50 protein-coding genes and 1 pseudogene are annotated in these 56,519 nt (G+C 70.5%); 29 read left to right on the plus strand and 22 right to left on the minus strand.

Annotated elements, in window-relative coordinates; all coding sequences use genetic code 11:
- The first annotated feature begins 196 nt into the window (after nucleotides 1–196).
- The 3 genes from ACIHAA_RS30520 to ACIHAA_RS30530 all read left to right on the plus strand — a co-directional run bounded on the left by ACIHAA_RS30520 (nucleotide 197) and on the right by ACIHAA_RS30530 (nucleotide 2,618).
- Nucleotides 197–514: a hypothetical protein gene (locus tag ACIHAA_RS30520; RefSeq protein ID WP_399822844.1), complete on the plus strand. Its 318-nt coding sequence runs from the start codon at nucleotides 197–199 to the stop codon at nucleotides 512–514.
- A gap of 394 nt (nucleotides 515–908) precedes the next feature.
- Complete coding sequence (locus ACIHAA_RS30525; RefSeq protein WP_399822845.1) at nucleotides 909–1,793, plus strand: NAD(P)-dependent oxidoreductase; 885 nt, start codon at nucleotides 909–911, stop codon at nucleotides 1,791–1,793.
- Nucleotides 1,794–1,877: 84 nt separating this feature from the next.
- On the plus strand, nucleotides 1,878–2,618 hold the full coding sequence (locus ACIHAA_RS30530) for a DUF4142 domain-containing protein (protein ID WP_399822847.1): 741 nt from the start codon (nucleotides 1,878–1,880) through the stop codon (nucleotides 2,616–2,618).
- Nucleotides 2,619–2,707: 89 nt separating this feature from the next.
- On the opposite strand, the gene ACIHAA_RS30535 is transcribed toward ACIHAA_RS30530, so the two are convergent.
- Nucleotides 2,708–3,346 carry a chloramphenicol phosphotransferase CPT family protein gene (locus tag ACIHAA_RS30535; protein WP_399822849.1) on the minus strand — a complete coding sequence of 213 codons (639 nt, stop codon included), beginning with the start codon at nucleotides 3,344–3,346 and terminating at the stop codon, nucleotides 2,708–2,710.
- Nucleotides 3,347–3,450: 104 nt separating this feature from the next.
- Entirely contained in the window at nucleotides 3,451–4,410 is a 960-nt protein-coding gene (locus ACIHAA_RS30540) for a helix-turn-helix domain-containing protein (RefSeq protein ID WP_399822851.1), read from the minus strand.
- 463 nt (nucleotides 4,411–4,873) lie between these two features.
- On the opposite strand from ACIHAA_RS30540, the pseudogene ACIHAA_RS30545 reads away from it, so the two are divergent.
- Nucleotides 4,874–5,078: pseudogene (locus ACIHAA_RS30545) on the plus strand (response regulator transcription factor); the annotation flags it as partial.
- A 9-nt stretch (nucleotides 5,079–5,087) separates the two neighbouring features.
- Nucleotides 5,088–6,002, plus strand: coding sequence for a GNAT family N-acetyltransferase (locus tag ACIHAA_RS30550; protein WP_399822853.1), 915 nt, complete (start codon nucleotides 5,088–5,090; stop codon nucleotides 6,000–6,002).
- A gap of 72 nt (nucleotides 6,003–6,074) precedes the next feature.
- Here the strand turns inward: ACIHAA_RS30550 and ACIHAA_RS30555 are convergent, their stop codons facing one another.
- The 5 genes from ACIHAA_RS30555 to ACIHAA_RS30575 all read right to left on the minus strand — a co-directional run bounded on the left by ACIHAA_RS30555 (nucleotide 6,075) and on the right by ACIHAA_RS30575 (nucleotide 11,014).
- A complete protein-coding gene (locus ACIHAA_RS30555) occupies nucleotides 6,075–6,242 on the minus strand; it encodes a hypothetical protein (protein ID WP_399822855.1) in 168 nt (55 codons plus the stop codon).
- Nucleotides 6,243–6,496: 254 nt separating this feature from the next.
- On the minus strand, nucleotides 6,497–7,531 hold the full coding sequence (locus ACIHAA_RS30560) for an ABC transporter permease (protein WP_399822973.1): 1,035 nt from the start codon (nucleotides 7,529–7,531) through the stop codon (nucleotides 6,497–6,499).
- 119 nt (nucleotides 7,532–7,650) lie between these two features.
- Entirely contained in the window at nucleotides 7,651–9,510 is a 1,860-nt protein-coding gene (locus ACIHAA_RS30565) for a M1 family aminopeptidase (protein WP_399822857.1), read from the minus strand.
- A 282-nt stretch (nucleotides 9,511–9,792) separates the two neighbouring features.
- The gene (locus tag ACIHAA_RS30570) at nucleotides 9,793–9,936 is read right to left on the minus strand and encodes a hypothetical protein (protein ID WP_399822859.1); all 144 of its coding nucleotides are present in this window, start codon (nucleotides 9,934–9,936) and stop codon (nucleotides 9,793–9,795) included.
- Between the two features lie 58 nt (nucleotides 9,937–9,994).
- On the minus strand, nucleotides 9,995–11,014 hold the full coding sequence (locus tag ACIHAA_RS30575; protein ID WP_399822861.1) for an alcohol dehydrogenase: 1,020 nt from the start codon (nucleotides 11,012–11,014) through the stop codon (nucleotides 9,995–9,997).
- Nucleotides 11,015–11,212: 198 nt separating this feature from the next.
- On the opposite strand from ACIHAA_RS30575, the gene ACIHAA_RS30580 reads away from it, so the two are divergent.
- Nucleotides 11,213–11,635: a DUF6003 family protein gene (locus tag ACIHAA_RS30580; RefSeq protein WP_399822863.1), complete on the plus strand. Its 423-nt coding sequence runs from the start codon at nucleotides 11,213–11,215 to the stop codon at nucleotides 11,633–11,635.
- A gap of 96 nt (nucleotides 11,636–11,731) precedes the next feature.
- Here ACIHAA_RS30580 and ACIHAA_RS30585 read toward each other — a convergent pair whose 3' ends face one another.
- Both ACIHAA_RS30585 and ACIHAA_RS30590 read right to left on the minus strand, forming a co-directional pair.
- Nucleotides 11,732–12,130: an RNHCP domain-containing protein gene (locus ACIHAA_RS30585; RefSeq protein WP_399822864.1), complete on the minus strand. Its 399-nt coding sequence runs from the start codon at nucleotides 12,128–12,130 to the stop codon at nucleotides 11,732–11,734.
- A gap of 478 nt (nucleotides 12,131–12,608) precedes the next feature.
- A complete protein-coding gene (locus ACIHAA_RS30590; RefSeq protein WP_399822866.1) occupies nucleotides 12,609–14,306 on the minus strand; it encodes a LuxR C-terminal-related transcriptional regulator in 1,698 nt (565 codons plus the stop codon).
- 550 nt (nucleotides 14,307–14,856) lie between these two features.
- Here ACIHAA_RS30590 and ACIHAA_RS30595 point away from each other — a divergent pair.
- From ACIHAA_RS30595 to ACIHAA_RS30640, 10 genes are all read left to right on the plus strand, one after another.
- Complete coding sequence (locus ACIHAA_RS30595; protein WP_399822868.1) at nucleotides 14,857–15,711, plus strand: SAM-dependent methyltransferase; 855 nt, start codon at nucleotides 14,857–14,859, stop codon at nucleotides 15,709–15,711.
- A 10-nt stretch (nucleotides 15,712–15,721) separates the two neighbouring features.
- Nucleotides 15,722–18,526: an AMP-binding protein gene (locus ACIHAA_RS30600; RefSeq protein ID WP_399822870.1), complete on the plus strand. Its 2,805-nt coding sequence runs from the start codon at nucleotides 15,722–15,724 to the stop codon at nucleotides 18,524–18,526.
- 67 nt (nucleotides 18,527–18,593) lie between these two features.
- On the plus strand, nucleotides 18,594–19,643 hold the full coding sequence (locus ACIHAA_RS30605; RefSeq protein WP_399822872.1) for a 3-oxoacyl-ACP synthase III family protein: 1,050 nt from the start codon (nucleotides 18,594–18,596) through the stop codon (nucleotides 19,641–19,643).
- Between the two features lie 2 nt (nucleotides 19,644–19,645).
- Entirely contained in the window at nucleotides 19,646–20,614 is a 969-nt protein-coding gene (locus ACIHAA_RS30610; protein WP_399822874.1) for a hypothetical protein, read from the plus strand.
- Nucleotides 20,614–22,581 carry a fatty acid CoA ligase family protein gene (locus ACIHAA_RS30615; protein WP_399822876.1) on the plus strand — a complete coding sequence of 656 codons (1,968 nt, stop codon included), beginning with the start codon at nucleotides 20,614–20,616 and terminating at the stop codon, nucleotides 22,579–22,581. Before ACIHAA_RS30610 ends, ACIHAA_RS30615 begins: the two co-directional genes overlap by 1 nt.
- Nucleotides 22,578–23,627 carry an NAD-dependent epimerase/dehydratase family protein gene (locus ACIHAA_RS30620; protein WP_399822878.1) on the plus strand — a complete coding sequence of 350 codons (1,050 nt, stop codon included), beginning with the start codon at nucleotides 22,578–22,580 and terminating at the stop codon, nucleotides 23,625–23,627. The genes ACIHAA_RS30615 and ACIHAA_RS30620 overlap by 4 nt, the downstream gene beginning before the upstream one ends.
- 11 nt (nucleotides 23,628–23,638) lie before the next feature.
- A complete protein-coding gene (locus ACIHAA_RS30625) occupies nucleotides 23,639–24,148 on the plus strand; it encodes a GNAT family N-acetyltransferase (RefSeq protein ID WP_399822975.1) in 510 nt (169 codons plus the stop codon).
- A 441-nt stretch (nucleotides 24,149–24,589) separates the two neighbouring features.
- Entirely contained in the window at nucleotides 24,590–27,271 is a 2,682-nt protein-coding gene (locus tag ACIHAA_RS30630; RefSeq protein WP_399822880.1) for a non-ribosomal peptide synthetase, read from the plus strand.
- 82 nt (nucleotides 27,272–27,353) lie between these two features.
- Nucleotides 27,354–28,133 carry an SDR family NAD(P)-dependent oxidoreductase gene (locus ACIHAA_RS30635; protein ID WP_399822882.1) on the plus strand — a complete coding sequence of 260 codons (780 nt, stop codon included), beginning with the start codon at nucleotides 27,354–27,356 and terminating at the stop codon, nucleotides 28,131–28,133.
- A 94-nt stretch (nucleotides 28,134–28,227) separates the two neighbouring features.
- Complete coding sequence (locus ACIHAA_RS30640; RefSeq protein ID WP_399822884.1) at nucleotides 28,228–28,665, plus strand: GNAT family N-acetyltransferase; 438 nt, start codon at nucleotides 28,228–28,230, stop codon at nucleotides 28,663–28,665.
- On the opposite strand, the gene ACIHAA_RS30645 is transcribed toward ACIHAA_RS30640, so the two are convergent.
- A complete protein-coding gene (locus ACIHAA_RS30645) occupies nucleotides 28,655–29,515 on the minus strand; it encodes a hypothetical protein (RefSeq protein WP_399822886.1) in 861 nt (286 codons plus the stop codon). The two genes, ACIHAA_RS30640 and ACIHAA_RS30645, sit on opposite strands and share 11 nt — an antisense overlap.
- 210 nt (nucleotides 29,516–29,725) lie before the next feature.
- Between ACIHAA_RS30645 and ACIHAA_RS30650 the strand changes: the two genes are divergently transcribed.
- The 4 genes from ACIHAA_RS30650 to ACIHAA_RS30665 all read left to right on the plus strand — a co-directional run bounded on the left by ACIHAA_RS30650 (nucleotide 29,726) and on the right by ACIHAA_RS30665 (nucleotide 33,642).
- A complete protein-coding gene (locus ACIHAA_RS30650; protein WP_399822888.1) occupies nucleotides 29,726–30,397 on the plus strand; it encodes a TetR/AcrR family transcriptional regulator in 672 nt (223 codons plus the stop codon).
- Nucleotides 30,398–30,598: 201 nt separating this feature from the next.
- Nucleotides 30,599–31,168, plus strand: coding sequence for a TetR/AcrR family transcriptional regulator (locus ACIHAA_RS30655; protein ID WP_399822890.1), 570 nt, complete (start codon nucleotides 30,599–30,601; stop codon nucleotides 31,166–31,168).
- A gap of 57 nt (nucleotides 31,169–31,225) precedes the next feature.
- Nucleotides 31,226–32,401 (plus strand): GDSL-type esterase/lipase family protein, encoded by a 1,176-nt coding sequence (locus ACIHAA_RS30660; protein WP_399822892.1) that lies wholly within the window; start codon nucleotides 31,226–31,228, stop codon nucleotides 32,399–32,401.
- 248 nt (nucleotides 32,402–32,649) lie between these two features.
- Entirely contained in the window at nucleotides 32,650–33,642 is a 993-nt protein-coding gene (locus ACIHAA_RS30665; RefSeq protein WP_399822894.1) for a phospholipase D-like domain-containing protein, read from the plus strand.
- Nucleotides 33,643–33,685: 43 nt separating this feature from the next.
- Here the strand turns inward: ACIHAA_RS30665 and ACIHAA_RS30670 are convergent, their stop codons facing one another.
- The 4 genes from ACIHAA_RS30670 to ACIHAA_RS30685 all read right to left on the minus strand — a co-directional run bounded on the left by ACIHAA_RS30670 (nucleotide 33,686) and on the right by ACIHAA_RS30685 (nucleotide 37,344).
- Entirely contained in the window at nucleotides 33,686–34,045 is a 360-nt protein-coding gene (locus tag ACIHAA_RS30670; protein WP_399822896.1) for a DUF1330 domain-containing protein, read from the minus strand.
- Between the two features lie 111 nt (nucleotides 34,046–34,156).
- On the minus strand, nucleotides 34,157–35,668 hold the full coding sequence (locus tag ACIHAA_RS30675; protein ID WP_399822898.1) for a hypothetical protein: 1,512 nt from the start codon (nucleotides 35,666–35,668) through the stop codon (nucleotides 34,157–34,159).
- Nucleotides 35,665–36,354, minus strand: coding sequence for a hypothetical protein (locus ACIHAA_RS30680; RefSeq protein ID WP_399822900.1), 690 nt, complete (start codon nucleotides 36,352–36,354; stop codon nucleotides 35,665–35,667). The genes ACIHAA_RS30675 and ACIHAA_RS30680 overlap by 4 nt, the downstream gene beginning before the upstream one ends.
- Before the next feature lie 123 nt (nucleotides 36,355–36,477).
- The gene (locus tag ACIHAA_RS30685; protein ID WP_399822902.1) at nucleotides 36,478–37,344 is read right to left on the minus strand and encodes a polysaccharide deacetylase family protein; all 867 of its coding nucleotides are present in this window, start codon (nucleotides 37,342–37,344) and stop codon (nucleotides 36,478–36,480) included.
- 245 nt (nucleotides 37,345–37,589) lie between these two features.
- On the opposite strand from ACIHAA_RS30685, the gene ACIHAA_RS30690 reads away from it, so the two are divergent.
- From ACIHAA_RS30690 to ACIHAA_RS30705, 4 genes are all read left to right on the plus strand, one after another.
- Nucleotides 37,590–37,934 (plus strand): cupin domain-containing protein, encoded by a 345-nt coding sequence (locus tag ACIHAA_RS30690; RefSeq protein ID WP_399822904.1) that lies wholly within the window; start codon nucleotides 37,590–37,592, stop codon nucleotides 37,932–37,934.
- Between the two features lie 217 nt (nucleotides 37,935–38,151).
- A complete protein-coding gene (locus ACIHAA_RS30695; RefSeq protein WP_399822906.1) occupies nucleotides 38,152–38,943 on the plus strand; it encodes a polysaccharide deacetylase family protein in 792 nt (263 codons plus the stop codon).
- Nucleotides 38,944–39,235: 292 nt separating this feature from the next.
- Nucleotides 39,236–40,294 (plus strand): medium chain dehydrogenase/reductase family protein, encoded by a 1,059-nt coding sequence (locus ACIHAA_RS30700; protein ID WP_399822908.1) that lies wholly within the window; start codon nucleotides 39,236–39,238, stop codon nucleotides 40,292–40,294.
- Nucleotides 40,295–40,546: 252 nt separating this feature from the next.
- Entirely contained in the window at nucleotides 40,547–41,287 is a 741-nt protein-coding gene (locus ACIHAA_RS30705; protein ID WP_399822910.1) for a hypothetical protein, read from the plus strand.
- Between the two features lie 141 nt (nucleotides 41,288–41,428).
- On the opposite strand, the gene ACIHAA_RS30710 is transcribed toward ACIHAA_RS30705, so the two are convergent.
- The 3 genes from ACIHAA_RS30710 to ACIHAA_RS30720 form a co-directional block, all read right to left on the minus strand.
- The gene (locus tag ACIHAA_RS30710) at nucleotides 41,429–42,613 is read right to left on the minus strand and encodes an acyltransferase family protein (protein WP_399822912.1); all 1,185 of its coding nucleotides are present in this window, start codon (nucleotides 42,611–42,613) and stop codon (nucleotides 41,429–41,431) included.
- Between the two features lie 226 nt (nucleotides 42,614–42,839).
- Nucleotides 42,840–44,924 carry a tetratricopeptide repeat protein gene (locus tag ACIHAA_RS30715; RefSeq protein ID WP_399822914.1) on the minus strand — a complete coding sequence of 695 codons (2,085 nt, stop codon included), beginning with the start codon at nucleotides 44,922–44,924 and terminating at the stop codon, nucleotides 42,840–42,842.
- Nucleotides 44,921–46,147, minus strand: a complete 1,227-nt coding sequence (locus ACIHAA_RS30720) for a hypothetical protein (RefSeq protein WP_399822916.1) — start codon at nucleotides 46,145–46,147, stop codon at nucleotides 44,921–44,923. The genes ACIHAA_RS30715 and ACIHAA_RS30720 overlap by 4 nt, the downstream gene beginning before the upstream one ends.
- Before the next feature lie 1,133 nt (nucleotides 46,148–47,280).
- Between ACIHAA_RS30720 and ACIHAA_RS30725 the strand changes: the two genes are divergently transcribed.
- Nucleotides 47,281–47,535, plus strand: a complete 255-nt coding sequence (locus ACIHAA_RS30725) for a hypothetical protein (protein ID WP_399822918.1) — start codon at nucleotides 47,281–47,283, stop codon at nucleotides 47,533–47,535.
- Between the two features lie 31 nt (nucleotides 47,536–47,566).
- Here the strand turns inward: ACIHAA_RS30725 and ACIHAA_RS30730 are convergent, their stop codons facing one another.
- From ACIHAA_RS30730 to ACIHAA_RS30740, 3 genes are all read right to left on the minus strand, one after another.
- Nucleotides 47,567–49,300, minus strand: coding sequence for a SpoIIE family protein phosphatase (locus ACIHAA_RS30730; protein WP_399822920.1), 1,734 nt, complete (start codon nucleotides 49,298–49,300; stop codon nucleotides 47,567–47,569).
- Between the two features lie 376 nt (nucleotides 49,301–49,676).
- Nucleotides 49,677–50,348, minus strand: coding sequence for a transcriptional repressor LexA (gene lexA, locus ACIHAA_RS30735; protein WP_399822922.1), 672 nt, complete (start codon nucleotides 50,346–50,348; stop codon nucleotides 49,677–49,679).
- A 106-nt stretch (nucleotides 50,349–50,454) separates the two neighbouring features.
- Entirely contained in the window at nucleotides 50,455–50,667 is a 213-nt protein-coding gene (locus tag ACIHAA_RS30740) for a hypothetical protein (protein ID WP_399822923.1), read from the minus strand.
- A gap of 102 nt (nucleotides 50,668–50,769) precedes the next feature.
- Here ACIHAA_RS30740 and ACIHAA_RS30745 point away from each other — a divergent pair, with 102 nt between their 5' ends.
- The 4 genes from ACIHAA_RS30745 to ACIHAA_RS30760 all read left to right on the plus strand — a co-directional run bounded on the left by ACIHAA_RS30745 (nucleotide 50,770) and on the right by ACIHAA_RS30760 (nucleotide 54,272).
- Nucleotides 50,770–51,255, plus strand: a complete 486-nt coding sequence (locus tag ACIHAA_RS30745; protein WP_399822925.1) for a hypothetical protein — start codon at nucleotides 50,770–50,772, stop codon at nucleotides 51,253–51,255.
- A 98-nt stretch (nucleotides 51,256–51,353) separates the two neighbouring features.
- Entirely contained in the window at nucleotides 51,354–51,806 is a 453-nt protein-coding gene (locus tag ACIHAA_RS30750) for an SRPBCC family protein (protein WP_399822927.1), read from the plus strand.
- Between the two features lie 416 nt (nucleotides 51,807–52,222).
- Nucleotides 52,223–52,579 (plus strand): DUF805 domain-containing protein, encoded by a 357-nt coding sequence (locus tag ACIHAA_RS30755; protein WP_399822929.1) that lies wholly within the window; start codon nucleotides 52,223–52,225, stop codon nucleotides 52,577–52,579.
- A gap of 160 nt (nucleotides 52,580–52,739) precedes the next feature.
- Entirely contained in the window at nucleotides 52,740–54,272 is a 1,533-nt protein-coding gene (locus ACIHAA_RS30760; protein WP_399822931.1) for an NAD(P)/FAD-dependent oxidoreductase, read from the plus strand.
- 94 nt (nucleotides 54,273–54,366) lie between these two features.
- Here the strand turns inward: ACIHAA_RS30760 and ACIHAA_RS30765 are convergent, their stop codons facing one another.
- On the minus strand, nucleotides 54,367–55,560 hold the full coding sequence (locus ACIHAA_RS30765; RefSeq protein WP_399822933.1) for a DUF6545 domain-containing protein: 1,194 nt from the start codon (nucleotides 55,558–55,560) through the stop codon (nucleotides 54,367–54,369).
- Nucleotides 55,561–55,716: 156 nt separating this feature from the next.
- Nucleotides 55,717–56,370, minus strand: a complete 654-nt coding sequence (locus ACIHAA_RS30770; RefSeq protein WP_399822935.1) for a hypothetical protein — start codon at nucleotides 56,368–56,370, stop codon at nucleotides 55,717–55,719.
- Nucleotides 56,371–56,519 lie beyond the last annotated feature (149 nt).

Below are 56,519 nucleotides of genomic sequence, written 5' to 3' on the forward strand. Positions count from 1 at the left end.
TCCACACCGAACCGGAAGGCCCTCACCCGTTCAAGATCCCTCAGCCGAGACCTGGCTCACCCGTCCACAACCTCCCGGGACAGAACAGCTAGGCCGGGCGCGCCCAGGGCCAAGTCGGTTCCCCCGGGCGAAGTAGTGCGGGTGGTCTGGGCCGGGATGCGGGGTACCCGGCGTGGTATCCGAAGGAAGGACTGACATGACGACGTATGTGATCACCGTGCCCGGCACCTTCACCGACGCGATCGGAGCCGGTCAGACGGCCGAGCTGGTGCGCGCACTGCGTCCCGCCGATCCGCACCGCACCCAGATGGGGGACGAGGAGGACCTGGACGTCCTCACCGTCAATGACGACGACACCTTCACCATCCGCCTCACGATCGAGGCGGACAGCGGGCCCCACGCGGAACACGACGCACGCCGCCTCGCGGGCTCCGCTCTGCGTGCCGTGGGGCTGGACGAGGGCAGTGCGCCGCTGGGACCGGCGGTGATCACGGGCATCGATTCGGAGATCTGAGGATCTGAGGTGCTGATGATCTGAGATTCAGAGGATCTGAGGTCGGGACGGTCCTCGGTGTGCAGCGTGAGGCAACCCGAGGTGGCTGCGTCCGCCGTACCGGCAGGAAGGCGTCAGGCCGATTCCTGCCGGTACGGTACGGCTCGGGGCGGCGGTGTCCAGCGGGGCACCGGCCACCGGGGCGGGAATGAAGTCGTAGAGCACCCGGCGGCTGCCGCTTTCCGACCGGCGCGGCGGCCCCCGTCCGCACCCGTTCGGCCGGTATGCCGCGGGAGCGGCGGCGGAGCGCCCGGCGGAAACTGCGGCCGGGGCCGCGTCGGGGGGACGCGCGGGGCGGCCGGAGACCGTACTCTTCGGGGCGTCGGAGCAGTTCGGGGACAACGGGGAGTGTGCGATGACCCGTATGACGGTCGGATTCGTGGGACTCGGTGCGATGGGGCAGGGCATGGCCGCCAGCCTGGTGCGCGCGGGGCACCGGGTGCGGGTCTGGAACCGCTCCCCGCAACCGGTGGCGGCGCTGGCGGAACAGGGGGCCGAGGTGGCCGACGGGCTTCCCGAGGTCTTCGCCGCCGATGTGGTGGTGTCCATGCTGGCCAGCGACGACATCGTCGACCAGCTGCTGCTCGACCCGGCCCTGCTGGCGGGCGCGACGGCCTCCGTGCACATGAACATGGCGACGGTCTCACCGGAACTCACCGACCGCGCGGAGGACCTCCACCGCGAGCACGGCATCGGTTATGTGGCGACCCCGGTCATCGGGCGTCCGCCCGTGGCCGCCGCCGGTGAGCTGAACATCCTGGCCGCGGGCGACCCGGCACTCCTTGAGCGGGTCGAACCGCTGCTCGCGGCGATGGGCCGGCACACCTGGAACTTCGGCGAGCGCCCCCGGGCGGCCCTCATCGCCAAGATCAGCGTCAACTTCCTGCTGGCCTGCGCGATCGAGGCGACCGCGGAGGCATGCACCCTCGCCGATGCCAACGGGGTGCGCCCGGCCGATCTCGTGGAGCTGCTCACCGGCACGCTCTTCCCCGGACCCGTCTACGGCGGCTACGGCCCGATGGTCGCCGAACGCCGTTATGAACCGGCCGGTTTCCGGCTCCCGCTCGGCCTCAAGGACGTCACGCTCGCCCTCTCCACGGGCGCCGCGGCGAACGTCGCGCTGCCCTTCGGGAGCGTGCTGCGCGACACCTTCCTCGATGCCCTCGCCCATGGGGACGCCGACAAGGACTGGGCCGTGATCACGGATGTGTCCCGGCGCCGGGCGGGTCTGCCGACGTAGGCAAGTTTTGCCCCGGGCGGTGATCGATCCGCCGCGTTCCTACGTACCTTCGGGCGTAGCAAGCCGCTCACGCCTGGAGGCACTATGCCCATGTCCCGGAATGTCGCTGGAACCGTCTTCGTGGCCGGTGCACTGGGCCTGACCCTCACCGCCCTGGTGTACCCCGCCATGCTCGGTGTCCAGACCACGTCGAGTTCGCCGGACCGCGTCATCGCCAACACCCGTTTCGGCCCGCTGACCGAGGCGGACCGCGACTTCGTGGTCAAGGTGCGGTCGGCCGGGCTGTGGGAGTACCCGCTGGGCGAGATCGCGCTGGAGAAGGGGTCCACGCCCGAGATGCGGGAGGCGGGCAAGCATCTGATCGTGGGGCACGCCGGGCTCGACGCGCTGTGCCGCAGGATCGCCCCGGAGCTGGGCATCACCCTGCCGAACCAGGCGACTCCGCAGCAGCAGCAGTTCGTGGCGACCTCGTCCGCCGTGTCCGGCAAGGAGTTCGACAGCACCGCCGCGAACATCATGCGGGTCACCCACGGCCAGATCTTCCCGGTCATCGCCAAGGTCCGTGCGACCACCAAGAACACCATGGTGCGCCAGCTCGCCGATCTGGCCAACGACACGGTCCTGGACCACATCACGGTGCTGGAGAAGACCGGCACGGTCAACTTCGACCAGGTCCTCTTCCAGCAGAGCACCCCGCCGAAGCTGCCCAAGGACCAGCTCACCCCGCCGCCGCCCCCGCCGGGTGCGCCGATGGTCGTGCTCACCCCCCGGCCGGACCTGAATGTGCGGACGGCCTCCCCCACACCCAGCCCGGCGATCGGCTGACCAACGGTGCGACGGCCGTCCCCTGCGGCCTCAGCCCGCCCGCGGCGGCTTGCTGTCCGCCGGGCGGTGCCGTACCGGGCGCTCGCGCCCTACCGACCGCCGTGCGGTGCCGCCCGTCCCGGCCGCAGGGACCGGCGGAGCGTCTCGAAGGCGGTGGGGCGGGGGCGGCCGGGCAGGAAGTCGCGGATGCGCAGGGCGCATTGGCGAGGGCCGTACAGACCTGAGTCGACCTCCAGGTCGTGCGGCCCGTGCGCGTGGACGTGGTCGTACTGCATCGCGGCCAGTCCGGGAGTGCGGTCGCCGCGCTCGGTCTCCCTGCGCACCAGTTCGGGCAGCGGGCAGCGGACCGCGACCAGGAGCGTGTCCTCGGGGACGAGCAGATCGAGCAGGTCGAGCAGCCGCCACCGGCGGCTGAGCGGGTAGTCGACAACGATGTTGTTGCCCCCGGCTGCCATGCCCGCGACGGCCCGGTGGAAGCCCTTGCACGTGCGGTCGATCTCCGCCTGGACGTCGTCGTCGGGGAAGTCGCCCGTGCTGCGCATCGCGTGGAAGGCGTCCACCGGCATATGGAACCAGGTGCCGTCGAGCATCGTGAGGAGTTCGCGGGCGATGCTCGACTTGCCGGAACTGGAAGTGCCGTTGAGCAGGACGACCGTACCGCCTGTCGCGGTGTCCGGGATCCGGGCCGCGGTCTCGTCGGCCGGGTGGGAGTTCGTCGTGCCGAGCATGCCGGTGTCCTTCCGTCCGCCGCGGACTCATGATGACCGCACACCTTTTCGATCATCATAGAAGTTCGGCCGCGTCCCCCGGTTGCCGTCGGGGTGCTGCGGGTCTACGGGAGGTGTCTGAGGTCGCGCCAGGCCTGGGGCGGGAGGCCGTAGGCGGCCTTGAAGGCCCGGCTGAAGTGGGACGGGGACTTGAAGCCCCAGCGGTGGGCCAGGTCGGCGATGGTCTCCGTGGTCGGCGGGACGCGGGAGAGTTCGCGGCGGCAGGCGTCGAGGCGCTGGGTGCGCACCCAGTCGCCGAATCCGACGCCGCTCCGGGCCAGCACGGCGTACAGGTGGCGCACCGAGATGTGGTGGGCGGCGGCGACACGGGCGGGAGTGAGGTCCTGGTCGGCCAGATGGGTCCGCAGGTAGGCGAGGATGCGCACCCCCAGCGTCTCGTGCAGAGGCTCCGCGGCGAGCGAGGGCCTGTCCGACTCGGCGGCGATCAGGGCGCGGACCAGTTCCATGCTCGGTGCGGCGAGCAGCCGGGCGGCGGTCCCGTCGAGGAGCCCGCGGGTGGCGGCCAGCCGGGTCAGATACCCCGTCACCAGGTCCGGCACGGCGCCCTCCGCGCCAGGGGTCCGGGCGACCGCCTGGCCCAGCACGTCGTCGGGCAGGGCGAGTTCACGCACCGGGATACGGAAGAAGTGCATGTCCACACCGCGGTCGAAGAGCAGGGTGTAGGGCCGCCGGGTGTCGTAGAAGGCGATGTTCCCCGGGTGCAGTACGGCGCTGCGTCCGTCCTGGATGACGGTGCTCTCCCCCGAGACCTGGAGGCTGATGAAGAGCACCGGCTCGTCGTCCGCCCTGGCCAGCCGGGCGGTGCGGTGCACGGCGGCGGGGTTGGCCCGGACCGAACTCACCTGGAGGGGGCCGATGTCGGTGATCGTGACATCCGCGTGCACCTGCTCCGGCTGCCGGGGCAGGACGAGTTCGACCGGTACGACCTGCTGTCGAATGGTCTGGCGCAGTGCCTCGGCGCGGTCCCCGAGGGGCACGGCCGCCGTCGTCCACGTCGTCGTCATGCTCGTCCTTCCCGCCCTGGTACGGACGGAGACTAATCCGCGGGCGAACGGACGCAAGGCGGGCGAAGGGCTCACGGCCGGATCCGGCACGCAGGGGAAAGGACTCTGCACTGCGGGGCCAGGACGGCCGGTGTTCGCTCCGGCCGCGCCGAGGTGGCTGCATCCGGTGGCTCACGGTGCCGTCGGCCCTGGCCTCCGCGCATACGATCGGGGCGTACGGGGGTTCGGGTGAGGGGGTGCGCATGGCCGCGACGGACGGCTCGGACCTCGTAGGCCGCAGTCGTGAGAGGTCTTTGCTGGGCTCGGCGCTGGACGGAGTGGTGTCCGGGGAAGGCGGCGGGACGGCGATCCTGCTGCGGGCGAAGCCGGTATCGGCAAGACGTCTGGAGCGTCGGCACCTGGCTCGACGGGGACGCCGCCCTGACCGGTCGGACCCGGCGCGGACGGCGCAGGGTGCAGCGCTGCGCGGCTCGCGGCGGCCGGTCTGACCAACAAGGGGATCGGGCTTGCTGAAGCTGTCTCCGCGTACGGTCGCCGACCATCTGTACCGGATATACCCGAAGCTCGGGGTCACCTCCCGGGCGAGGCCGGCCCGGGCTCTGGGCCCGCGGGACCCGCGGAGCGCCCGGACCGAAACGTCGTGGCCGGACCCGCAACACCGCTATTAGGGTGGGCGGGTGAGGGAATTCGGCATACGCGATGACAGAGCCGGCTGGCAGCAGGACCTGGAGCGGCGGCTGGGGACCGCGTATACCGCGGCCGGACTCGGCGCGGAAGCGGCGCGGCGCCTGCTCGACGAGGTGCGGGACAAGGCCGCCGACTGGACCGTGGCGACGATCGTCGACGACGGGACCCCGGTGGGGCATGTCGCCGTCGGGGTGAGCGACGACCACGGCACGCCCGCCGGCCGTATCGGGGACCTCCAGGTGGATCCGTCCCACCGGGGCCGGGGGCACGAGGAGGCCGCCCGCGACTGGGCCGAGTCGTGGTGTGCCGAGCGCGGCGCGCACCGGCTGGATGTCCGACTCACCGAGCCCGCGGGCGAGTTGTTCGCCCACTATCCGGTGCGGGGCCAGCGCAGGGTGCGTCCCGTCGGTTCGCCGGGTGAGCCGCTCGACGGCGTCACCTCACGGCCGATGACCGGGGCCGAGTACCCCGAGTGGCTCGCCTTCGAGAAGGCGTCCTACGCCGAGGGCATCGTCCGGGCCGGGGCCCTGGACGCCGTGGAGGCCGCGCGCAAGGCGGACCGCGACTTCGCGGAGCTGATCCCGGAGGGTCTGGAGACGCCCGAGAACACCTTCCTGGTGCTGGAGGCCGCGGGCGAGCCGATCGGCACCGGCTGGCTGAAGCACGCCCATCTCCCCGGCGTCACCTACGGCTACTCGCTGCACGTCCAGGAGCGGTACCGCGGCAAGGGGTACGGGCGGGCCGCGATGGCGGTCGGTGAGCGGGCCACACTCGCGGGCGGCGACTCGGTGCTGATGTTCACCGTGTGGGGCGGCAACGAGGTGGCGATGAACCTGTACACGAGCGCGGGGTACCGGGTCCTGGACGAGAGCCGCTCCCTCGACCTGCCGGTCCCCGCGCCCTGACGCCGCGCGGCGCCGGGCGACCGGTCGGCGGATCGACCGCCTCGCTCGCCTCGTCCGCGCCGCGCCCCGTGCTCAGCGGGTGAAGCGCGCGACGAAGGCGAGCGCCGTCCCGGCCACCTCCCGCCGGCCGTTGTCGATGGTGAGGGCATGGCCCCGGCCGGGCATCTCATGGATCTCGGTCACCGCGTGCTCGTTGCGCTCCTGCTTCTTGTACGAGGCGTTCGCGATGGCCCAAGGCACGGTGTGGCCTTCTCGCCGGAGATGATCAGCAGGGGGCCGCGCCCGGGCGAGAGGGTGTCCACCGTCACCTCGCTCCAGAGATTGATGTTGGCGACCGCCGCCTGGAAGAGCGGCTCCCTGAGGCGGGCACGGCGAACCGCTCGTAGAGCTCCCGGGCCTCCTCCTCGCTCACCGCGTTGGCGAAGGCGTAGCGGAACTGGTCGTAGCTGAGCGGTACGGCCCGGTGGTAGTTGGCGGGGCTGCCCAGGACCGGGTCAGGTGGCCGGGCGGCCGCCCGGGTGTCGGTCACGCCAGACCCAGAAGACCGTGCACGAGAGGACGCCCCAGCCGGTCAGGACCAGGAAGGGGAAGGCATGCTGGTGTCCGGTGAAGTAGACGGCGGTGTGCTGGGCGTTCACCGAGGCTCCGGGCGGCAGCCAGCGGCCGATGACACCGAGCGGTGACGGCAGCAGCGGCCAGGAGACGGCGCCTCCCGAGGAGGGGTTGCCGAGCACGACCATCAGCCCCCAGGTCGGCAGTACGGCCCAGCGCCCGAAGAGGGTGTGGAACATGGTGAAGACCGTGCCGGACACGAACATCGTCAGTGCCAGGATCAGCCAGGACGCGACGAAGGGCAGTCTCAGGGCGTCCAGGAGCCAGTCCACCACCGCGGCGATGGCGAAGCCGCCGAGCAGGGCGTAGGCGAGGATGAAGGCGGTGCGCTCCAGCGGGTTCAGTGCCCGGGCGTGGACGCTGAGCTGGATGGCTCCCACAAAGCCGATGATCACCGCCGCGATCGAGATGTAGAAGATCGCCAGTCCTCGCGGATCGCCCCTCTGGAGCGGCTTGATGTCGCGCACCACGACCGGCACTCCGGTGGCCCTGCCGACGTGTGCCGCCGACTGTTCGAGGACCTGGGCGACGGTTGCCCCGGACGCGCCGGACACCTCCACGGTGACCCCGTTCCCGGCGGCGGGGACGTCGAGCACGGCGAACACCGTCTGGTCGTCGACGGCGTTGCGCGCCGCCCGGAGGCTGTCGTAGGCGTGCAGTTCCAGGGAGGCCGTGAGTGTCTTCTCCATGGCCGCGACGAAGCGTCGGCCCTGGGTGCCGTCCCAGGCGCCGACGGCCGCGACGGGCACGGTGTGCGGGGTGGGGTTGGCCATGGCGTAGGTGTAGGAACCGGCGAACAGTCCGGCCATCGCCGCGACGATCAGCACCAGGACGGTCGCCGGAAGGAACGGGGACTCCCGAAAGGCGGCCCAGCGAGCCGCTCGGGCGGACGGCCGAGCGGGCATGCCATGGGGCATTTCGGACATGGCGCATAGATTAGATCACTCTGCCGCGCTCTCTCGCGATCCCCGTCCCTGCGGTGCTGCACGGCACCGGTTCGCCGCGGACGGTGTGCCGCGGCGAACCGGTGCCGGTGTCAGCCGTCGATGCGGTGCTGGGTCCAGAACGAGGTCAGGTCCGTGGTGGTGGCCGCCTGCGCGGCCGCCTTGAACTCGGCCGTGGTCGAGACTCCGTACCAGTGCGCCGCCGCATAGGACTTCAGCAGCTGTGTCATGGCGCTGTCGCCGATGACCCGCCGCAGGTCGTGCAGGGCGCATTTGCCGTAGCCGTAGACGACGGTGGAGTACCGGGAGGAGTGGGCGTCCCAGTAGGCCATCGAGTTGGTGATCTTCTCCGCCGAGGAGGCCCAGGAGACGCTGTTCCAGCAGTTGGTGCCGGTCTTGTTCTGGGCCAGGTCGGTGGAGTAGTCGGCGAAGGCCTCGTCCAGCCACGGGCTGTTGTACTCGTCGTCGCCGACGATGCCGTACCACCACTGGTGCCCGATCTCATGGGTGAGCGCGGTGGTGCTGACCAGGTCGAGGACGAAGCCGGGGTATTCCATGCCGCCGAACCAGTAGTTGTTGTCGATCACCGCGTCCAGTTCGCCGTAGGGGTAGGCGCCGAACCGTGACGCATGGGTGTCCACGGCGGACTTGGCGGTGCTGAGCATCGACTGGGCGTCGGCCGAGCTGATGCCGGAGACGGAGTAGATGTTGACGGCCGTGCCGGCGGGCGAGGTGCCGGAGATCTTGGTGAAGGGACCGGCCGCCCAGGCGAAGTCGCGGACCTTGGAGGCGGTGGCGGTGGTGACGGTGCGTCCGCTGGAGCCGGGGGTGTCGGTCGAGGTGCCCGTGGCCGGGACCAGCAGGCTGGTCGGGTGGTCCAGGGTCACCTTGAAGTCGGCGGCCAGGGAGTAGAACGACTCGCCGTTGTTGGTGTACGGGTCCAGGTGCCAGCCCGCCCCGTCCTTGACTGCGAGTACGGGCAGGGCGTTGCCGATGAAGTTGAAGGCGCCGTCGTGGCCGAACCGGTCGGCGCCGCTGGGCACGGTGATTCCGAGGTCGAAGCCGATCGTGGCGCTCTGCCCCTGGGCGAGCGGGGTGGGCAGGGCGATCTCCAGGGCGGTGCAGTTGACGGACAGGGCGCCTGCGGTGCCGCCGGTGACATTGGTGACCGTGATCGGCGGGGCGGAGCAGGTGCCGTGGTAGTTGTCCCACAGCCTCAGATACACCTCGTCGAGCGGGGTGGACGAGGCGTTGGTGAAGGTCGCGCTCTCGTGCCCGGTCCAGCCGGTTCCCGTGGTGTTGCTGCTGAGGCTGACGGTGTACGCGGGCGCGGCCGGGGTGCGGGTGGAGTCGGCGGGCGGGGTGGTGCCGCCGGAGGTGTTGAGGGCGACGTCGTCGAGGACGAAGCTCGTCTGGAGGCTGGAGTCCTCGGTGCCGGTGAAGGCGACGGTCACGGTCTGGCCCGCGAACGCCGAGACGTCGTAGGACTTCTGCACATACCCGGCGTTCTTGTCGAGATTCGAGTACGTCGCCAGGGTGGTGCTGCCGATCTTCGCCGTCAGTTTGTCGTAGGCGGTGGACGAGGTCGTCTCGGCGGTGTCGATGTGCAGCCAGAAGCTGAGCGTCGCCGTACTGCATGCCGCGGGGATGGTCACACTCTGGGTGAGGCTGTCGGTGTGGGTGCTGCCCACGCCGTTCAGCCAGGCGAAGGAGGTGCCGCCGTGGGCGGTCTGCCCAGCCCGGTTGGTGATCACTCCGGAGGTGGACTGACTCCAGGGTGAAGTGCCGCTCTCGAAGCCGCCGTTGGTGACCACCTGGGACGGAGTGCAGGCGGCGGGCGCGGCGGCCGGGGACGGTGCGGCCGCCGCGGGGGTCGCGGGCAGGACGGCCGCGGCCACCGCGACGACGGCGAGTGCGCCCGCCGCGAGGGCCTTGTGGGGGGTGGATCTCACGCGAAGCTCCTTTGCGCCGGGAGGGATTCCGGCGTGCTCGGTGGCCGCCGCGCGGCTTGGGTGCGCCGGTGGGCGGCCGGGGCTGTGCGTATCGCTTGCGCGATCGCTGGGGAGAGTCCCGCCGTCTTCCCGTGGGGTCGGGGCGACGGCTACCCAAGACTGGCAGATTTGACCGGAACATGCCATGAGGCGAACGGAGGGCAAATGGCGCTCAAGCGCCGCGGGCGGCACGGGAGTTGGGAACCTCGTGGCCATACTGACGCGGGTGCACGGCAGCGCGCGTCAGTCGGACCGGGACGGCACACCGGACCGTACGCCGGACCGCACACCGGCCTGCGCGCCGACCACTCCCCCGGTGGGCGCCACGGCGGCGCCGCGACGGCGCCGTGGAAGGGCCTCGCGATGGACGCCGTGGAAGGGCGTCACGCCGTTCCTTCGCCCCCGGGACCCCCGCCCCTCCCCCCGTGCCCGCAGGCAGGCCGCATCAGCAGGTGAGGACCATGCGGAAGCGCGCGGCACCGGACAGCATCGTGCGATAGGCCTCGTCGGCCTGTTCCAGCGGCACGGTCTCGACCATCGGCCGGATCCCGTGCAGGGCGCTGAAGGCCATGGTGTCCTGGACGTCCTGCGAGGTGCCGGAGGGGTGACCGCGGACGACCTTGGCGCCCCCGATCAGCTGGGCGGGGCTGATGCCCAGCGGCTGTGGCGCCGCCCCGATCACCACCAGCTCACCGCGGGGCGACAGCCCGTCCACGGTCGCCGTGATGGCGTCGGAATTGCCCGCCGTGGCCAGCACCGCCTTCGCACCGCCCAGCGCCTGCAAGGCCTCCGCGACGGAGGTGGCCGTGCTGTCGACGTAGTGGTGGGCACCGAGCTGCTTGGCGAGTTCGGCCTTGTCCCCTCCGCGGGCGATCGCCACCGTCTCGAAGCCCATCGCGGCCGCGTACTGCACGCCCAGATGACCGAGCCCGCCGATGCCCAGGACGGCGACCAGGTCGCCCGGCCGGGCGGATGCGTGCCGCAGGCCGTTGTACGTGGTCACTCCGGCGCAGGCCATCGGCCCCGCCGCGCTGGCCGGGAGCGCGTCGGGGATCCGGGCCAGGGCGTCGACCGGTGCGATCACCTTCTCGGCGAAACCGCCGTCGTAGGCCCACCCGGGGACCTTCAGGTTCGGGCACACGATGAAGTCGCCCTGCCGACACGCCAGGCAGTGGCCGCAGCTGCCCCCGAACCAGCCCACCGTCACCCGGTCACCGGCCGCCCAGCCCCGGCCGTCCGCTCCCTCGCCGAGTTCCTCGATCGTTCCGGCGATCTCGTGCCCGGGAACCACCGGGAAGGTGATACCCGGTACGGCGGCGTCCACGAAGAAGGTGTCGCTGTGGCAGACCCCGCACGCCTCCACGGCGATCCGCACCTGGCCGGGACCCGGCCGCGGCACGTCGCGTTCGGCGATCTCCAGGGGGCCACCCGAGGTGGCCGCCTGCGCGACTCGATAGGTACTCATCCGTCTGCCTCGCAAAGGCTCCAGGGTCCGGCTCATCGGATCTGTTTCAATGGCCCCCGACCAGCACATCAGCTCCGGGCCGATCGCGCGCGCCGAGGGGCGTGCGGCACCCGGCGCCATCCGGCGGTGATCGGGCCCCGACGGGGTATCCGGTCGGCGACCGGCCCGCCCCCCCCGCCCTTTCCGGAGGAACCGACGATGACCGATGACGCCTATCTGGTGCTGCTGGACGAGGCCGGGACACCGTTCGGTGTGCCGCCGGCCGCGGTCGGTTCGCTCGCCTGTATGGAGACCCCTGCCGTACAGGCCTGGCTCTCCGCGCACGGCGTTCCGGCGACGTCCCCGGCCTTGCGGGTGCTGCCCCCGGAGGAGACGGCGGCCATCCCGGAGGGGGCGGAGCGGCTGCCGGTCCCCTTGACCGAGGAGGAGCTGAGCCGGGTGCGCCGCCACCACGTCCCGGAGCCGGTGGCCCGGCTGGAGGAGGAACTGCTGGCCTACCGTGACTGCACCGACGGCCGGGACGCGCTGCTCGCCCGGGCGGTGGCGGCGGGTGTGCCCCTGAACCGCATCGTGGAACTGAGCGGTGAGGATCCCGCCGCCGTGGCGGCCGTCGCCGAATGACGGTGTGACGGCCAACTGGGCCGAGCGGTTCGGGAAGCGGCGGTAGGCCAGGGGCGCACAGGGAAGCGGCCCCCGCCGGGGGCGGGAGCCGCCGGGTCATCGGAGGGGGCTCCGATGACGCCTTCTGTCTCCGGCTTCGCCCTGACCGCGCCGCATGAGAGCGAGGACGACATCGAGGTCGTCGCCCTGGTGCGGGTCGTCGGCCATGCGGTTGCGGCGACGGGCACCGCAGCCGGTGCACCGGTGGACGATCATGTAGCCCTTGGCCGAATGGTGCTCAACGGCGGCCGGGCGCATCGGGGCGCGGCAGTCGTTGGCGCGGTCTCCGGGCGAGATGTCCACGTGCAGCGAGTACAGACAGTGCGGGCAGTGGTTGCGGTAGCTTCCGTTGACCAGCGCTACGACCGCTCTGCCGCAGTTCTCGCAGGTGAAGCCGGTGTTTTCGGTTTTTCTGCCGATGGTGCTGCTCCTCAGCGAGTCGAAGGGGGTCTTCAACTCGGAGGCGCAGGGTTCCGTTCGTTCTTTCCCTGCCGGAGCAGGGCCGCAGGCTCGGCCGGGGAGGGACGCGATTCACCGCCACTGAAGGAAGGGCGATTACTTCCGGCTCCAGCTTCACCGAAGCGCCCGAGGGGCTCCGGATCCGGACCACGACCGGGTTTGTGTCTCTGTCCCGGCCACTGTCACGCGGGGTGCACCACGTGCCGCCGGTAGGTGTCGGTCCGGCCTCACTGCCGTCGGCGTCGTCCCCCGTCAGGCAGCATCGGCAGCGTTGTGCTTCATCGTGATCACGCCACCTCCTCGGTCTTCCGGGCCTCCACCGCGTCGGCGGCCGTGGAGGCGGTTCTCCACCAGGTTAGTCCGGCGGCCGCCGTCCGGTCGTTCGGTTTTCCGGCTCGCCGCCCGGCTCCGGCGCGCGCGGAAGGACACCACCGCGGTGCCCAGATCGATGCGGCGGCCGGGGCGGCCGCCGACGTCACCGCTTCCCGTGATCTTTGTGCAGGGCGAGGCGGGTCAGCGCGACCCGGTTGGCGACGCCGAGTTTTCTGAAGATTTTTCGCAGGTGGCTGTCAACGGTGTGCGGCGAGACCGACAGGGCGGCGGCGACGGAATGGTTGGTCATGCCTTGGGTCACCAGATCTGCTACCCGGCGCTCCGCACGTGTCAGCGCACTCCAGTCGGCGGCATCACGGCAGGCGATGTCACGGGGGCGGGTGACGTGCCCCACGCCCACACTGCGCACAAGGGCTTCGGTGCGGCGGGCGGCGCGCACCGCGCCCAAGGCGCTGTAGACGCCCAGGGCTTCCTGCCCGAGCACAGCGGCCGTGTCCCTGCGGCCTGCTGCGTTCTCGGCCTTGGCGGCGTCCTCCAGCGCAGACGCGGCGGCGAGCTTTCGAGGACTGTCCCGGTAGGCCTGAACCGCGGCCCTCAACACATCCGCATCGGACCGCAGCAAGCCCTGCGCATGAAATGCAGCGCCGGCCAGAGAAGGCACCGAGGGGTTCACCCGAGCGAGCCCGGCGACCGCAGCGCACACACGCTCCGCCTCCCGAACAGCTCCTGCCCTCATGAGCATGCGCACCAACTGCGGCCCCACCGAAGGATCATCCGTGAGCAGCAGGAGCCGCCCGGGCAGCGCCTCCGCCGCCTGGGCGGCATTTCGGGCCGCCAGGTCGTAGTCGCCGCATGCGTCGTACACGAGCGCCAGCTCCCACCGGACCTGGTCCTCCATGGCGTTGAGGCCCTGTGACATCAGCTGGCGGACCCGGCGCATGTGCTCTCGCGCCCCGGCCGTGTTGCCGCGGTGTATCTCTATCTGTGCCAGGACTCCGAGCATGCAGATGTTGCGCAGATGAGCGGTGAGGCGCGATGCCCCTTCCAGGCCCATTCGGGCTTGGGCTTCCGCCTGGTCGAGTTTTCCTTCAGCCAGCCGCAGTTTGGCGCGGAAGCAGTGCCACAGGGGAAGGGACCACAGGGCCCCGGCGGCCTCGGCCTCCTGCTGGCCTCGATCAAGACCGGACTCGGCTTCCGCGAACCGGTCCAGGGCCGCAGCGGCTCCGGCCGCCCACAGCCGGGGGTGCCGATGCCGTTCGAGCCCACGAGCCTCACCTCCCAGACCCACGGCCTCCCCCGCTGCTGACAGCGAGTCCCGCAGCCTTCCCTCTGCTCGCGCGACCACGCTCTGCGCGAGGATCGCGAACACCAGGGCAGCGCGGCTGTCACAGGAACGCGCCAGATCGACAGCGGCCTCCGCGGCGCATCGGGCGGAGCCGACATCAGACGCATACAGCAGGCCATGAGCTTCGGCGGCGAGCAGGGAAGCTCTCACCTCGTCCGGCACGCCGCGCGCGGCGAGCGCCCGCCGCACACGGACGACGACGACATCCGCGCGGCCCGTATACATGAGCGCTTCAGCAAGTCCGGCTTCGACCGACGCCTTTGTCGCATCGTCCGTCTCGCAGCGTAAGGCGGACCTTCCCAGCAGCCGGGCTTCGGACAGTCTTCCGGCAAAGGACAACAAGCGCACCGTTTCCGCGAGCAGTTGGGGCCGGTCACTGTTCCCCTCTCCCACCAGGCTCAGCGCGCGGATCAACACATTCGCCGCCGTGTCAGGGGACCGCACAGCGATGTCGTCTGCCGCCTTGCGCAGCACCGCCAACACTTGTCTGTTCACTGACATACTTTCCAATGCCTTCGCGCTGTCCTTCAAAAGTCACCAGTGAGTCCGTCCGGGAATACAAAGAGGACCCCCGTTCTAACACTCGGTCAAACGAACGGTAAAGCCGCTGCCCTCGGACCGGCCACGGCGGAACTCATCTCCGTGGGCGGCAAAGCCGTGGGCGGGCGGGTTCATGGGGTGGCCTGCAAGCGAAGACCGTCCGGGCAGGTGCGGGACGATTGCCCGAGGACCTCGCTTCGCCAGGGTCATGCGCCCGCTTCCGGAACTCCGCAGGGACCGGGACGGCTCGGCGGAAAAGATCACGTGGTCTCGTGATGCACCTCCGGGTGCCGGAGCCCCACTATTGATCCGCGGGTCGCCGCCCTCCCGGTGCGGCAGCGCAGACGGGGCCCAGGAAGGCCGCAGACCGGGCCGGGAACTGTCCGGTGAGAGCAATCGGGTCCGCGGGCCGCCGCATGAGTTCTCGGTCCCTTCCCGCGGTCGGCGGTCCTGCGCGATCCATTCGGCTGTGCGCCAACCCGCAAGAAAGGTTGATGAATTCAGTATGGAAAACCCTTCTCCAGCCCTGTCGGGTACGGGATCCACAGCACTGGTTGTCGCTGCCCTGCGGGCTGTCGAGAGCGCCAGGAACGACGCGCTGTTCACCGACCGCCTTGCGGCCCCGCTCGTTCGTGCCGCGCAGCTGGCCAACCCCCTGCCGACCAGTCTGACCCAGGTCGGCGAGGAGGAGAGGACTCTTCTGGGGCTGGCTGCCGACGGGGTGGCGCTGCGCACCCGATACCTCGACGACTACCTGACGAGCAGCCAGGCCTGCCAGGTCGTCATCGTGGCTGCCGGGCTGGACACAAGGGCGTTCCGGCTCGACGGGTTGTCCGGCTGCACGGTCTTCGAGCTCGACCAGGCTCCCGTACTGGACTTCAAGCAGAAGGCCCTGGGCCGGGCGGGCGCCCGGCCATGCTGTGAGCGGCGGGCGGTGGCCGCCGACCTGCGCGAGGAGTGGGCACCCGAACTCGTCAAGGCCGGGTTCGATCCCTCGCTGCCCTCGGCATGGCTGATGGAGGGCCTGCTGCCATACCTGCCGGCCGCCGCCGAGCACCAGCTCTTCAGCACCGTGCACGCCCTGTCAGCCCCCGGGAGCTCGATCGGCGTGTGGGCAACGGCCGAGGACACGCAGAGTGCATCACCTGCCAATGAGCGCGTGGGTGCCATGTACGCCGCCTACGGCATAGACATCACGGATATCGCAGACAACGAACCGCGGCAGCGCATCACCGAACTTCTTCCGTCGCTCGGCTGGAACGTCACCGAGGGCACCTTGGATGAGTTGTCGGAGCGCTACCGGCGACCACTCTCCAGTTCCCGGCGCATCACCTTTTTCACTGCACGGAACACGTTTTAGGAATCTCGTCATGCAAAGCAGAGAGCACCCCCCGCCCGTCAGGGAACGTCATGTCGGGCAGCTGTTGCCTGCTGCGGCGCAGCGACACCCCGAGGCGGAGCTGTACTACTTTTCGAGGGACAGCAGCGCCGAGTTCCGTCTCAGCAGCTATCCGGAGCTCCTCGACCAGGCGCTCCGCGTGCTCGCCGGGCTGCGGCACCGCGGACTGCGGCCGCAGGACCGCGTCCTTGTCCGGATGGATGACGCGGCATCGTTTCTCCCGGTCTTCTGGGCCTGCCAGCTCGGGGGCTTCGTGCCGTGTCCGCTGCCGCCCCCTGCCGGGAGCGCCGAGCAGGCAGTGGCGCACCACCGGCATGTGCACCAGCTGCTGGGCGAGCCGCTGCTGGTGACCAGCGAGCGCCTTGCCCCCGAGCTCCCCGGCCTGTCCGTCGCCACCGCGGAGTACCTCTCGGACCACTCTCCTTCCGGTGAGCTGTATGACGCAGCGCCCGACGACCTCGCCCTGCTCATGCTGACCTCCGGGTCCACGGGCCGGCCCAAGGCAGTGATGCTCACCCACGCCAACCTCCTGGCAACGATGACGGCCCAGACGCAGGCCCGCACGCTCACGGCAGCGGACGTCATGATGAACTGGATCGGATTCGACCACGTCTCGGCACTTCTGGAGTTCCATCTCCTCCCGGTCCGCCTCGGGGCCTCACAGCTGCATGTGCCCTCACAGGTCGTACTGGACGATCCGCTCGACTTCCTGCGTCTGGCCTCCCGGCACGAGGTGACGACGACCTTCACCCCGAACTTCCTGCTGGGCCTCATCAACACCGCCCACCGGCAAGGACCTCCGGACACCGCTCTCGACCTGACCCGTCTGAGGCATGTCATCAGCGGCGGCGAAGCCGTCCCGTGTGCGACGGGCACGGAATTCCTCAGGAACTTCGCTCCGTCCGGGCTCCGATCCGACGCTCTGTGGCCGGCGTTCGGGATGACGGAATCCTGCGCCGGAATCATCTACTCCAGCGATTTTCCCGACGCGGACGCGGAGCACGAGTTCGCGGGTGTCGGAAACCCGGTGCAACAGCTGGACATCCGGATATGCGACACCCAAGGCAATTCAGTGGCCGATGGAGGCTGCGGGGAGGTCCAACTCCGCGGGCCCATGATCACCTCCGGATATTACCGGAACGAGGAGGCCACCCGCTCGGCGTACACCTCTGACGGATGGTTCCGCACGGGCGACCTCGGTCGGCTCACCGACGGCCGGGTGACTCTGGCCGGCCGCAGCAAAGACACCATCCTGGTCAACGGGATCAACTATTTCAGCCATGAAATCGAGACCGTACTCGGACAACTCGGGGGCATCACACCGTCTTATGTGGCGGCATTCCCCACCCGCCCGGACGGGAGCGACACCGAACAGCTCGTCATCGCCTTCCACCCGCAGGCCGCTCCTGACAGCGAACCCTCCCTCCATCGCGCGCTGACAGCAGTCCGCGACACCGTCGTCCGGCACTGGGGGTTCCGCCCGGCGCTCACCATCCCCCTCCCCCGCGAAGCATTCGCCAAGAACAGCCTGGGCAAAATCTCACGGACCAGGCTGCGCGCCCGTCTCGAAGCAGGGGAATTCGAAGACGCCATCGAGGCGACTGCCGCAGTGATGCGCCGGAGCACAGGAGAATATTCCTCTCCGCGCACAGGACGAGAGCGCTCACTCGTCGAGATCTACGGCGAGATATTCGGGATCCCTCCCGCGTCCATCAGCGCAACGGCCAACTTCTTCGACCTCGGCGGAACGTCGCTGGATCTGCTGCGTCTACGGGGCCACGCCGTCCGCCGCCTCGGCGCTCCCCGTCTCCAGACCATCGATCTCCTCACCGCTCCCACCCCACGCGCTCTCGCAGCTCGCCTCGAAGAGGACTCCGCGGGCGGAGCCAAGACCGACGACGACTACGACCCCCTCGTCCCCATGCAGCAGACCGGGACGAAGACACCTCTCTTCTGCGTCCATCCCGGCGCGGGCGAGGTCCTGGTCCTCCTGGACCTGGCGCGGCACTTCACCGGAGACAGGCCCTTCTACGCCATCCGTGCACGCGGCTTCACCGACGGCGAGACTCCGTTCACCAGCCACCATGAAATGATCTCCGCCTACACTCGGGCGATCCGGGAGAAGCAACCGCACGGCCCCTACGCCCTGGCCGGATACTCCTCCGGCGGGATCATCGCCTTCGCGATCGCCCGGAGACTCCAGTCACAGGGCGAGGAAGTCGCCTTCCTCGGTGGCATCGACTTCCCCCCGGTCCTCCGCCCCCTGCTGAGCGGCCTGGACTTCTCCGTCACGGTCTCCGTCCTTTCGCACTTCCTCGGCTTCCTCGACAAGAAACAGTCGGAGGAACTCCCCGCGGAGATCAGGGGACTTCCCCTGCGGCAGCAGATACGGACCGTCATGGACCTGGCACCGGCCGGCCGGCTCGCCGAGCTGGACATGGACCTCGAGAAATTCACGACGTGGATGACCCTGGCCGACAGCCTGAAGAAAGTCCGCGCACAGTACGAACCAGAGGGAACCGTACCGTCCATCACCATCTTCCATGGCGCCTCGCCGCCGCCGCTCCCCGTCTTCAACGACGTCGCCGACCACCGAGCCGAACAGGCCTGGATCGACCACCTGCGCCACTGGGACACGTACTCGGCCACACCCGCCCGTTACATCCAGGTGCCGGGAGAGCACCACACACTCACCGCACCACCCCATGTCACCGCCTTCCAAGCGCTGTTCCGCCGGGAAATCGACCGGAACATGCAGGACGGTCCCACTGGCTGACCGCGTCCAGCACGAATGCGATGACACCCCACGTTCTTTTCAGACGTGTTCACCTGAGAGGGAGATTGTGAGCAGTAGCCGGTTGGAGTCCATCGGGGCCTATCTGCCGTCGAATGTGATGAGTACGGAGGATCTTCTCGGGCACCTGGAGAAGGCGCCGGAATTTGATCTGGTGAAGGTGACGGGCATGTTGGAGCGGCGCGTTGCCGATGATGTCGCGGACATCCCTGAGGACAGCCTGACGATGGCCGTTGCGGCGGCCCGGGACTGTCTGGAGCGATCGCGCTTCGCCGCGGCGGAGATCGATGTCGTGATCTCCTGCTCCATCAGTCGGCTTGCGGATGGGCGTCGCCTCCAGTTCGAGCCCTCGTTTGCCTTTCGTATCGCAAGGGAGCTAGGCGCCGCAGACGCCATCCACTTCGATGTGTCCAATGCCTGCGCGGGCATGACCACGGGTGTCCTCCTGCTGGACCGGTTGATTCGTTCCGGTGCCGTGCGCAACGGCCTGGTGCTCAGCGGTGAGCAGATCACACCCATCGCCTTCACCGCGGCGCGTGAGATGGAGGACAGCCGCGATCCGCAGTTCGCGTCGATGTCCGTGGGCGACTCCGCCGTAGCCGTCGTGTTGGACCGGGCCACCGACGAGCGGGATGTGATCCATGACGTGGAGCTGATGACCAGTTCGCAGTACTCACACCTGTGCCTGGGGATGCCGAGTGATGAGACAGGTGGTTTGGCCATGTACACGGACAACAAGGAGATGCACGCGCAGGACCGGCTCTCCCTGTGGCCGGCCTTCCACCGTCACAAGCTCGCCGAGCGTGGCAGCACCTTCGCCGACGAGAGGTACGACTTCGTCATCCAGCACCAGGTCGGCAGCCGGTTCGTCGATTTCATCAATGGGGTGGGCAGGCGTCGCTTCGGGGTGCCGATGCCGCCGTCGTTGAGCGTTCTCGACAGGCTCGCCAACACCGCGAGCACCTCGCACTACCTGGTGCTGCACCAAGCACTCGCGGAAGGCCGGATACCCAGGGGTTCGAAGGTGCTCATGGTGCCCGCCGCCTCCGGTGTCGTGACCGGCTTCCTGTCCGCGACCGTCTCCTCCCTGGAGGTGTGACCATGGCCACCGTCATCACCTCGGCCGCACTGAGCCCGGCCGACGGTACCGGCAGTTCGATCGCCCACGCGGCGGCAGCGGGGCTCGCGTGCCTGGAGCGCGCCGCACTCACCCCCGCGGACGTCGACGTCCTCATCAACGTCGGTGTCTACCGGGACTCCAACATCGTCGAACCGTCCATCGCCGCGCTGGTCCAGAAGCGGATCGGCATCAACCTCGACTACCTCCATTCGCCCGGCCAGCAAGCCGCTTTCTCGTTCGACCTGATGAACGGGGCCTGCGGCACGCTCAACGCCGTCCAGGCAGCCGACGCCCTGCTGTCCACCGGGACCGCCCGCCGTGTACTGGTGGTGTCCGCCGACACCCACCCCTCGATGGACCCGTCCCGGGCCAACACGGACGCCTTCCCGTACGCGAGCACCGGAGCGGCGCTGCTCCTGGAGCACACCGGGGACGCCGACGGCTTCGGCCGCCTCCACCACCGTTCCTCCCGCTCCGGTGGGTTCGGGGTCAACGGCTATCTGCCGGTGGCCGAGGTGGGGTCCGAGGGCCGGAGCACGGTATGCGTCGATCGTGACAGCGATGCCGTCGAACGCATGCTGGATCTCGCGGTGGACACCGTCGATGCGGTCGTTGCCCGGGAGCGGGCCGCGGCTGCACCGGGAGCGGACGTCGGCCACGACTGCGGAATGGAGCTGGATCGTGTTCTGCTGGTCACCTCACAGCCCTCGCCCGGCTTCCCGGCACAGCTCGCCAAGCGCCTGTGCCTCGCATCCGACGCCGCCGTCACCGCCGAGGGCATCCACGGCGACCCGCACACCTCGGCGCTCGTGCACGGCTACTGTCAGGCACAGGACGCGGGCCGCCTCCGGCACTACGACGCGATCCTGTTCGTCGCGGTCGGCGCGGGACCGGCCTCGGCAGCCTCCCTCTACCGGCTGACCGGTTCCACCGACGGAACCGCCCGCTGATGCCCGCCGGACCACCGCGAGCCCCCCGGCAGACATCACTGGCCGGACTGCTGGCCCGGAACGCGGCCCGTACGCCGGACGCGCCCGCCGTCATCCACCCCGACGGTGACCGCAAGGACGCGTCGGGCCGGGCGGAGTACACCTCGGTCGACTACGCCGCATTCGCGTCCCGGGTCACGGCCTGCGCGGCCGGGCTGGAAGCGCACGGTCTTCGCCGCGGCACCCGTACCGCCCTGCTGGTTCCTCCCGGCGGCAACCTCCTGACGCTCGTCTTCGCCATGATGCACCTCGGCGCCGTGCCGGTGGTGGTCGATCCCGGCATGGGGTTGCACCGCATGCTCGGCTGCTTCCAGCAGGTGGAGGTCGAGGCTTTCATCGGTGTCCCGTCGGCCCAGGTCCTGCGAAGGCTGCGTCCTCGTGCCTTCACCGGCCTCCGGGCGACGGTCTCGGTGGGCCGCAGGGACGGCTCGGGCCTCACGGAGCTGATCGGGCTCGGCACCGGCCGGGAGCAGCCGCCCGCCACCGAGAACGGGTCGGACGATCTCGCGCTCATCGGGTACACCACGGGGAGCACCGGCCCGGCCAAGCCGGTCGAGTTCACCGTCGGCATGCTGCGCGGCATGGCCCACAGCGTCGAAGAAGGGCATTACACGGACGAGTTGACGACCTCTCTCGTCACCATGCCGTTGATGGGTGTTCTCGACCTGGTCGGCGGACGCACCGTGGTCGTCCCGCAGATGGACATGGCCCGGGTGGGCGCCGCCGACCCGGCCGCCCTGACGGAGGTGATACGGCGCTTCTCGGTCCATGCCATGTTCGCGTCCCCGGCCCTGCTGGCACCGCTCGCCTCCCATCTCGCCGAGTCCGGAACCGCACTGCCCTCGCTGCGCCTGGTCATCTCGGGCGGCGCCCCGGTGAGCCCCGCCCTGATGCGCGGGTTGCGGGCCGTACTGACCGACGAGGCACGCGTGTACAGCACCTACGGGGCCACCGAGGCTCTGCCGATGGCTCAGTTGGAGAGCCGCGCGGCGCTCACCCGGATCGCCGAGGGACCGGCTGCGGGACTCGGTGTGTGCCTGGGCCGCCCGGCTCCCGGCATCACGCTGCGCACCATCACGATCAGTGACCGGCCGGTGCACCGCTGGACCCCGGACCTGCCGACGGCACCGGGAGAGCCGGGGGAGATCGTCGTGCGCGGCCCGGCCGTCAGCCCCCGGTACTTCAGGTCTCCCCGGGCGGACGCCGACCACAAGATCCAGGACGGTGAGCACCGCTGGCACCGCACCGGTGATGTCGGACGGATCGACGAGGAGGGACGGATCTGGTTCTGCGGACGCAAGAGCCAGCGGGTCCGCACCGCCGAAGGCGATCTGCACACGGTGCGCTGTGAGCACGTCTTCAACGCCCATCCTGCCGTGCAGCGCTCCGCCCTGGTGGGCGTCGGTCCCTACGGTGAGCAGCAACCGGTGCTGTGCGTGGAGCTGGCGCCGGACACCGACACATCCCAATGGCCGTGCATCGAGCGTGAGTTGCACGACCTGGGCGCGAGCAACCCCATGACCAAGCCCGTCACCCGGTTCCTGGTGCACCCGGGCTTCCCGGTGGACGTACGGCACAACGCCAAGATCCGCAGGGAGTTGCTCGCGGGCTGGGCCGAGGACCGTCTCACCGAACGGCTCCGCCCGACGGCCGGCGACCTGGGTCTGCGGGCCGTGCCGTTGCTCGGCTGGGCCTACATCGCGGCCTGGCCGTTCCTGCCCTGGGACCATCCGGCTCTCACCGCACTGTGGTGGGTCGACGTCTTTCTGAGCGTCGTCGTCCACGCGGCGCAGATACCGGCCGCCCTGCGCATGGAGCAAGAGCTCGCCAGCGGGCGCACACCACGGGCCACCGCCGCTCTCACCCTGCTCTTCGGGGCCACATGGTGGCGGACGGCCCTGCGCAGAAGGAAGGCCGCCGCGGCATGAAGGTACTGGTGACGGGCGCGTCCGGATTCCTGGGCAGCCATATCGTCGACGCCTGTCTGCGCGCCGGGGACGAAGTGCGGGTGCTGGTGCGCGAACACAGCGACCTGGAGTACCTGCGGACCGTCCCGGGCATCGATTTCGCCTACGGAGACCTGCGGGACACCGCGTCGCTGCGTGCGGCGGCGGACGGCATCGAGGCCGTGCACCACAGTGCCGCACGGGTGACCGACAGGGGCACGCGGGCCCAGTTCCTGGACGAGAATGTCGAGGGGACCCGGCGTCTGATGACGGCGGCCCGCGAGGCGGGGGCCCGTCGGTTCGTCTTCATCAGCAGCCCCAGTGCGCTGATGGGAGTCCGTGACGGCGACCGGCTCGGCATCGACGAGAGCGAGCCCTACCCCCGCCGCTTCCTCAACCTCTACTCGGAGACCAAGGCCGCCGCCGAGCGGATGGTGCTGGCCGCCGACCGGCCGGAGTTCACCACGGTCGCCCTGCGGCCCCGTGCCGTGTGGGGTCCGCGCGACCACTCCGGTTTCATGCCCAGGCTGCTTGCCCAGATGATGACGGGCAGTCTGCCCGACCTGTCCGGCGGCAGACAGGTCCACGCCTCGTTGTGCCACTGCGACAACGCCGCCGCAGCCGGCGTCCGCGCCGCCCGTGCCGAAGGAGTCGGCGGCAGGGCGTACTTCATCGCGGACCCCGAGCCGGTGGAGGTCTGGAGCACGCTCGCCGACCTGGCCGCACGCTTCGGCGGCACGCCGCCCACCAAGCGGGTCTCCCCCGGCCTGCTGCGCGCTGCCGCGTTCACCGCGGACATGCTCTGGAAACTACCGCCGCTGGCCCGGCGTTCGGCACCACCGCTCTCGCGCTACTCACTGGCCTTGCTGACCCGTTCGGCGACGTACGACACCTCGGCGGCGCGGCGTGACCTGGTCGCACCGGAAGTGGACCACGAGACCGGCATGGCGCGGCTGACGGAGTGGATCGACAGCATCGGTGGCGTCGACCAGTACCTCCGGAACTTCCCACAAGGAGCCCCCCATTGAACACACTGCACATGCGTGAGGGCGGCCCTGACGACGCTCTCGCCACCCTCAGCCTGCTGGACAAAGCCACCGAATGGCTGGCAACGCGTGGACGAACCGCGCAGTGGGGGGCGGATCCTTGGTCCTCGCAACCTGCCTCGGTGCGACGCATTCGACGTTATGCCAAGGAAATGACCGTCCGCGTTGCCGAACTCGAGGGCACCGTTGCCGGTGTGTCCATCCTGTCGGAGACGCCCCAGCCGTATGTGGACTCCGCGGCCGAGCAGGAGATGTACATCTTGCTGCTCGTCACGGACCGCGAGCTGACCGGCCGGGGTGTCGGGCGGGCACTGGTCGACGATGCCTGCGCACAGGCGGTGCGCCGCGGGATCGGCCTCCTCAGGACGGACTGCTACGACGGTGACGGCGCACTGGTCAGGCACTACCAGAGACTGGGATTCCGGCCCGCGGAGTCGATACGGGTCTACAGATCGGGCACCGCGGACACCTGGCCATGCAGAGTACTTGAGATGCGGGTCTGACCATTACTGCAATCTGACCATGACTGCAATCGGCGGGAAGTAGAGATGGCGGGACACCAGCAGCAGGAATTTTCAGGTGAAGCAGTGTCAGGTTCGGGCCTCTTTCGGCGGTTCGTGTCCCCGAGCGAGTGGATCTACCTTGCCGGAGAACGGTCGGCACCACCCTTTGCCATCCAATACGTCGTGGAGGGAACCGGCTCTCTCGATGAGGGCAGAGTGGCCGAAGCGGTCGCTCGGTCGGCAGCTGCCTGCCCCGGGGCGCGGCTGGTACGGCGTGGCACGGTGTGGGTGGACAGCCAACGAGCACCCGGAGTCCGCACCGTGGGCGACTGGGGTGCGCAGACGTCCGGGGCGCTCGACACAAGCGCCGGGCGCAGTTGCGAAGTAGTCCTACGGGATGGGGACGCGCCCGCGCTGCTCTTCCGAGCCCACCATGCGGTCATGGACGGCCGGGGCGTACTCGACTGGGTCCTGGACACTTTTCGTGCCCTGCGTGACCAGGAGCCGTTGGGTGCCCGGTCCGGGCTGTCCGACATGGCTCTGCTCGACGAACTCGGTGCGCGGGGTCGGCGGCCCGGCCTGGTTCCACGGTTCCGCTCGCCACTGGGCCGCCGGGCGGCTGGTTCCGGCCGTGGGTGGCTGCATCGCACGGTGGACGGCTCGCATGCGGCGGTGGTCGCCAAAGCTGCTGCTGCGCTCACGCGCACCACCGGTGATGCCACACGCGTGATGGTGCCGGTCGACCTGCGCCGGCACCGTCCGGGTCTGCGGTCCACCGCCAATCTCAGCCTTCCCGTCTTCCTCGACGGACAGGCCGGGGAAGGCTGGGAGCAGTGGCACGAGCGACTGCTGCACGCTCTGGAGCACAACCACGAGCTCACGAGGGGCAGTGAGGCCGTCGCGCTCAAGATCCCCCTGGGGCCGCTGAGTACGATCCTGAGCCTGGGTGACATGGGTACGCGTGCCGTGAACCGGTATCCGTGTTCAGCCCTGATCACTCATCTCGGCCGGGTCGACGAAGAAGACTTGCAGGCACCGGGCTTCCAGCCCACGGATGTGTACACGCTGCCCCAGCGGGTCCCCCTCATTCCACTCGCCTTGGCCGCGACGGAGTTCGGCGGCACCACTCGGCTCACCATGGCCCGCCCCACCGAACCCGCTGCTGCCCGGAAGGCCGAGCAGATCCTTGATGCCATCGCGGAGGAACTGCTGCCCACCGCTCACCGCGGCCCCTCGGTCACCGGCCGGCGGGCAGCACACCGCCCTGCCACCCTCGTCCAGATGCTGCGGCAGCAGGTGGAGCGCACCCCGAACGCGACCGCACTGCTCGGGCCCGATGGCCGACTCAGCTACGCGGAACTGGACCGCCGCTCCGACGCCGTTGCCACCGCGCTCCGCAAGCACGGTGCGGGAGCCGGCTCCCTCATCGGTCTGCTCAGCCACCGGACTGCATCGGCGATCACGGGGCTCTGGGCCGCTCTCAAGATCGGTGCCGCCTACCTGCCGTTGGATCCGAACCACCCCCACAGCCGCACCACAGCACTCCTGGCCGACGCAGGCGCCGCCCTCTGCCTGGTCGGCGGCGACGCCCACAGCGGGCACGACGGATTTCCGTGCCCCGCTCTCGAGCTGGAAGACCTCATGGGCCCTTCGCCCGCACAGGAACCGTCGGCAGACAGTTCCTGCCCTTGCCGCCCCAGGCCGAACGACCTCGCGTACGTCATCTACACCTCCGGGTCGACGGGCAAGCCCAAAGGCGTCATGGTCGAGCACTCGGCCATCACCCACTACACGCGCTGGGCGATCCGCCAGTACGGCATCCGCGAAGACACCAGGTTCGCGGTATTCACCTCGCTCGCCTTCGACCTCACCGGCACCGCCCACCTACTGCCGCTCCTGGCCGGCGGCAGCGTGACCCTCATCCCCGAGGAACCCGACCACATCACCCTCACCGACGCCCTCACCAACTCCGGAGCGAACTCGCTCAAGGTCACGCCCGCACACCTCGAACTCATCACCCGCCTCGATGTCCGGCCCCGGGGCTTTCGCCTCGTCGTCGTCGGTGGCGAACAACTGCGGGGCGAACTCGCCGCCCGCAGCCAGGACATGTTCGGCCCCGACTGCCGCATCATCAACGAGTACGGCCCCACCGAAGCAACCATCGGCTGCATCACTCACACTTTCGACCCCGAACGTGACGCAGCACGCCACGCCGTCCCCATCGGCCTCCCCGCCGACAACACCGCCGTTCACCTCCTCGACCCACGAGGCGTCCCCGTCCCCCACGGCGAGCGAGGCGAAATTCATCTCGCCACCGCGCAACTCGCCCGCGGCTACCTCCATCGTCCCGATCTGACACGCGAACGCTTCCGCACACTCGCCGACGGCACCCGTGCCTACCGCACCGGAGACCTCGCCCGGCTCACTCCCGAAGGACTCCTCGAGTACCTCGGACGCAGCGACGGCCAACTCTCCATCCGGGGACACCGCATCGAACCCGAAGAAGTAGAAGCCGCACTCGAAAGCCACCCGGATGTCACCCAGGCCGTGGTCCTCGCCAGACCGGTCCGCCGCGACGGCCCGGCCGCCCTGTGTGCCTACATCACAGGAAACACCGAACCCGAGCCCATCCAGGAACACGCGGCACGACTTCTTCCCTCCTACCTCGTTCCCGCAGCCATCCAGGTTCTCGACCGTTTCCCGCTCACCGTGAACGGAAAAATTGACACTGCTGCGCTCCCCTCACCCACAAGCCTCCGCATACGGCAGGGAGAGCGAGAGGAAGAGCAGGGCAGCAACGACGCCGCCCACCGAGCCATAGCGGGGATTTGGGCAAAAATTCTGGAAGTGGATCCGGACACCCTCACTCCCGAATCCGACTTCACCCGCCTCGGCGGCGACTCACTCGAACTGCTTACCATGCTCCAACACGTCGCGCAGGAGATCACCGCCCCCGAGGACAGGCGAGAGTTCCAAACGAAGATCCGCGATCTCGTCGGCCGGCCCACGCTGCACAACGTCACTCGGGCAGCGCACCGGGGACAGGATCCAGCAGCGACGAGCCGGCTCCTGGAGTCCGCTCGCAAGGGCGGGACGACCGATCACAGATCCGAAAGGCCATAGGCTCGTTCCCGGCGGGGCATCGACCGCCGCCGACCAGCCGGCGGACTCCCCGCGTCCGTACGTCCGAGCCAGGGATATGACGATGACCCCGCAGTCCTACCTCACCGATCTCTTCTCGCTGGAGGGCCGCACCGCCCTTGTCACCGGCGGCAGTTCGGGGATCGGGCGGGCCATCGCCGGGGCACTCGCGCACGCGGGGGCGAGCGTGGTGATCGTGGCACGGCGTGAGGCCCAACTCGCGGCCGCCGTAGGGGAACTGACCGCCGAGGGCTGCCGGGCGGCCTGGGTGAGCGCCGATCTGGGTTCGCGCGACGGGGTACGGGCGGCGGCCGAGGAGGCGGCGGCGGCCTTCGGGGAGCCGGACATTCTGGTCAACTCCGCCGGGATCAACCTGCGTCCGCCGATGGACGAGCTGACGGAGGAGGTGTGGGACGCCACCATGGCGGTGAACCTGGAGGCGCCCTATCTGCTCGGCCGACGCTTCGGCCCGGCGATGGCGGAGCGCGGCTTCGGACGGATCATCCATGTGTCCTCGCAGCAGGCGCACCGGGCCTTCGTCCAGAGCGGCGCCTACGGGGTCTCCAAGGGCGGCCTGGAGTCGCTCGCCCGTTCCCAGGCGGAGGCCTGGTCCCCGTACGGCGTCACGGCCAACACCCTCGTCCCCGGCTTTGTGATGACCCCGCTGAACCGGCGGCTGTCGTCCGATCCCGCCAAGGTGGCCGAGCTGGCCGCCCGTACGATGCTCGGCCGCAATGGTCTCGCGGAGGACTTCGCCGGCGCGGCGGTCTTCCTGGCGAGCCGTTCCTCCGCGTACATCACCGGACAGTCCCTGTTTGTCGACGGCGGACTGTCGGTCCACTGAGGCCGGGGGTCGCCCGCGCGGAACCGGCCGGGATCCGGCCATGCGGGATGCGGCGCGCCCGTTCCGGGAGCGGGGCGGCGGTTAGGGTCGCGGTATGGACGTCCGCGTGGACATCGTCAGGGAGGCGAGCGGCGAACTGGTCGACGCCTTCGCCCGGCTGCTGCCGCAGCTGTCCGCCACGGCAGCGCCGCTCGACCACGAGGCGGTCGACCGGATGGTGACCTGTGACGCCACCACCATCCTTGTCGCCCGGACACCGGAGGCGGTCGTCGGGACGCTGACTCTGGTGCTGCTGCCTCTGGCGTCGGGGCTGCGGGGCCGTATCGAGGATGTGGTCGTCGACAGCGGGGCGCGCGGCCTGGGGGTCGCCGGTCTCCTCACCCAGGAGGCCGTGCGGATCGCCCGGGAGGCGGGCGCTCGTACGGTGGATCTCACGTCCCGGCCGGATCGTGCGGCAGCGAACCGGCTGTACGAGCGGGTCGGCTTCCGGGCCCGGCAGTCGACCGTCTACCGCTTTCCGCTCAACGGGTAGCAGGCCTCTCGGTGAGCGGCAACCGAGGTGCCCGGGTGCCCAGTTCGCCGATGAGCCGTCGGTAGGTGTCGAAGGCGGCCTTGGGGGTGTAGTCGTCGCGGAGGAGGCCGAAGCGGTGGAAGAGTTTGTTGCCCGCGCTGTCGGCGTCGCGCAGGGCGAAGAACGAGTACGCGTCGATGTTCAGGTCCGCCGACAGGGCTTCAACGGTCCGGACGACGGTTTCGAGGGTCTCGGCCTGTCGCTGTTCGGTGCGGCCGGGGCCGGTGGGCCAGCCGTTCTCGCAGATGCGCAGCGGGACGGTGTCCGGAATCCGGGCCTTCGGCAGGTCGGTGCGACGGAGGGCCGTGAGGACCCCGGCGACCGCCGCTGCCAGCCGGTCGGCGGGGAGGGGCCGGAACACATCCGGGAAGAAGTCCAGGCCGACATAGTCGAGGCTCCGCAGAAAGCGGGCGTCGGCCAGGTCGCCCAGCCGCGGCCAGAAGGTGTCGGCCGGGTCGAAGGTCGGTACCGCGTTGAAGCCGACCGCCAGATCGAACCCCAGGGCTTCGGCCTCCCGCTTGGCCGCGACGACCCCTTGGACGAGCGCGTTCAGGACGTTCGGGGTGCTGCCGTCCAGCGCGGGGAGCGTGGCGTTGGGCTCTTCACAGATCTGGAGTGACGCCAGCCGCGGCCCGGCTGTCCGGACCGTGGTGCGGATGAAGTCCAGCCATCCTTCCAACTCGCCCGACGGCTCACGGAACTGCACCACGAGGTCGAGCGGGCGCCCCGGCCGCAGGCAGGCCTCCGGGTCGGCGGGAGTGGGGGGCTCCTCCGGTGTCACGGTGCCGGCGAAGGGGCGGTAGGCGCGCACCGACAACAGGGCGGCGCTGTCGCCCTGGAGCCGGTCGAGTGCTTCGACGACGCGGCGCGGGTCGTCCGGAGTTGACCGGGCTGACGACTCCCTGTTCGTCGCCCAGCAGGCCGCCGGGGTAGATGCCGAAGGTCAAGGGCATGGTCATGTCCCCCTGGAATCCAGAATTTTGGTGTCACTGCAATTTTGGCGTGACACTATCATTTGGGTATGGGCCTTCGAGAGATAAAGAAGCGGCAGACCCGCACGGCGATCGCCGATGCGGCACTGGCGCTGTTTCTGGAGCACGGCTTCGACCAGGTCACCGTGGCCGAGGTGGCACGGCAGGCGGGGGTGTCCACCAACACCGTGTTCAACTACTTCCCCGCCAAGGAGGACCTCTTCTTCGACCGCCAGGCGGAGGTCGAGGGGCATCTCGCCGCACTGGTGCGCGATCGCGCTCCCGGCGCCTGCCCGGCGGAGGCCGTCCGCGACGATCTGCTGGCCGCCCTGCGGCGCGACGAGCCGACGCTCGGACTCCGGCCCGGCGCCCCGAGGTTCTGGCAGGTCATCGGCGACAGTCCGGCACTGCGGGCACGGGAACGGGAGATCGGCGAACGCGCGGAGGCCGCCCTGGCGACCGCCCTGGCCGAGCACCCGCCGCGGAGTACAGGGGCATCGGACGGCGTCGGGCTCCCGATGGCCGCGCTTGTGGCAGGTGCCGTCGCCGGTACCTACCGGGCCGCCGTGCGGGAGGTGCGACGGCGCATCATGTCCGGCGAGTCACCCCAAGTCGCCCGGGACGCGGTCGCCTCGGCGGCACTTCCGGCCTTCGGCCTGCTCTGCTCGGGGCTGCACGCGACCGCCTCCCCGGAACAGCCGCCGGGAGACCCGGAGCAGTGAACGCGAGCCCCGGACCGGCCCGCGGAAGTGCCGGACCGCCCCGCCGCAGCCCCGAACCCGTCCGCTGAAGCGCCGCCGGGCCACCCCGCGGCAACCCCCAACCCGCCCGCTGAAGCCTCGGAGCACATCCACAGCCGCCGCCCCCGTTCCTAAAAGTATTAGGTGAATGCATAATGGATATCGGCGAAGGGAAGGAGAGCCATGGCTCGAGCAGGACTCACCACCGAGCGACTGACCCGCGCAGGGGCCGAGTTGGCCGATGAGGTCGGCTTCGAGCAGGTGACGGTTTCGGCACTCGCCCGGCGGTTCGACGTCAAGGTCGCGAGTCTCTACTCGCATCTGAAGGGTTCCCAGGACCTCAGGACCAGGATCGCCCTGTTCGCCCTGGAGGAACTCGCCGACCGGGTCGCCGACGCCCTGGCCGGGCGGGCCGGGAAGGACGCCCTGATGGCGTTCGCGCAGGCCTACCGCGACTACGCCCGGGAGCACCCCGGCCGCTACGACGCGGCCCGGCTCAGGCTCGACCCCGGGACGGCGGCCGCCAGTGCGGGCGTACGGCACGCGCAGATGTCACGGGCGATCCTGCGCGGCTACGACCTGGCGGAGCCGGACCAGACCCACGCGGTCCGCCTGCTGGGCAGTGTGTTCCACGGCTACATCAGCCTGGAGATGAGCGGAGGCTTCAGCCATACCGCCGTCCCCGCGGAGGAGTCCTGGTCCTGGGTCGTGGACTCGCTCGACACCCTGCTCCGCAACCGGACCGCACCCTGACCGTCCCGCCCGCCACCCACCCACCCACCCGGACACCTCGACCGACGGACTGAGGCCATGAACAGCGAGCACGACTGGATCACCACCCCGCTCACCCCGGACATGCTGCGCGGCGCCCTCGATGTGGAACACACCTCGCACGGTCTGCTGCCGCACCGGCTCACCGCCCCGGCGCGGCGGCAGATCCCCGACGACCAGCTGGCCATGGCCGAGGCCCAGCCGTCGGGCGTGCGCGTGGTCTTCCGCACCCGGGCCACCGCCGTCGAGCTGGACACGCTGCCCACCAAGAGGGCCTACGAGGGCTACCCGCAACCGGCGGACGGCGTCTACGACCTGCTGGTGGACGGCCGCCTCGCCGCCCAGGCCACCGTGCCCGGCGGCAGGACACAGGTGGTGGACATGGCCGCGCAGACGGTCGAGCTGCGCGAAGGCCCGCCCGGCACCGCCCGGTTCACCGGTCTGCCCTCCGGCGACAAGCACATCGAGATCTGGCTTCCTCACAACGAGATCACCGAGCTGATCGCCCTGCGGACCGACGCCCCCGTCACACCGGTAGGGGACGGCGGGCGCACGGTGTGGCTGCACCACGGCAGTTCCATCAGCCATGGCTCGGTCGCGCCCCATCCGACCGCGATCTGGCCCGCCCTGGCCGCCGCACAGGCCGGGGTGGAACTGGTCAATCTGGGGTTCGGCGGCAGCGCGCTGCTCGACCCCTTCACGGCCCGCGCGATGCGCGACACCCCGGCGGACCTGATCAGTGTCAAGATCGGCATCAATATCGTGAACGCCGATGTGATGCGGCTGCGCGCCTTCGTACCCGCCGTCCACGGCTTCCTCGACACGCTCAGGGAAGGGCATCCGACCACACCACTCCTGGTCGTCTCCGCCATCCTGTGCCCGATCCAGGAGGACACTCCCGGCCCCCTCCTGCCCGACTCCGAGGGCGGAACCATGCGCCTCAAGGCCACCGGTGACCCGGCCGAACGCATCGCCGGGCGGCTGACGCTCCGGGTCATCCGCGACGAACTCGCCCGGATCGTGGACGAGCGGAGGGCCGACGATCCGCATCTTCACTACCTCGACGGCCGGGAACTCTACGGCGAGGAGGACTACGCCGAACTGCCGCTGCCGGACGAGGTCCACCCCGATCTGGCCGGCCACCGCCGCATCGGCGAGAACTTCGCACGACTCGCGTTCCGCACCGACGGCCCCTTCGCCCCCGCCACCGGCTGACCCGGCAGGGGCCCGACCAGAGGGGGCGGGACGGGGGGCGGGGACGGCCGGATACCAAGCCTTTGCCGATTCGGGGGCATCGCTCGAACCGCCCCCCATCTGCACGGATTCCGCTTTGTCCGGTTCATGGGGCCGCATGTCGCGCCGAGTTCACCGCACTGCCCTTCCTTCGGGTTCTACGCGCGTGGTGTCATGCACGCGCTCACCACGTCCTCCCCCGGTGAGCGTCCCCCGACCAGGAGTCACGCATGCTGTGGAAGCTCCTCGGGCGTGCAGGTGTCGCCACGGCGGCCGGTGCCGCCGTACTCGCCACCGCGATCCCCGCACACGCCGCCGACTACTCCGCCTTCGCCTTCTCCCGGAGTGGCAGCCAGCCCGCCGTCTACGACTTCATCAACTCGGCCACCCGCTCCCTCGACATGACCATGTACGAGTTGGAGGACACCACGGCCGTCGACGACCTCATAGCCCTGAAGAACAAGGGTGTCACCGTACGGGTCGTGCTGGACCGTCAGCACCAGAGCGAGGACGGCCCGGCGTACAACTCCCTGAAGAGCGCGGGCATCGGAGTCGCATGGTCGTCCTCCGCGTTCGTCTACACCCACCAGAAGACCATCACCGTGGACGGCACCACGTCGCTGGTCCTGACCGGGAACCTCACCTCGCAGTACTACGAGACCAGCCGTGACTACGGCGTCTTCGACGACGACAGCCGCGATGTCGCCTCGATCGAGAAGGTCTTCGACGCAGACTACGCGGGTACTCCGGTCACCCCCACCGACGGCGACCACCTTCTGTGGTCCCCCACCGACTCCCGCAGCAGACTGCTCTCCCTGGTCAACGGTGCCACGGCAACGCTGGACGTGGAGGAGCTGGAACTCGGCGACAGCGGTGTGGTCAACGCCGTCGTGGCACGGGCGAAGGCGGGCGTCGCCGTACGCGTGGTGCTGGAGAGCCCGTCCGGCTACTCCCGCCAGGTGTCCGCGATCAAGGCGGCGGGCGGCACCGTCGTGGGGTACTCCGACCCGAACGGCTTCTACATTCACGCCAAGGCGATGGTCGCCGACTACGGCCTCGCCACCCAGAAGGTGGAGGCGGGGTCCATGAACATCAGCAGCAACTCGCTCGACAGAAACCGGGAGTTGGGCATCGTCCTCACGGGGACCGGGGTGGCGGAGTCCGTCGCCACCACCGTGGAGACCACCTTCGACAGCGACTTCGCGGGAGGAACGTCCGCCTGACCGCAACCGCAGCCCGCGGTCCGGTCCGGTACGGTCCGGCGGATCAACGACCGGCGGACACGCTCCGCATGGCCTCACGCATGGTCTTCGCGGTGGCTGTCGCGTCATAGCCCTCCGGGACCCCCTCGACCAGGATGATGTCGCCCGCGATGTGCTGCGCGCGCAGGGGCGCGATCTCCTGGTACGCGGGGGAGTCCCACCAGGCCCGCGCCTCGGCGATCCCGGGGAAGACGATCACCACGACATGACCGGGCCAGCTGCCCTCCTTCACCTCGTGCTGCGCGCCGTGCACGAGGAAGCGGCCGCCGTACGGCTCGAAGGTGGAGGTGATGTGCTCGATGTACTCGGCGATCTCCGGGTGCGGGGCGGACTCCTGAAGGTGGGCTATGGCGTAGGCAGACATGATGTCCTCCGGGTCGGTCGGGCTCCGTATGCAGACGAGCGTGGCACGGCGTCCGGGCCGGGTCGATGACCTGTCAGGTAAGGGCGACCGCGAGGTCCGGCCCGGCCTTCCTCACCTCTCGTGCAACCGGTCCCGCATCCGCTCGACCGTCCTACAGATCCGCAGTGCGGCACCCGTGGCGGCGGTGTGTCGCCGCCGGTCGAGCAGACGGGCCAGCAGCGCCCAGCCCCCCGGCTGCTCCGGCGCCAGGACGAGTGCCGGGACCAGCGCGGACAGCGCAGGTCCTGCATCACCTTCGTCGGCGAGCGCCTCCGCACGCAGCCCGTGCGCGAAATGCAGCCACGGATACCGGTCGAGCATCTCGGACAGGGCGGGCAGGTCCGGGCTGCGGGGGCCCTGCCCCAGGTGGGCCCACAGCTCCTTTTCGGTGATGGGAGTCGTCTGGTAGGCGGACGGGTCGTCGACCCGGCGGAGCGCGGGCCAGGGGTCGACCAGTGCGGTCGCCGTGCGCCAGCTCGGCCGCAACCAGACCGCGGAAGGCTCCGAGGTGTTCCTCAAGGACTCGGGCAGCAGGGCCCGTTCGCGGGCGAACCGCCTGCCGGTGGTGTCCCCGAGTGCACGGAACTTCTTCTCCACATCGCGGCTGTAGTCCAGTGCCGCGCCCATGCCGCGGATCTCCAGTGCGACCCACAGCGAGGGGAAGTCCGCGTGCAGTTCCTCGAACTGCGCGCACACCGTCTTCAGTCCGAGCGGCAGCCGCACCACGGCCTGCCGCAGCCCGCCCCGACAGGTGACGGCGGCGCAGGTGACCTCGGCCAGCGCCGAGACCCAGGTGTCGAAGTCGTGGGCGGCACGGACCCGGTCGAGACGGGCGTGGACGAAGGCCAGCATCCAGTTGGCCGCACGCTGTGCGGACCGGCCGAGCGCGGGTGCGGGCTCCGTCGGCCAGTAGAGGGGTCCTGTCACCCACTGCTCCGGCGAGGCGGGCACGTCTCGCGTGAAGACACGGGTCAGGTCGCGGGCCGAGGGGGTCTCCTCCCCCGCTGCCCGCAGCAGCAGCGCCACAGCGTCTCCGGCCGCGGACGCGTTCATGGCCTGTCCGGTGGCTGCCAGCTCGACGATCAGCCGCACCGCCTCCGGTACGGCGTCCTGGGCGTCGGTGGCGACGCAGTGCCACAGCGCGGCACGCAGCAGCCGGTCGGTCAGCGCGGCCCGGCGGCCCTCCGCGTCCTCCTGCGACTCGTCCTCAGCCGTGTCCTCGCCGGGTCCATAGCTCTTCCAGCGCACGAACAGCTCGCTGATCCACTGGCTCGGCGTGAGCTGGGGCCATTGTGCGGTGTATCCGGCGAACGGCGCGCCCTCCTGCACGGCGGGAGCCGAGACGACGAACGGGAGGTCGGCCGCGAAGCGCAGGCCGATCTCCTCCTCGGCCGCCAGGGTCAGCGCGAGCAGGATGCGGTTGCGGCGCCGCCGGTATTCCGCCGAAGGCGCCTCCGGCCCGCGATAGGCCATGGCCGCGGTCTGCCGACCGGCGAGCAGCGCCTCCTGGAGGAGGATGTCGATGACCTCCAGCAGCGGCCCGGCCCCCGGAGCGGGGCAGGTGACCAGGGTGGGCGCGGTCACGAGGTCAGTCCCGTCAGGCCGATGGTCGTGACGATGTCACCGAGGTTGGCCCGCGTGGTGTCGAACGCCCGCAGCAGCCACTCACGGGCCGAGACACGGTCGGTGCGCATGTGCTCGATCCCCTGCCGGTACAGCTCCAGCCCCAGGTCGTCCAGGTACTTGCCGGGCTTGGCCGTGGCGGCGGCATGGTTGATCAGCGCGAACACCCGGCGCAGGCGCTGGCGTACCGCGCGTTCGTTGTCCAGGTCACCGAGGGGCAGGTACAGCGCCTCGCACTCCTCGGCCAGATCGTCCAGGACGACCAGTCCCGGCAGCGGTGGCACCGGCCGTCCCTCGAACAAGGCCCGGACCATACGGTACGAGGGGTGGACGCCGATGTCCAGATCCGCCCAGGAACGCAGCGAATCGGCGCCCACGGGCACCACGATGGGGGCGGGTTCGTCGAGGGTGAACAGGACCAGGAGATCGGGACCGCTGTCGTCGGCCAGGGTGCCCGCGCGCACATAGTCCGCGACCTCGGCGTCGCGGCTGTGGAACGCCAGGAAGCAGTACGCCCGGGCGAACTCCCGCAGCCGCCGCAGGTTCTGCGGTTGCAGCAGCTCGTTCAGAGCCCGGATGTTGCCGCTCTGGTTCCGCGTATCCGCCGCGGCCTCTTCGAGCAGAGCCGCCAGGGACAGTACGTACATGCGCTCCCCCGTAACGTCGAGCAACAGCAACCCAACGGGCGCTCACCGCACGCCCGTTGAGCACGATAGCCCTGTCCGGGCAGCGACCGCCGGGAGTTGCGGCGGCCGGGGGGCGGGCGTCGTTCAGGTCAGGGCGTCCGAGAGGCGGACGAAGGTGTGGCCCCTGGCCAGCAGGGCGGGAACGGCCGCGGCGATTCCGCGGGCCGTGCCTCCTGCGGGGTGGTTCATGTGGCACAGGACGATGGATCCCTCACCGGCCGACACGACGGTGGCATGGACCTGTCCCGGGGTGAAGGTGGCGCCCCCGTCGCCGTTGACGGAGAAGCTGACGAAGCGCTCCCCCAGGTCGGTCACGATCCGGGCCGCCACGTCGTCGCAGTAGGCGGTGCCGGAGCGGAAGAAGCGCGGTGGGGCGCCCAGCAGCCGGGTCAGCTTGGCCTGGTTCCCGGCCACCTCGTCGTACACCTCGGCCGCGTCGCGGGTGCCGGGGATGCCGTAGGCGGAACGTCCGGTCACCGACAGCGGGCGGTGCCGGGTGCCGTGGTTGGCGATCTCGAACAGGGGGTCCTGGGCGAGCCGGTGGAACTCCGACGGATTCTCGTCGATCCAGCGGGAGTTGAGGAAGAGTGTCGCCGGGACCTTCCGCGCGCGCAGGAAATCGATCAGCGCCCGGTCGTAGCCGCTGCCGCCGGGTCCGCCGCAGGCATCGAAGGTCAGGGCGATCGCCCGGGTGCCTCGCGGGAGCCGCTGCACCACACCGGGGGCCTCGAAGCCCCAGCTGCGGGGGGCGGAGTGGCCGTAGCGGGCGACGATCTCCGCGCGGGTGACCGCGGGCGCCGTCGCCGACGGCCGCGTGGTGGGGACGGCGGGCGCGGTGGGCGAGCCGGACGCGGAGGGCGCCCCGCCCGACATGCTCTTCTCCGGGCCCGAGCAGCCGGCGAGCACGCCTCCCGCCATGGCCGCCAGCAGCGTCCGGCGCCTGGTCGTCATTCAGTCCCCCACCTGGTCGAAGAGCCGATCAGTCGAAGAGCTGATCAACGGACCGACGCCCGTCCGGACAACCGTACGATGCGACAAGCCCGGAACCGGGGAGGCGACGGACAAAAGATCACCAACGATCCTTGGCTGATCATTTGCCCTGGTGGCGGACGGCGGGCGTGGTGTCCGCCGATCCCCGCCGACAGGCGACACACTGTCGGCGGCCGGGGCGGGGCGGGCCCCGCTAGGGTCGCGCCATGACGCACAGCTTCGCAGTCCACATCCCCGACGCAGAGCTCGAACCGGAGCCGCTCGACCCGGCACAGATCGTCTCCGGCACCCCGGAGGTGACCGGCCAAGTGGTCTGGGAGTCGGAGGACGGCCGGCAGATACGGGGCATCTGGCAGATCACGCCCGGTGTGGTGACCGACACCGAGGCGGACGAACTCTTCGTCGTCATCAGCGGTTCCGCGACGATCGAGGTCGAACAGGGCCCCACGCTGCACGTCGGACCGGGCGACATGGCGGTGCTGCGCGAGGGCGACCGCACGACGTGGACGGTGCACGAGACGCTCCGCAAGGCGTACGCGATCAGCCTCTGACCGTGCGGGAGTTCGCCCTTCCCCGGCGGCCGGGGGGCATTGCGACGGGGCGCGCCGCACACCGGCGGCGCCGCCTTCCGCCGCCGGGCGCGGGCCGCAAGTGTCCCTGGATCTCCGCGGAATTGTCCGTGATCCGTAACGGAGGCATCCTCCGGCCGCCATTCTCCGTCCTGACGGGTGCAGGGAACCCACACAGACGGCAAGGGGCGGGACTGACATGGTGCGGCATGGCGGACGGGGTTGGCGCGGGCGGGTGCTGGCGGCGGCGGTCGGTGTGGCGGCGGTGGCGACCGCGGCCTCGGTGTGGACCGCGCAGGCCGGTCCCGTGGAGAGTCCGCGAGACCGCGCGGACGCCTCGACGTCCCCCTCCGCCACGCCCGAGGCGCGTCCCCCGGCGGGCATACCGCTCTCGGCGGAGATCGCCCACGCCTCCGACGGCGGCGCCCGGGCCGTCAACATCACCATCGACGACGGCCCGGACCCCGTCTGGACGCCGCGGGTGCTGCGCGTACTGCGGGACTACGGCGTGAAGGCCACCTTCTGCATGGTGGGGCCGCAGGCCCAGGCCCACCCGGAGCTGGTCAAGGCGGTAGTCGCGGCGGGGCACCGGCTGTGCGACCACACGGTGTCGCACGACACCGCGATGGACAAGAAGTCCGAGGCCTACCAGTCGCAGCAGATCCTGGACGCCGCACGCATGATCACCGAGGCCTCCGGGGGTGTGAAGCCGCTCTACTACCGGGCCCCGGGCGGCGCCTTCACCCCGTACAGCCGTCATCTGGCCGCCTCGCACGGTATGCGCCCGCTCGGCTGGAACGTCGACACCAAGGACTTCGAGCTGCCCGGCACCGGCGCCATCGTCGCCACCGTGAAGAACGAGCTGTCCAACGGTCCGACCATCCTCTTCCACGACGCGGGCGGCGACCGCTCCCAGACCGTGGCGGCCCTGCGCGAGGTCCTGCCGTGGCTGAAGCAGCAGGGGCACCCCTTCGGCTTCCCGGTGCGCTGACCGGAGCCCGGGCGGGGCGGCCGGTGACGGCCGGCCGGACCGCCTGAGAGCGACCGCATCCCGGGAACGAGACCGTCGGCCGCACCCGGTCCGGGGCGGCCGACGGTTGACAGACCCGAAGTGTGAGTGGTTAATTACTCATATAGGGAGCGCACACCCCACAACAGGGCAGCCACTCCCCCATCGACACCGATTCAGCACAGAGTCAGTACGGCTTCATAAGTGAGTGACCAACCACTCCTCCCTCTAGATATCGACCGATCCGCCACACCACCTCCACGGGAGTCCAGCCATGCAGACCACCGAAATGGTCCTTCCCTCCGTCGGCGAGCCCGAGTCCCTTCAGCTGCGGGTGCGGGAGCTGCCCGAGCCGGGGCCCGGGCAGGCCCTGGTCCGGGTGGAGGCCAGCGGTGTCACCTTCGCCGAGCAGCAGATGCGCCGGGGCAAGTACTACGACATGCCCGCCTTCCCCTTCGTGCCCGGCTACGACCTGGTGGGCACTGTGGAGGCGCTGGGCGCCGCCGTGCCGGGCGGGCCGCGGCCGGTGATCGGGCAGCGGGTCGCCGCCCTGACCAAGACCGGCGGCTGGGCCGACCGCGTCCTGCTCGACACCGCCGACCTGATACCCGTACCCGACGGCGTGGCCGCCGCCGACGCCGAGACCCTGGTCACCAACGGCGCCACCGCCTGGCGCATGCTGCACCACACCGCGAAGGTCCGGCCGGGCGACACCGTCGTGGTCCACGGCGCAAACGGGGGCGTGGGCAGCGTGCTGGTGCAGCTGGCCCGCGCGGCCGGGGTCCGGGTGATCGGGACCGCCTCCGCGCGCAACCAGGAGGCCGTCCGCGCCCTCGGGGCCGTCCCCGTCGACTACCGCGACGACGTTCCCGCCCGCGTCCGTGAACTCGCCCCCGGCGGTGTGGCCGCCGTCTTCGACCACGTGGGCGGCAAGGGCATCCGGGACTCCTGGCGCATGCTCGCCCCCGGCGGCACCCTCGTGTCCTACGGCAGCGCCTCGACCCGTGACCAGCCCGGCAACGGCACCCTCACCGTGCTGCGGCTCGTGGTGCGGCTCGCGCTGTGGAATCTGCTGCCCAACCGGCGCGGCGCCCACTTCTTCAACCTGTGGGCCGGCAAGAGCCGTCGGCCCGCGCGGTACCGGGCCCGGCTGCGCGACGACCTCACCGCGGTCTTCGCCCTCCTTCGGAGCGGGGCCATCAGCGCGCGGATCGACGCGGTCTATCCGCTGGAGCAGGCCGCCGAGGCACTCAGGTACGCCGAGTCCGGGCAGGTCGTGGGCAAGGTCGTCATCGTCCCGGGCGCCGGACGGGACGCCGACGGCACCCGGTGAGGCGCTCCGTGGACCGGGGCCGACGACACCCGTCGAAGCTGTGCTCGGCGGCCCGGCGGCCATGGCGGCCGGGACGGGGCCAGTCGGGTTACTTTTCATCCTGGAGGCACTCGGACGGAGTACGGTCTCGGCTCCCTGCCGTGTCGTGCAGCGCTCAGGGGCGGTGCTCGGGTTGAGGGTGATGACGTTGCCGCTGCGGTCCCGGTGTGCCGGCGAGGTGCCGGCCTTCGCGGCGGTGAAAGGACGAACCTCATGCGAGTGACCCGGACCATGTTCGCCTCCGCGGCAGTTGCCGCGGCCGTCGCGATTTCCGCTCCCGCCGCGCACGCCTTGTCGCCGGCCGGGCTTCGGGTCGCGGAAGGCGGTACCTCCTACGGCAGCCACGAACACGACCCCAGCAGGAACCAGCACCGCCACCACGACGAGGACGAGTCGCAGGCGGGGCAGGACGACAACAGCGACGACGCGGCTCTGAGCGGAGCCGAGGACGGCGACTCCGAGAACGGCGCCCGTCACCACCACCACCACGACGGGCAGGGCCCCCGCGGGGGTGTCCGCGCCGGGGGTGGCTTCCTGGCCCTGGCCGGGAAGCACAACGCCAAGCACGGCGACGACAGCGACGGCTCCGACCTCCAGGGCGGCCAGGAGGAGGACCCGCAGGGTGGCGGTCCCCAGGAGGACCCGCAGGACAGCGCCCAGGAGGGTGGCCAGGACAACTCGTCCCAGGACGACTCCTCCCAGGACGGGACCGAGGCCGACAGCGACTCCTCCGCGCTGAGCGGCGCCGAGGACGGCGACTCGGACAACGCCGCCCGTCACCACGAGGACTCCCGCAGGGACCCGCGGGGCGGCGTCCACGCGGGCGGCGGTGGCCTGGTCGGGAACACCAGCGCCGGCGGACTGGCCGCAGGATCGATTCTGCTGCTCGGCGGCCTCGGGGCGGGCGCCTATGTGCTCCGCCGCCGCAACGCCTCCGGCGCGGCGCGGGCCTGACCCGCTCGTCGCTGACCGGCCCACCCGGCGCCGGACGTTCCACGGCCGCGGCCGCTGTCACCTCACCTTGAGGGACAGCGGCCGCGGCCGTGTCGTGCGGGCCGCCGCAGGCGGCCGTCGGAGCGAAGCGCGGTCGCCGCGCTACGCCACGGCCTTCCCGCCGGTCTGCCGGGGCCGGGGGCGCGGCCCCCGCTTCGACCACCACTGCTGCGCGGGTTCCTCGACATAGCGGTACAGCAGCCAGGCCAGTGTCTGCGAGACCAGGAACGCCCCCACCAGGAACACGATGGCCACATTGCTGTCCGGCTCACCGGGCCAGTAGAGGCGGATGACCTCGTTGACGCTCTGGTGGACCAGGTAGAAGGCGTAGGAGCTGGCGCCCAGCAGCATCAGGCTGCGCCTGGTGAGCAGCCGGGAGCGGCCCGCGGCCTCGTTCTGTACGCACGCCGCGATCAGCAGCGCGGACAGTACGGCGACGACGGGGCGCACCGTGGTCTCCATCTGGTGGGCGACGGTGCCCCCGGCCCATTCGTCGGCACGGGTGTAGACCACCGTGTACGCCAGGATCAGCAGGACCACGGCGTAGGGCCGCAGGGGGAGGCGGTAGCCGCGGCGCATCGCGATGGCGAAGGCGACACCGATGAAGAACTGCGGCAGATAGACGACGGGGTGCCGCATGACCCAGCCGGCGTCGTGGTCGCCGAGGTAGTGGTCCGCCAGGCAGTTCACCGCCCACATCCCGGCAAGTCCGGCCAGGGTGAGCAGCCCGAGGGCCCTGGTCCGCAGCTGCTTCAGCCGCCCGATGAACAGCGGGAAGAGGGCGTAGAAGAGCAGCTCGACGCTGAGGGTCCAGGTGACGGGGTTGCCCGGAAGGTTGGGCACCACCTGGGGGAACCATGTCTGCACCAGCAGCAGCGAGGTGACGAGGCTGAGGACGTCGGTGCGGTCGGTACCCAGGACGTAGAAGACGAAGAGCGCGAGGGCCATGGCGACCAGGTGGGCGGGGTAGATGCGCCCGATGCGCCGCCAGTAGAAGATCTTTCTCTGCCCGCCCGGTTTGTGGCTCCAGGTCAGCAGGAAGCCGGAGAGGACGAAGAAGAACGTCACTCCATGGACGCCGATCTTCGAGTACGGGAAGAGGGCCGGCACATGCCAGACCCCACCACCGGGGCCCACCCCGTTGAAGTGATGGGTGAACACCGCGAAAGCCGCGAAGAACCGCAGACTGGTCAGGGAGGCCAGTCGCGTGGGCAACGGTTCCGGCCGGGGGGCCGGGTCTGGACGCGGAGGGTCGAGGGTGCCGGCCGCCGACAGGGATGCGCTCATGAGGGTTCCACCAGAGAGATCCGGGCACGGGTCCCCACACCCTAGTGATCGTCCAGCCCCGAAGGCGCCACACCGGGCGCGTATGTGACATACCTCGCGTCATGGAACCTCAGGCACCCTGGCGTGGGTACGGCGCCCCGCCGCCGAAGCGGCGGGGCATCCGTCCGGCTCGCCTGCCCCGCCGCAGCGCGCCTACACATCTGTCACGGCAGCTGTTGTGTGCCTCTCATCGCGGCGCGGTGGTCGCGTCGCACAGCTCCCGGTGGTGGTGGAGTTCTTCGATGTCCGCATCGGGGAGGGTGAGCGCGACATCGAAGTCCGACCGGGCCAGATCGGCTCGGCCCTGGGCGAGATGGGCGATTCCGCGGTTGAGGAGGACGTCCGGGTCGTTGCCGACGACATCGAGTGCGGTGGTCAGATCCGCTACGGCGTTGCTGTGCCGGGAGCGGTGGAAGTGCACCACGGCCCGGTTGATCAGCGCGGCCGGATAGTGCGGGTCCCGTTCCAGCACGGCGTCGAAGGCCGCGAGGGCCTGCTCGAAGTCCTCGCGTTGCAGGTGCACGATGCCCTTCAGGCATAGCAGTTGCACCTCTCCCGGGTGCAGGGCTAGTCCGGTGTCCGCGTCGGCCTCGGCGCCGTCGGGATCACCGGTCTCCAGCAGCAGTTCCGCCCGGGCGACCCGGCTTTCCAGGTCCGCGGGCTCCATCGCCAGCACATAGGCGAAGTCGTCGAGCGCTCCGTCCGGGTCACCGGCCCGGACCCGTGCAGTGCCCCGGTTGTAGTACAACTCCGGGAAGGGCGGGGCCAGTTGGACGGCCCGGTCGTAGTCGGCCAGGGCGGCGTCGAAGTCGCCCCGCTCGCGGGAGATCCGGGCCCGCTCGGAGAGGTAGTCGGTGTAATAGGGGTCCATCTCGATGAGCCGGGTGTAGTCGGCGTAGGCCTCTTCCAGCCGTCCGAAGGAGACCAGCAGCCGGGCCCGGTTGTACAGCAGCTGGGAGCGGTGCAGGACCCACTCGTCCTCGTTCAGCTCCTTGTCGAGGCGGGCGATGCAGGACTCCACGAGCTCCAGGGCGTGGGCCCGGTTGCCGCGGTGCATCTCCACCAGGGCCAGGCCGTTGTCGTGGAAGACGCTGAAGGTCCGGCGTTCGGCGGGGTCCGGCAGAAGGCCCGCGATGGCCACCGCGTTGTGCTGCCACTGCACGGCGAGGTCGTGGTCGCGCGGTTGCAGGAAGCGGGTGTGCAGCATGGCGATCGCATAGCTGGTCATCATGTGGATCTTGGGATTGGTGAAGCGGCGCAGCAGGTTCTGGTACAGCTCCAGGGACTCTTCCAGCCGGCCGATCGGGATGCAGGCCGCGGCCGCCTCCCGGGTGAACTCCCAGTAGTCGTGCTCATGAGTGACGGGGTCGCTCAGCTCTCGGCCGCGCAGCCCCAGGTCCACGACGGTGCTGGAGAACCCCGTGGCGACCGCGTGCCGCTGCGCGGCGAGCAGTGCCGCCCGTCCCGCACCCGTGGGGTCGGTGCCGTGTTCGCGGTGGTGGGCGATGGCGCCCATGCGCAGACCCCAGCTGGCCGTGTCCTCCAGACTGTCGGCGCGCCGGTCGTGCAGCCGGGCCACCTCCTGCCGGTCGGCGTCCCGGTATCCGGCGAGTGCTCGCGGGTCGTCGTCGGTGCAGTCGCCGTCGACATAGGCGGCCGCCCATTCGAGGGGGCTCCGGAGCGGCTCGGGGCCGGGGTCGGCCGTGGGGGCCGGGAGGGTGGCGGCGGTGGCGGTGAGCGCGGCCTCGAGTTCCTCGGGGAGGGCGTCGCCGGTGCCGGAGACCACGACGCGCAGCACGTCCGGGTTTGCCCGGCGCACCAGCAGGGCGAGGAGTTCCTGGGTGGTGGCCTCGGCCGCGTGCACCTCCTCGAAGGCCAGCTCCAGGGCGGCCCCGGAGTCGGCGTGGGTCCGGGCCGCGTACTCCAGCAGGAAGGTGACGATGCCCTGGCTCATGCAGCGGATCATTCCGGAGCCGTAGTAGCGGGTCCGCTCCTCGTAGGGGGCGTCGTCGGCCAGGGTGCGCGGGGGCGGGCCGATGAGGTGTGCCAGTTCGGGCATGCCGTAGAGGAGTTCCACCCGGTGGGCCTCGACCAGTTCGGGCCAGCGCCGGTGTGCCTCGGAGAGCACGGTCCGCAGTACGGTGTCGATGCCGGTGTAGGGGCCGCGCAGACGCTGGTGGCAGCGGACGACCAGGGCCCTGCCGGTTCGGGTTCGGATGAGGCGGAGACGGTCCGTGCGCCTGTCGCCCACGATCCGGAGATGGCCCATCATGCGAGTTCAACCTCCGCCGAAGGTGATGTCTTGGGTGTGGAGAGCTCTTTCTCCCGCCGCTTTCTCCTGGAGAGCACGACCAGTGCAACCACCTGGGCGACGTTCATGCACAGGGACACCGCGGCGTCCCAGAAGGCGGCATTGACATGACCGGAGGTGATGGCCTGCCAGGCAATACCGAAATACTCGCGCATCACCGGGACACTGACGAAAACGGTGATGCCGGCCAGTGCGCCATAGCCGAGCACGATGAAAGGGCCGTAGAAATTGCCGACGCGGCGGTCCCGGGGCGTCCACTGTTCCTCGTCCACCACACGGTCCGGGCGCCCGGTAAGACGCCGTACGCGGTTCTTGAGAAGCATCATGGCCGCGTCGTGGAGGTCGTAGCAGTTCCAGGCGGTGGCCGCCACATAGTAGAGGTCGGTCCGCAAATACAGCTGGAACTGCCAGAGAACGCGGACCGCCACCGTGAACGCGAGGGCGAGGCACACCCGCGAGACGAGGGAGAACGATCCGTCGGGATTCCGTGCCGCGTCGGCCACCAGCCCGAAGGTTCCGAGGACCACACCGTCGCAGACGATTCCCGCGAGAAACGGAAGATAGCGTTTCGCACGCGGAACGCTCAGCAGTCCGTTGATCTGGGTCTCGGCCACGATGTAGGTCAGGCGGTTGCTCAGGCGCAGCCGGGTCGGCAGACCCAGTCGGCGTCCGGCCAGGATGTGGAAGCTCTCGTGCAGCAGCAACAGGGGGACCTGGCCGAAGGTGATCACCAGCTGGACCACGAGCAGGGAATGCACAAAGAAGATCTGGGACGGATGCGGAGCCAGATCCGAGTGCCGGGCCAGGGTCCACGCCCAGGCGCCGAGGACCGCCAGATAGCACCCCCACGCGGGCAGGGAAAAGACGGCGCGTCCCAGTCGGCGCAGTCGCACCGGCGGGGCCGGAACGCCCCCCGGCTGCTCCTCACCCTCGCGCCCCTCGCGGACGAAGCCGAGTTCCTCCAGCGTCGCCACGAAATCGTCCAGGTCGACCGGCTCATCGAAAACCGATTCGTACCAGTCGGCAGCAGCACTCAGCGGCATGCCCTGGGCAAGCTGTTTCAGCAATTCCGCCCCGTCGGACGGGAAGACCGCATAGGAGCCGGTATCCAGGCGGCCGACCACCACGTCGTCGCCCTCGGGTACAAAACTCAACTCGTGCAACAACAGGCCGCCATCGGCCACAACCCCTCCCCTACGGCCGGCGCAGGCAACCCGGGTGCGCCGTAACACGGCGCACCCGAGCGCAGCTCATGGAGCGTCGCGTGTTACGCCTGGGCGTGGTACGGGCACTGGCAGGCAGCCGACGTCAGGCGCACATCCCCGGCGCGACGGACGGCAATCTTCTTGACTCCGGCCTTCTTGCCCATGGCGACAGTGGTCTTCATCTGAAATCCCCTCTCATTGGTGGTTCGTCGACCGGTGGCCGACGGCAATCAAAAGTGTTGCCAGCGCGTCTCGAACACAAGGTCGGGTTCGAGCCATTCGGCATGTGCGGCACGCACCACCCGGAAGACAACGATGCCGGTAAACGATTCAACGACGGACCGGGAAGGGAATCCCGGGGTCGACGACGGATTCCGTCGTGCCACCTCCTCCGACATCGTTGCCAGCGCCGAGCGAAAGGACTCTTCCCACATCAGGGGACCCTGGGCCCGGTACGGAAACGGGGAATTCCGGAACGGCGGGGCCATGGGACGGGGGCATCGCCGCATTCCGTTTGGCACCGCGGGGGCCCCCGAAAACGTCCGACATAATGAACGACCGCTCAGTTGCCACCAGATGTTCCGGCGCCGGACGGACCGCCGGACCACCGGACGGCCCTAAGTCCGGTGCGGTGCAAAGGTATTCGGCGGCGGCCATGGGGATGCGAACACGGGTGCGGGGGTGCCGCTCCGCCCGGGCGGGGAGGGCGCGGCGGCCCGAGCGGCGGCGGCCTCCGCGCGGCCTGCTCCCGAGCGCGGGGCACCGGGGCCGTCGGCGGGGACATCACGGCCGGTGGGCGGCGGGGTGACGGTTCGGACGCCGTCGTACGAACGGCGCGTGACAGTGCCCGGGGCCGCACGGCGGGGGCTCGCGCCTCGGCCGCCTCCGCCCCACCGCGGGCCGGACCGGGACCGGCGGCCGGGGCACCGGTCAGGCCCGTCGCGGAAGGAGATTATGAGACGGGGACCTGGCCGGGTGAGGGCTGACCGGAGCCGGGCGGTCCCGCGCGCCCGGACCGCCCGGCGCGGCGTGGCCGGAAGTGACGCTCCAAGCGGCGCACGAGCAGTCGTATCCCGGTCATGGGACGCACCTGCGGGGGTACCGGCTGCCCCATGACTTCCCCGACGGTCTCCTCGACGCCTCGCGCGGCACACCCCGAGCAACTCCGGCGCCTGCACGGCGCCTACGCGCTGGGCGTCGCCGCCTGGACGCTTTCGCTGCTCATATCGCTGCTGAACCACGACGCCAATGTCCGCCAAGTCGTCGTTCTGCTGGGGCTGTTGGCCGCCTTCGCGCTCTTGTGGCTCTGGTCCGCCTGGCAGTTGTGGACCGGCAGGCACAACACCGGTTCGCGGCAGGACAGCTGAGATTCGCCGTCGGGGACGACCGGTGCCGCCGTCACCGTGAGGGCGGCGGACGGTCCGTACGCCCCCGCGCCGTACGCCCTCGCGCCAGCAGCAGGGTGGCGTCGTCGGATCTGGCCTGTCGGCACATCGCCGCGACAGCCCCGGAGGCCAGCTCGTCCAGCGAGGCTCCGGGGCGGGACAGCAGGGCGGCCAGGCGGCCGAGACCGGTGTCGATGTCCTCGGCGCGCGACTCCACCAGACCATCGGTGCACAGGGCGATCAGGGTTCCGTCGGGGATCCTGAACTCCGCGGACTCGAACACCGGCAGCCCGAGGCCGATCGGCACGCCCGCGGGGACCTCCGGGAAGCTCGCCCGGCCCGCCGGGCTGACGAGCAGGGGCGGCGGATGGCCGGCCCGGGCGACCTCCAGCCGCCGACCGGCCGGATCGTAGACGGCGTACACACAGGTCGCGCCCATCGCGGCCGCCGTGCCCTCCCGGTCGTGCGGCGCCAGCCGGTTCACCGTGTGGTCGAGACGGGTCAGCAGCTCGGCCGGGGGCAGGTCCATGTCCGCGAGCGTGCGCAGCGCCGTACGGAGCCGGCCCATGGTCGCCGCCGCGTTGATGCCGTGCCCCACGACATCACCCACGACCAGGGCCAGCCGGTCGCCGGGCAGCTCGATGACGTCGTACCAGTCGCCGCCCACGCCGTGGTCCAGGTCCGCCGGACAGTAGCGGCAGCCGATCTCGACGGCGTCGCTTCCGGCGAGCGCGCCCGGAAGGAGGTTCCGCTGAAGGGCGAGGGCCGTGCTGCGCTCCCGGGTGTACCGGTTGGCGTTGTCCAGGCTCAGGGCGGCGCGGCCGACAAGTTCCTCGGCCAGCAGCAGATCGTCCTGTTCGAAGGGGGCCGGATTGTCGGTGCGGACGAGCACCCCGATGCCCAGGGTCATACCGCGCGCCTGGATCGGCACGATCATCACGGTGTGGATGCCGTTGTCCGCGATGAGCCGCCCGCGCTGCGGATCCAGCGCACCCCAGGTGGAGGCGTCCATCACCGGCTCGATATAGGGCCTGCCCAACGTCAGGACCCGGACGAACGGGGAGTTCGGCGGGACGAAGACGGGCGCCCCGCACGTCCACAGCGCCTCCGGTATCCCTTCGTGGACCGATGCCACTCCGGCGCGCCGGAACGCCGGAACGCGACCGGCGTCGAGGCCCACTCGGGACAGCGGCTCCCCGCCCAGTAACACAGCCTCCACCAGATCGACGGAGGCGTAGTCGGCGAGGCGCGGCACCGCGAAGTCGGCCAGTTCCTGGGCGGTGCGCATGACGTCCAGGGTGGTGCCGATCCTCGTCCCGGCCTCGCTCAGCAGCGCCAGCCGCTCCACCGCGGCCCGGTCGTCGGCCACCGCGACCAGCCAGCCGGTCCTGCCGCTCCGGCCCGTGAGCCGGGAGACGCGCACGGTCAGCTCCAGGGCGTGACCGTCCCGGTGGCGCACCCGTACCGTGCGGCGCCCGGAGCGGATCTGCCGGTGGCCCAGCTTCCAGTGCCGGTGTCCGGGCCGGGGGCCCTCCTCCGTGTCCGGCGCGGCGATCAGATCGTGGGCGGCCCGTCCGAGGACCTCCTCGGCGCGATGGCCGAGCAGCCGCCGGGCGCCGCTCGTCCAGCCGGTCACCAGCCCGTCCGCGTCCAGCAGCACTGCCGCGGCCGTGTCCTCCGGAGGGGGCGCGGGGGCGTCCCGGACGCGGGGCGCTCGGGCAGCCGGGGCCTTTTCGGCCCCGCTCATGGTCTGCTCCCGGCGCACGGGCGCACGGCCGGGGCCCCGCCGGTGCGACGCGGTACGGGCGGGAGCGGCACTTCGGCCCAGATGCGGTACGGGCCACGGGGATCGGTCGGGCACATGCGGATTCCTCGGCATCGGCACCGGGTGCGGTTCCGGCGGCCGCCTGCACACCCGCTCCTCGGCGGGGCCCGTGTCCTAACCGGCGAGCGGGGGAGCGCGCTGCCTTTCGCCCAGCGTACGCCGGACGGGGCGGGGCCACCGGGGGTACGGGACGGGTGCCGGGCCTCCGCCATGGGGTACGCATCGTGCACCGTGCGCTGTGCACCGCTTCGCACCGTGTGACGTGCCGCCCCGCCGGGTGTGGGCCGGGCGGTGGGCGTCAGAGGGCGCGCAGGACTCCCACGACCTTGCCGAGGATCTTCGCCTGGCCGCCGGGGATGGGCTCGTAGGCGCCATTGCGGGGCATGAGCCAGACCTCGCCGTCCTGACGGCGGAGCTGTTTGACGGTGGCCTCGTCGTCGAGGAGCGCGGCGACGATGTCACCGTGGTCGGCGCTGTCCTGGCGGCGTACGGTCACGATGTCGCCGTCGCAGATCGCCGCCTCGATCATGCTGTCCCCGGACACGGTCAGGGCGAAGAGGTCGCCGTCCCCGACCAGCCTGCGCGGCAGGGTGTAGACGTCCTCGACCATCTCCTGGGCGAGCAGCGGCGCGCCTGCGGCGATCCGGCCGATCAGCGGCACCTCCACCGCGGCAGCCGGTCCGGAGTCCGGTGCCGGGGCCCAGGCGGAGCGCACCCGGTAGGCGCGGGGCCGGTTGGGGTCGCGGTACAGGACCCCCTTGCGTTCCAGCGCCATCAGCTGATGGGCGACGGAGGAGGTGCTCGCGAGGTTCACCGCCTGGCCGATCTCCCGCATCGACGGCGGGTAGCCCTGGCGCCGGACCGTGTCGGCGATGAACCGGACGATGTCCTGCTGGCGGCTGGTCAGCCCGTTCTCGACCGTCCGGATGCCCGGCGGCCGTCCCCGGCGTACCGGCTCGCTGTTCTCCATTCCCGGGCACCTCCGTACAAGATCTCGCAGAGCGCGACCTTAACCCACCGACCCCGGCAAATGGAACACGCATTCGCCTCCCGGGTCACGTGGAGGCCCGGACGTCTCACACCTCGCTGTTGTCGTCCGCCGTGGTCGGCAGGTCGTTGTGCCCCTCGCTCCAGTGGTTGACCCATCCGCACACCCCGCAGGCATAGCGGCCGTTCACCCCGGCGACCTCGCTGCCGCACTGGCGGCACTGCGTCTGGGTGATCTCCTGGGACGCCAGGAACTCCACCGCCGGTACCGGCGTCGGGGGCGCGCTCTGCTTCCTTTTCATGAGGCGGACGCTACCCGCGCGACGGCGGAGCGCGCATCGTCCGGCCGCCGCGGGGACGGCCGGCGCGGTACGAACGGTGCCGCACGGGGGACAGCCAAGACCATGACTGTCCCCACGGATGACGGCCCGGACCCGGCCCATCGGCGCCCGGCGGGCGTCAGCGACACGACCGTGCAGGCCCTCGGCTCGCTGTCGAAGGCGCTGGAGACCACCGAGCGGGCCAGAGGCCATCTCTACAGCTTCCACCAGCTGACCGGCACCGCGGATCTGGAGCTGGACCGGGCGGTACGGCTGCTGCGCGTGGCCGGGCACACGGAGTGGGCGGAGCGGGTGGAGCGGGAGATCCTGGGCCGCAATGTCATCCCGGGGCACTGGACCTTCCAGGTCGTCGAAGCGTACGACGACACGTACTACCGTCCGTTCAAGGAGCTCGAGCGGGGCGCGGTCGAGGAGCTGGCCGGGGGCCGGAACCACCTCTACGAGGCGGAGCTGAAGGAGTCCCGCCGGACCCGCGGCCACCCGGACCACACCGCCCGGCCGCCCTCCGCTCCCCCGCCCCCCGCTTCCCGGCCGGATCCGGGTGTGTGAACCGTTGACTCGGGGATACCTGGCGTCTGGACGAGAGGTGGCCGACGGAACCGCGGAACCACCGGCCCGCACGCATCACGGAAAGGACGCAGCGCCGTATGTCGCAGGTAGAGGAATCCATCCAGGTCGATGTCCCGGTCCGCACGGCGTACAACCAGTGGACCCAGTTCGAGACCTTCCCCGAGTTCATGGAGGGGGTGGAACGCATCGAGCAGCGCACCGACACCCTCACCCACTGGGTGACGAAGGTCGCGGGTGTGCAACGGGAGTTCGAAGCCAGGATCAGTGAGCAGATCCCCGACGAGCGGGTCGCCTGGACCACCGTGGACGGTGAGGTGCGGCAGGCCGGTGTGGTCACCTTCCACCGGCTTGACGAGGGACGCACCAAGGTGATGTTGCAGATGGAGTTCGACCCCGAGGGCCTCGCCGAGACCGTCGGCGACAAGAGCGGCTTCATCAAGCGGCAGATCTCCGGCGACCTCAAGAGGTTCAAGGAGTTCATCGAGTCCCGCAGCGGTGTGGAGACGGGCGGCTGGCGCGGCGCGGTCTGACGGACCCCTCACCCCGAGTACCGAGGGCGCCCGGCGGACGGGGGCCCTGAGCATGGCCTCCACAGCCGGTCTCACCAGGACGGCGCATCCGAGTCGCCGTCAGCCGCGGGCGCGTGCATGCTGGAGGCAGGTGGAGCGCCCCGCCCCGTCACTGGTGAGCAGGGACCCCTACGGCGGCCGACTCACGCGTCCCTGGAGTCGGCCGCCGTTCCATGCGCACCGGCCCTTCGGCCTGGCCGAAAGCCCGGACCGAACCGGCTCTCCGGACCCGCCCGTCTGCGTACTTCCCCTTCTTGATCACCGAACGGCGGCAGCGCGGTAACAGATTGACCAGCACACGCCAATGGAATGGATTCCGGCCGCGCTGGCCTGATCTGATGGGGCGCAAGCACCATCAGATCCCTGGGGGACGAACAATGAACTGGTACGTGGACGTACTGAAGAAGTACGTGGTCTTCAACGGGCGCGCGCGTCGGCAGGAATACTGGATGTTCGCGCTGTTCAACTTGATCATCACCATTGTCCTGACGGTCATCGACGCCGTCGCGGGTACGGCCATCCCGGGCGCCCTCTACAGCCTGGCCGTCCTGCTGCCCGCCCTGGGTGTCACCTTCCGTCGGCTGCACGACACGGGCAAGTCCGGCTGGTGGATCCTGATCAGCCTGATCCCGCTGGTCGGCTGGATCATTCTCATCGTCTTCCTCGCCACCGAGGGCACGCCGGAGCCGAACAAGTACGGCACCAACCCGAAGTTCGCCGCCCCCGCAGTCTGAGGCAGCGCAGCAGTGACGGCCCGTCGGAAGTTTTCCGGCGGGCCTTTGTGCCGTGGACAGTGACTCCTTGTCACCTTGGCGTTTCTGTCCTGATCTCTGTGGTGATCGGCGCGGACGACGGTACGGTGAGGGGCATCCGGGGCTGCGATCGGGGGGACGGATGTCGCGCACAGCAATCGTCGTGGGTGCCAGCGTGGCCGGGCTGCTGGCCGCCGCGGCCTTGGCGGACGTGGTCGACGAGGTGACGCTCATCGAGCGCGACGCGCTGCCGGACGAAGCCGCTCCACGCCGGGGCTTACCCCAGGGCCGCCATGCCCACATCCTGTTGACCAGCGGACTCGACGCGATCGAAGCCTTGTTGCCCGGGCTGAAGCTGCGGCAGCGGGTGCTCGCCGCGGGCGGCCGGGAGATCTCGATGACATCCGGCGCGGTGATGCTCGGGCCGGAGGGATGGTTCCGGCGCTGGCGCCACGACAGCCACCCCCTGCTCACCTGTAGCCGGGACCTCTTGGACTCGATACTGCGCGAGGCCGTGCTCGGCCGCCCCGGGATCCGGCTGCGCCGGGGACGGGCCGTCTCCCTGCTGGGATCGGCGGGCCGGATCACCGGCGTACGCGTCGCCGACGGCGAGGCCGAGGGCGCCGAGGAGGACCTGTCCGCGGATCTGGTCGTCGACGCGGGCGGGCGCGGCTCGCGGGCCGTGCAGTGGCTCGGATCGCTCGGTGTCGCGGGGATCCGGGAGGAGGTCGTCGACTCGGGCGTGGTCTACGCCAGCCGGGTGTACCGGATGCCCGCGGGAGCGGAGAGCTTCCCGCTGGTCCTGGTGCAGCCCGACCCCATGGAACCGGCGCCCGGCCGTGCGGCAGCCCTCGTCCCCATCGAGGGCGGACGCTGGCTGGCCAGCCTGAGCGGCACCCGCGGCGGCGAACCGACCGACGACCCCGCGGAGTTCGCCCGCTTCGCCCTCGGTCTGCGCCATCCCCTGGTGGGCCGTCTCATCTCCGGCGCCGAACCGCTGTCCGCGGTGTCGCTCAGCCGCAGCACCCGCAATGTGCGCCGCCGCTTCGAGACCGCCGAAACCTGGCCCGACGGGTTTGTGGTGCTGGGTGACGCGGCCGCCGCCTTCAACCCGGTCTACGGGCAGGGCATGTCGGTCGCGGCGCTCGGGGCCCAGGCTCTCCGCCGGGAGCTGGAGGGCAGGGACGCGGCCGCGCCGGGCACGGCCCGCCGGATCCAGCACGCCGCGGCCGGTGCGGTCAACGCGGCCTGGGCGCTGAGCAGTTCACAGGACCGGTGGTTCCCGGACGTGCTCGGTGACCGGCCCTCGCTCGCCGACCGGGTGCTCACGCGGTATGTCCGGCGGATGACCAGGGTGGCCACCAGTTCCTACCGGGTGTCCGCCGCCATGTGCAATGTGACCACCTTGCAGGAGGACGGACGCCGGCTTCTGCGCCCCTCGCTGCTGCTCGCCACGCTGGGAGGCCCGGTGCTGCCCCCGCTGGCCGGGCCACCGCTGACGGCCGCCGAACAGACGGTTCTGCGCGGCCTCGACCGGACCGCCGGAGGGGCGCGAGACGCGGGGGATGCGGGTGGTGCGGGTGACGCCGGTGACGCGGATGCCGCGGGCGGCCCGGGAGGAGTTCAGGAGCCGGGGACGGCGACGGACGGACGCGACGAGCGGTCGGAGAGCTGAGCGACGCTGCACAGCGAGGACCCGGCCCGCCCCAGGGCGCTGTGCGTCAGGGGCGCTGTGCGTCAGGGGCGCTGTCCGTCAGGGACGCTGTCCGTCAGGGGCGCTGTCCGTTGCGTGTCCGGGTGCGGACGTCCTTGACGATTCGGGAACGCAGCGCCCGGGCGATGTGCACCAGATCGCTGCTGGAGACCGTGTGCTCGTCGCCGCCGCCGCGCCGGGGCGGCGACCCGGTGGCACCATCGGCGTAGTGGGCCTCCACCGCCGCGACGATCAGCGCGGCCTCGGCGATGGCCGCCGCTTCCGTCCCCGAGGCGTTGCGCGCCAGGGCGAGCCGGAGTGCCTCATGGCGGATCCGGGGGTCGGAGCGGTCGCGGCAGGCCAGGATCCGGTCGGAGATATAGGTCTGCCGTCGGGTCAGCCTCAGATGGACGCTGGGCTTCCACCAGGGCAGGGGCAGCGGAGTGGGCCCCGGCGCACCCCGTACGGGCCGTACCGTACGGGCCAGTGGTGCCAGTTGCCAGTAGCGGACGGCGGTGCTCTGGCCGACCAGGGGGATCACGAAACCGGCCGCCCCCAGCACCGCGCTGGGCGCGATCATGGTGCGTGCGATCACGATGAGGACGTCCCAGGTGTGGCCGGTCCATCTGCCGAAGACCGCCGCGGCCGTCATCAGGTCGTAGCCGGCGAAGTGCATCAGATAGGCGGTCGCCAGCACCCGCAGACCGGTGCGCAGGGTGCCGTGCACCTCGCGCGACCAGCGGCGGCACAGATGGCCGACGGTCAGGGAGGCCACGGCGTGCGCGATGAGATAGAGAAGGATCATCTCCCTGATGAAGGGGGTGTTGGCGTAGTACAGATCGAAGCGGGTGCGCTGCTCGACCGGTGCGCGGCCCAGCGCGAAGAGGACCCCGATCAGGACAACGGCCGCGCCGTATGCGGCGATCGTGATCCGGGAGGAGTGGCGGGGCTTGGCCGAACCGGTCTCGCCGCGCCAGTTGAGGACCAGGACGATCGAGGCACCGGAGAAGGCGACCAGCAGCATATAGACGACCGGGGCGGCCATGTTGGGCACGCCGGTCCAGCGGTTGACCAGGACGATCGAGGTCTGGGCCGTGATGAAGAGGACCCCCGCGCCGAGGAAGAGCAGCGCGCAGATGGACGACAGCAGCCAGTCCCGCCCCCGGGCACGGACGAGGGCGGGAAGCTTCAGCAGACAGGCCAGAAGCATCAGTCCGCTGGAGACGTAGAAGGGTAAGTCGCCGTCCAAAGGCGGTAAGACGCCGTTCATGGGATGAGCACGGCCTCCGGGAGCGTAGCTGGGCGCAGTCGCTGTGGCAGGCTACCGCGACCCCTCGGGGGTGTGCTCGTGATCCACGCTGCCGGGGGCCGTCCCCGGCCCGGTCCGGTCAAGTCCGGCCAGGCCGGGGCCCGGTCCGGACCGAGGTCAGCCTCCCTGGCCGCGCTCCTCCCGTACCTGCCGCACCAGGGTGTTGATGAAGCGTTCGACCAACTCCCATTCGTCGTCCGGCAGGGTGGCGGCGGTGCGCAGGGCCAGGGCGCGGCTGGCGTGGTAGGCGTGCTGGCCGGCCGCCGTGCGCAGTTCGGTGAGCACGGGCTGGAGCGCCTCGTTGAGGGCCGACTCCGGCTCGGCGCTGAGCCATCCGTTGGGCTCCCCGAAGAAGAAGCGCTCGACGCCCGCCTGGGTGGAGGCCAGGGGGCCGCCCGAGCGGGCCGGGCGCTGGCGGGTCTCCCGGGGCGGCTGCGCGGTCCTGCGCAGGTTTCTGCGGTCGCTGAGCAGGTTGGACAGCGATGCCCGGGTGGCTCCGAAGGAGGAGGCGATCTCGTCGTAGGAGTGGCGTGAACCGTCCGGGCGGCGGCGTGTCTCCCGCAGGTGGGCGATGCGGCGGACGATCCGGTCGGTGATGTCCTCCGCGGGCGCCTGCCGTCCGGTCAGCAGCATCTCCACCACGTCCTGGGGTACGCCGCTGGTGACGGACAGTTGCGGCACGTCGATCACCTCGTGCCGGTTCCGTCCGTCGACCAGGAGGGAGTCGATGTGACGGAGGGTCTCGGCGAGCGATTGGCGCGGATCTCTCACCGACGCATCTCCTCACGTCCGGTGGTGGCGCGGACTGCGCATTGATGACGAGACGATAACCGCTCCCCCGCCGGGCAACCAGGTAAAGCGATACTCCAATAGCCAAGGATGGATACAACAGTTGACATCACGGGTCCGGGGATTGCAGC

The organism is Streptomyces sp. NPDC052040 (assembly GCF_044548405.1).
GTDB lineage: Bacteria > Actinomycetota > Actinomycetes > Streptomycetales > Streptomycetaceae > Streptomyces.

Bases quoted from the DNA above. Each gene is read 5' to 3' on its own strand.
- ACIHAA_RS30530 (WP_399822847.1), top strand. From the start codon at position 1,878: ATGCCCATGTCCCGGAATGTCGCTGGAACCGTCTTCGTGGCCGGTGCA.
- ACIHAA_RS30685 (WP_399822902.1), bottom strand. From the start codon at position 37,344: ATGACGACCAGGCGCCGGACGCTGCTGGCGGCCATGGCGGGAGGCGTG.
- ACIHAA_RS30710 (WP_399822912.1), bottom strand. From the start codon at position 42,613: ATGAGCGCATCCCTGTCGGCGGCCGGCACCCTCGACCCTCCGCGTCCA.
- ACIHAA_RS30755 (WP_399822929.1), top strand. From the start codon at position 52,223: ATGAACTGGTACGTGGACGTACTGAAGAAGTACGTGGTCTTCAACGGG.
- ACIHAA_RS30575 (WP_399822861.1), bottom strand. From the start codon at position 11,014: ATGAGTACCTATCGAGTCGCGCAGGCGGCCACCTCGGGTGGCCCCCTG.
- ACIHAA_RS30730 (WP_399822920.1), bottom strand. From the start codon at position 49,300: ATGAGCGGGGCCGAAAAGGCCCCGGCTGCCCGAGCGCCCCGCGTCCGG.
- ACIHAA_RS30635 (WP_399822882.1), top strand. From the start codon at position 27,354: ATGACCCCGCAGTCCTACCTCACCGATCTCTTCTCGCTGGAGGGCCGC.
- ACIHAA_RS30610 (WP_399822874.1), top strand. From the start codon at position 19,646: ATGGCCACCGTCATCACCTCGGCCGCACTGAGCCCGGCCGACGGTACC.
- ACIHAA_RS30745 (WP_399822925.1), top strand. From the start codon at position 50,770: ATGACTGTCCCCACGGATGACGGCCCGGACCCGGCCCATCGGCGCCCG.
- lexA (WP_399822922.1), bottom strand. From the start codon at position 50,348: ATGGAGAACAGCGAGCCGGTACGCCGGGGACGGCCGCCGGGCATCCGG.
- ACIHAA_RS30680 (WP_399822900.1), bottom strand. From the start codon at position 36,354: ATGTACGTACTGTCCCTGGCGGCTCTGCTCGAAGAGGCCGCGGCGGAT.
- ACIHAA_RS30520 (WP_399822844.1), top strand. From the start codon at position 197: ATGACGACGTATGTGATCACCGTGCCCGGCACCTTCACCGACGCGATC.
- ACIHAA_RS30640 (WP_399822884.1), top strand. From the start codon at position 28,228: ATGGACGTCCGCGTGGACATCGTCAGGGAGGCGAGCGGCGAACTGGTC.
- ACIHAA_RS30525 (WP_399822845.1), top strand. From the start codon at position 909: ATGACCCGTATGACGGTCGGATTCGTGGGACTCGGTGCGATGGGGCAG.
- ACIHAA_RS30660 (WP_399822892.1), top strand. From the start codon at position 31,226: ATGAACAGCGAGCACGACTGGATCACCACCCCGCTCACCCCGGACATG.
- ACIHAA_RS30620 (WP_399822878.1), top strand. From the start codon at position 22,578: ATGAAGGTACTGGTGACGGGCGCGTCCGGATTCCTGGGCAGCCATATC.
- ACIHAA_RS30700 (WP_399822908.1), top strand. From the start codon at position 39,236: ATGCAGACCACCGAAATGGTCCTTCCCTCCGTCGGCGAGCCCGAGTCC.
- ACIHAA_RS30630 (WP_399822880.1), top strand. From the start codon at position 24,590: ATGGACGGCCGGGGCGTACTCGACTGGGTCCTGGACACTTTTCGTGCC.
- ACIHAA_RS30650 (WP_399822888.1), top strand. From the start codon at position 29,726: ATGGGCCTTCGAGAGATAAAGAAGCGGCAGACCCGCACGGCGATCGCC.
- ACIHAA_RS30655 (WP_399822890.1), top strand. From the start codon at position 30,599: ATGGCTCGAGCAGGACTCACCACCGAGCGACTGACCCGCGCAGGGGCC.
- ACIHAA_RS30750 (WP_399822927.1), top strand. From the start codon at position 51,354: ATGTCGCAGGTAGAGGAATCCATCCAGGTCGATGTCCCGGTCCGCACG.
- ACIHAA_RS30760 (WP_399822931.1), top strand. From the start codon at position 52,740: ATGTCGCGCACAGCAATCGTCGTGGGTGCCAGCGTGGCCGGGCTGCTG.
- ACIHAA_RS30540 (WP_399822851.1), bottom strand. From the start codon at position 4,410: ATGACGACGACGTGGACGACGGCGGCCGTGCCCCTCGGGGACCGCGCC.
- ACIHAA_RS30580 (WP_399822863.1), top strand. From the start codon at position 11,213: ATGACCGATGACGCCTATCTGGTGCTGCTGGACGAGGCCGGGACACCG.
- ACIHAA_RS30615 (WP_399822876.1), top strand. From the start codon at position 20,614: ATGCCCGCCGGACCACCGCGAGCCCCCCGGCAGACATCACTGGCCGGA.
- ACIHAA_RS30725 (WP_399822918.1), top strand. From the start codon at position 47,281: ATGACTTCCCCGACGGTCTCCTCGACGCCTCGCGCGGCACACCCCGAG.
- ACIHAA_RS30670 (WP_399822896.1), bottom strand. From the start codon at position 34,045: ATGTCTGCCTACGCCATAGCCCACCTTCAGGAGTCCGCCCCGCACCCG.
- ACIHAA_RS30560 (WP_399822973.1), bottom strand. From the start codon at position 7,531: ATGCCCCATGGCATGCCCGCTCGGCCGTCCGCCCGAGCGGCTCGCTGG.
- ACIHAA_RS30665 (WP_399822894.1), top strand. From the start codon at position 32,650: ATGCTGTGGAAGCTCCTCGGGCGTGCAGGTGTCGCCACGGCGGCCGGT.
- ACIHAA_RS30690 (WP_399822904.1), top strand. From the start codon at position 37,590: ATGACGCACAGCTTCGCAGTCCACATCCCCGACGCAGAGCTCGAACCG.
- ACIHAA_RS30625 (WP_399822975.1), top strand. From the start codon at position 23,639: ATGCGTGAGGGCGGCCCTGACGACGCTCTCGCCACCCTCAGCCTGCTG.
- ACIHAA_RS30695 (WP_399822906.1), top strand. From the start codon at position 38,152: ATGGTGCGGCATGGCGGACGGGGTTGGCGCGGGCGGGTGCTGGCGGCG.
- ACIHAA_RS30595 (WP_399822868.1), top strand. From the start codon at position 14,857: ATGGAAAACCCTTCTCCAGCCCTGTCGGGTACGGGATCCACAGCACTG.
- ACIHAA_RS30600 (WP_399822870.1), top strand. From the start codon at position 15,722: ATGCAAAGCAGAGAGCACCCCCCGCCCGTCAGGGAACGTCATGTCGGG.
- ACIHAA_RS30765 (WP_399822933.1), bottom strand. From the start codon at position 55,560: ATGAACGGCGTCTTACCGCCTTTGGACGGCGACTTACCCTTCTACGTC.
- ACIHAA_RS30705 (WP_399822910.1), top strand. From the start codon at position 40,547: ATGCGAGTGACCCGGACCATGTTCGCCTCCGCGGCAGTTGCCGCGGCC.
- ACIHAA_RS30535 (WP_399822849.1), bottom strand. From the start codon at position 3,346: ATGCTCGGCACGACGAACTCCCACCCGGCCGACGAGACCGCGGCCCGG.
- ACIHAA_RS30740 (WP_399822923.1), bottom strand. From the start codon at position 50,667: ATGAAAAGGAAGCAGAGCGCGCCCCCGACGCCGGTACCGGCGGTGGAG.
- ACIHAA_RS30715 (WP_399822914.1), bottom strand. From the start codon at position 44,924: ATGATGGGCCATCTCCGGATCGTGGGCGACAGGCGCACGGACCGTCTC.